This window comes from Luteibacter sp. 22Crub2.1 (assembly GCF_900167995.1).
GTDB classification, from domain to species: domain Bacteria; phylum Pseudomonadota; class Gammaproteobacteria; order Xanthomonadales; family Rhodanobacteraceae; genus Luteibacter; species Luteibacter mycovicinus.
Genome location: NZ_FUYT01000007.1, coordinates 169,104 through 225,380 on the forward strand (window position 1 = coordinate 169,104; position 56,277 = coordinate 225,380).

Below are 56,277 nucleotides of genomic sequence, written 5' to 3' on the forward strand. Positions count from 1 at the left end.
GTCGATCAGCGCACGCGCGAGCGCGATCAGATCTGGGCGATCTCGCGCGACCTCTACCTCGTCATGGCCCGTGACGGCCTCTATCGCAACGTGAACCCGGCGTGGCAACACGAACTCGGCTACGAAGTCAGCGAACTGGTCGGGCTCGGTTTCGATGAGCTGGTTCACCCGGATGATCTGGACCGGGCGCGTGACGGGCTGACCCAGCTCTTCGACGGCGACATCGTGGAAGACCTCGAGCTGCGCATGCGCTCGCGCGACGGCGAGTACCGCTGGTTCGCCTGGACCTGCGTGCCGGACGGTGAACTGGCCTACGCCATGGGTCGCGATACGCAACGACGTCGCGACACCGACGACCAGCTACGCCATGCGCAGAAACTCGAGGCCATCGGTCGACTCACCGGCGGTATCGCGCATGATTTCAACAATATCCTGGGCGGCATCGGCGGCGCGATCGAGGTCCTTACCGATCGCCTCGAGAGCGGAAGAATGGACGGCGCGCGTCGCCTGCTCGACGCCGCGGGTGGTGCGGTCCAGCGAGCGGCCGGGCTGACGCACCGGCTGCTGGCGTATTCGCGGCAGCAGGCGCTCTCCTTGTCCGACGTCGACGCGAATGCCATCGTCGGCGAACTCGACGTGCTCCTGCGCCCGCTGCTGGGCGGAAGGGTGACGCTGGAACTCCGCCTGCAGGCGGACCTCTGGCGAACCTTGTCCGACGCCAGTCAGCTGGAAAGCGCCGTCCTCAATCTGGCGATCAACGCGCGCGACGCCATGCCCGACGGAGGCGTCCTGTCGATCGAGACGCGCAACGTGGCCGCACGCGACGCCGGTGGCAAAGTGGTCGAGCACGTGGTCGTCGCGGTGAGCGACACCGGCACAGGCATGTCGCGCAGCATCGCGGAGAAAGCTTTCGATCCCTTCTTTACGACCAAGGCCATCGGCCAGGGCACCGGTCTCGGCCTGTCCATGGTCCATGGCTTCGCACGACAGACCGGCGGCCGCGCGGTCATCGACTCCACCCCGGGCAAAGGCACGACGGTCACCCTATGGCTGCCACGGCATGCGGGCGCGCCGTCAGGGACGCACGCGCCTGTGGCGCCCCTCGAGCGTCAAGGTGCGGGCCAGCGCGTGCTGCTCGTCGAAGACGAAGCCATGCTCCGCTCTCTGGCGACCGAGGTGCTGGAAGAAGCGGGCTACATCGTCACCGGCTGTGGCGACGGACCGGAAGCACTGCGCCAGCTCCAGAGCCACGCGCTCCCGGATATTCTGGTCACCGATATCGGCCTGCCGGGCATGGATGGCCGTCAGCTCGCGCTGGCTGCGCGGGAAATCGCTCCGGCATTACCGCTGCTTTTCATGACAGGCTTCGCATGGGACGCGTTCGCGGACGCGCCGGTCCTGCCTGACCATGCGGCGATTCTCACCAAACCGTTCTCGGTGCATGCGCTGGTGGCCGCCGTGTCCGAACTGCTGGAGCCGACGGCGCGTTAGCGTCAGGCCGTTTCGGGTTCTTCAGGGCGCTCGGCATCGTGCGCCTGCGCCGCGCGCTGCATGGCCACCAGAAAATCGGTGCCGTAGCGCATCACGAAAGGTGCCACCGTTCCCGGGACGAACCCGTCGGGCAAAGAAGCGATGTCGGTATCGATGTCGGGCAAAAGCGTGGATCGACGTGCCATGGCCTTGAAGGCCCCCTTTACTGGTATTCCCCCGTCGCTCTTACTAAGGCAAAAACCGGGCCACGTCAATCCTCGAACCGAAAAAATCTGCGACAAAAAGGCGCATGCGACTGATTTTATCGGAGGACATCCCGGCGTAGGCCTAAAATCCACTCACGCGCCGCTTCCGGCGCGCGGGAGGTCCCACCGTGTACCAGGCCCAGGCCGTCGCCAGTCAGTCCGTCGTCCGCCGTCCGTCGGTGTACTGCAATGCGTCGTGCCGTTACGCGACCGTCTGCGAAGCAACTCGTGGTGGCGATCCCGATCTGGTCGACATGCGTGACGTCGTCGAGCGCGTCGGTCCGTTTTCCGAAGGCGACCGGCTGGTGCAGCCCGATGCCCCGCATCGCGCCGCCTTCGCCGTCGTCAGTGGCATGGCCAAAACGGTCGGCGATGGCCGGGTGGTCGCGTTTCATCTGCCGGGTGAACTCTTCGCGCTGGACGTCGCCAGGACCGGCACACATAACGCATCCGTCGTGGCCGTCGGCAAGACGTGGTTCTGCCGTTTTCCGCGCGCCGCGACCGACGAACTCTGCGAGCACAACGACGCGCTGACCCGACACCTGCGCTCGCTGCGTCGGCGTGAACGCGTCAGCGCCGCCCACGCGGCGGACGGCCTGGCTGCGTCGCGCGTTCGCTCTTTCCTGGTCGACCTGCTCGACCGGCGGCGTCGTTTCGAAGGGGCCAGCCCTTTCGTTCCCCTGCCCATGTCCCGCGACGATATCGGCTCCTACCTCCGGATGAGCTCGGCCACCGTTACGCGCATGCTCGCTAAGCTCCGCGCCGAAGGTGCCATCGCCATCCTTCCGAATGGCATCGACGTCACCGATGAGGCCGCTCTGCGCGGCTAGCGATCGATCCTCCCGCGTCATGCACGGGGCGGGTTGGACCTCAGAGGATCGAGCAGGCGACGCAGACCGTTATGGTCGAGCTCGAGCATGATCGCCAGCAGGCGCCCAAGTTCACCGGGAGGAAAGCCCTCCCGCGCAAACCATGCGAGATAGTTGCCTGGCAGATCGGCGATCGCCCTTCCCTTGAACTTACCAAAGGGCATGATCGCGGTGGCGAGCTTGGCGAGGTCCTGACGAAAAACGTCGTTCGGATCGGTCATGCCGAAATTCTAGCCCTACTCGTCGCCGGGATCGAAGCCTTCGCGTTCCTTCATCAACGTGCGCGCCGCGGCGACACCAAGGGTCATACCCTCCGCGCACGCGTCTTCTTCATTCTCATGGAGGGTAACGCAGAGCTTCTCGGCGATCTCGTCGCCGTCCTCGCTGATGACGTATTTACCACGCCAGCGGCCGGGTTTGGCAACGTAGCACGTGCCTTCCACGTCGAAGTAACCAATCTTTCGATGCGTCATGGGTGGGATGTTCCTCCTTCTTCCCCCCATCGTATGCATTGCGGATCAACGTGACGTGCAGTCGCGCTATTGCAAACCGGCGACGGGCCGCTTTGCGTTGGATTCGAATTCCCGCCAGATACCGTCCGCGCCTTCCACGGAGACGAGCACCTGCAGGCCGCTTTGCACGCCGAGCAGCTTGGACTGCTGCACGGCGTACGCTATCGCGGCGACGCGAGTTTCGAAGTTTTCCATCGGCACGCCATTCATCTGGACGTGCCACAAGCCCGCGAGGTCGGGGCTGAACGGGATGTCGTAGATCACCAGGGCCATGAAGAAATGCGTAACCTCGTGCATTCCGCAGGCGCCTTCGCGTATCGCGAAAAAGGTCGGCTGCGGAGATGGATGCGCAAGGTTATCCGTTCGCACGTGTCCCCACAATGGAAGAAATGCCCGAAAATCCTTCACATAGCGGTCACGACGCAACTCACTTCGGCGCGTCGTAGGTGCCCGTGCTCTCCGACGTCGCCCGCCATTCGGGACGCCGCTCGCGCGTCGCATCGAGCAGAGCCTGCCGCACCCCTTCGAGGTCGAGGTCGGTGCCATAAACCGGACTGGCCGGCTGCTGCCGCCAGGACTCCGCGAGCGTGCCCGCATCCACGCCATCGAAACCGAGCTCGTCGACGAGCTTCAGGATCGTGGCCTTGGCGTTGGAATCGTCCCCAGCCACCGGAAGGGCGATGCGCTTATCCGCCGTGGAGGGCTTGCCGTGAGTGCGCAGATGTTCGGCGTAAATATTGTTGAACGCCTTGATCACGGGCCTGCCGAGCTGATCGGCTACCCACTGGCTTTCCGGCACACCCTCCTCGATGGGTGCGATACGACCGTCCCGCTCGCGGGGGTAGTAGTTGCCGGTGTCCACGACCACGGTCTCCGGCGAGACGCCGGCAAAGAGGTCCGAGGGGAGGCCGGGAATGCGCGATTCCGGGATCGTCACGATAACGACCTCGCCACCGCGCGCCGCCTCATGTGCTGTGACGGCTACCGCACCCGTCTCTTTCGCCAGGCCTGAAAGCGTTTCCGGCCCGCGCGAATTTGCGATCAGCACCTCGTGACCGATCTCGCGGAACCGCCGGGTCAGGGCCTGCCCGATATTGCCAGCGCCGATAATGCCGATTTTCATAGCGAAGGAACTCCAGTCCGGGGAAGACGTCCATGTTCGTGATCCGGCGTGAATGGCGGGCGAGCACCTGGTGATTGCCCAGCTGTGCCGACCGACACTCGTCCGTTCATCGTCTTCCCTTTAGCCTTCTCGCCCATGACCCCGACCCGCACCCTCGCCCTGCTCGGCTCCCTCCTCCTGGCGACGGCGCCCGCCTTCGCTCAGACGACCCTGCCGGCACCTGCCTCGTCCGTACCCACCCTGGAGGCGGTAACCGTCAGCGGCGTGCAGCCGGGTCCAGGCCTGTGGAAGGTGACGCGAGGTGAACACACGTTGCTGATTCTCGGCACGCTCACGCCGTTGCCAAAGAACATGAGCTGGCAGACCGCCGAGATCGACGACGCGCTGAGCCATACCGACGCCCTCATTCTTCCGCCCAAGGTGGAGATCAAGCCGAACACCGGGTTCTTCGGCCGACTGGCCCTTCTGCCGTCCCTGATCGGCGTACGCAATTCGCCCGATGGCAAGACGTTGCAGGAATCCGTTCCCCCGGACGTCTACGCGCGGTGGCTGACGGTCAAGGAGAAGTACATCGGCGACGACCGCAAGGTCGAGCGTTACCGGCCGATTTTTGCCGTGCTGGAGCTTTACAAGTCAGCTGTGCGCAAGAGCGGACTGGCGCGGTCCGGTGGCGTCACGCGCACGGTCATGGACCTGGCAAGCAAACATGGTGTGAAACAGGTACCGGTCGAATACACCTTGCTGGTCGACGACCCTCGTGCGGCGGTGAAGTCGTTCAAGAAGTCGACGCTGGACGATGTCTCCTGCTTCGCCCAGAGCATCGACAACATCGACGCCCAGCTGGCCGACATGACCGCACGCGCCAACGCCTGGGCCACGGGCGACATCGCCGCGCTGCAGGACGACCGCACGGCGAAGCAGCGGATCACCTGCATGAACGCGGCCACCGACAGCGGCGTCGCGCAGCAGATCGGCCTGACCGACGTGCCCAGGGCCGTGCGCGAACATTGGCTCGCCGCCGTGGATGCCGCGATGGCGAGCAATACGCAGACCATCGCCATCGTGCCACTCGACGACCTGCTCGGCGGCAATGGCTACCTCAGCGCACTGAAGGCGAAGGGTTACAGCGTGCTCGCACCCGATGAGGGCGACTGAGCGGGTGGTACGCCAACCCGGATCGCGGCGGAGAAATCATCCCCCTGCTCCGTCGCTCGCGCACGGTCGGTGATGCGCCCGAGCCGACGCCACTCTTCCACGCTCAGACGCCGGTCGAGCGTACCGTTGTCCATCAGATATTCCGGCAGATAGCCGGTAAGCAACAGTCGGGGATCGAGCGGCAGACCACGGTCGATGCGCCGCGCCATCCGGTACACGATGGTCGTGCAGTTGGACGTCACGGTGTTGTAGAACCGGGGCTGCCTGACCAGCTGATTCGCTGCCTCCACGTAGGAAACGAATAACGAACGCATCGCCTCGCGCGGCATGCGCAGCGGGAAGATGTAATCGTCCTCGCCACGCACATTGGTGCGGACGCGCACGATGTCCCGCTCGTCGGCCGCCAGCAGGATCAGTTCGAACTGCTTGAAGAAGCCGCCGATTTCGGAAAAGGCCTCTCCGCGCTCACGCCGGATCTCGACCGAGAACACCACGTGGCGGCCATCGTCGAATCCGAACGACAGCATGGCGTGCGCGATGGCTTCGCTGGACCAGTAAGACAGGATCGCGTCGGCATCGGTCAGGTGGTCGAGGTCGTACTCGCGGGTTTCCCAGTGCTGGTCGTAGTCGGTCTCGGTACGCCAGCTGAAATCACGCACGTTGTGTAACGTGACCCGTGACCCGCTCAACTCACCTGACAGCAACCGGTTCACATCGTCGGCCCAGACACGGTCATGAGTGGGCCGGACCGTCGTCCACCATCCCAGCAGAGCGATCAAGGCGACCAGCATGGCCAGCGGCGCCCACCACATACGCCAGCCGAACAGCGCGGCGGCCAGCCCCAGCCACAGGACACTCCACACGCAGGCGCCCGCGATCCTTGCGGCCTGCGGCCCCGGCAACTGGTAAACCAGGGCGATGGCACCCCAGGCACCGGAAAGAAACAGCAGCAGCCCCGCGAACGCGCCGGCCAGGCCACGGGCAAACATCCGGCGTTTTCTCATGGAGGCTCATGGACTCGAAGGACAGATCGCATAAGCGTCGCCCGCCACGACCGCGAACGCAAACACCACGACATCGTTTGCCCGTTCGGTCTATGGCATCGCATCGAAAACCGCGTTATTTTCGTGACGTTACCGGGCGTCGCGCCCGGTCCGGCCGATTTCGGGGGTGGCATGGTCCGTTTTCCGGCGATACCGCAGGCGATCGTCTTCGATCTGGACGGCGTCCTCTTCGATACCGAGGCGCTCTACCGCGATGCCCTTCTCGCAGCGGCCGAGGAGGCAGGCATCCATCTGCCCCTGTCACTTTGCCAGCGCATGGTCGGACTGCACGGACACGCGGCGCGCATGCTGTTGCGCGAGCACGTCGGCGACGAACTCGACCTCGATACCGTCTGGCACAGTGCCTCGCGGCGCTACCACGCCATGATGGACACCGACCTGCGTCTGAAACCCGGTGTCACCGCGCTGCTCGATACACTCGATGAGCTCAGCCTGCCCCGCGCCATCGCTACATCGTCCCCGCACCGGACCGCGATTCATCACCTCGAAGCGTTCGGCCTGCGTGACCGCTTCGACGCGCTCGTCGCGGCCGGCGACTGCGAGCGGTGCAAACCCTTCCCCGATCCCTACCTCCGTGCGGCCCGCATCCTCAACAAGGCCGCCGGCGTCTGCCTCGCGCTGGAGGACTCCCAGGCCGGCGTACGTTCCGCGGTCGCCGCGGGCATGCCAACCATCATGGTGCCCGACCTGCAGCAGCCCTCGGCGGAGCTGCGGCGGCTGTGCGCGACCGTGGTCACCGGTCTCGACGACGTCAACCTCTGGCTGCGCGAGGTCTGTGGCGCGAGTCCCAGCGAGGCACCGGCCCACTGATCGTCCTCGCACGCCGCGATCACGCCCCCATACGGTGGCGGCCCGTGCAGGCTTCATGCACCGCGTCCTCCAGTTCCCTGAGGCTATAGGGTTTGGATACCAGCGGTGCGCGGTATCTCCCGGGGATATCCACCGGCAGGGTACCGGTGGCGAGCACGTAGGGAATACCGCGGCGCTTCAGCTCGTCCAGCGCGGGATACGCCATCACGCCTTGCAGGTCGAGGTCGACCACCGCCACATCGCAGTGTTCGACGTGGGCGAGCCGGATGGCCTCTTCGATGCACGATGCCGACGCGGCGACCGCGTAGCCCAGCCGCTCCTCGAGCAGGTCGGCGAGGGCAGCCGCCAGACCGGGGTGATCTTCGAAGACAAGCGCCCGCCCTGTGACGTGAGTACGACTCATGGTCCCCTCGAGCTCAAGCGAAAAAACTCGCGGTCCGACGCTACTCCGCTTTGACTCAGCCAGCCATACATCGTTCGACCGGCTGTGTGCCGCGCGCCGCTACGGGGACGCCGTCGCGTCGGACGATTCGACGATAAACGGTGGCGCGCCGCCGTCGCCCTTGCCCTGGGAGCCGAGGTCATCGCCCACCCTGGCCAGCCGCTGCGCGATGTGGCCGCTATCGCGGCGCAACGGGTCACCCGGCCTTCCCGCCTGCGCGCTGGCGATCATCGCGGCCTGCGCCTGCTTCAGCCGGACGACGCCCATGTTGTACAGCGCACGCGCGTGATCCGGCTTGATCTGGATCGCCCTCCCGTAAGCGGCGACGGCGTCATCGGGCCGTTGCAGCCGAAAACGCGCATTTCCCAGTCGGAACCAGGCATCGGCATCATCAGGCAGCACCTGCACGATCGCCTCGTACAGATCGGCCGCATGCTGGATGTCGCCCTGCGCATACGCCCGGTCGGCCTCGAGCTCCCGCTGCTGCACATCCGGCATGCGGGGCGGTTCGGGGAGGGTTCCGTGCGCGGCGCAACCCGCCAGCGCGAGCAGGCCCGCCATGAGGGGAACCCGCATCGTCGAAATCACCATCGCCTGCTCCTGTCACATCACCGTGCCGGACAGCTTGTCGCCTATGACGCGACCGCGTCAAATCAACGGGCGAGCCACTGTGCCGCCAGGGCGAGCGCGGCGGGCAAGGCCTGCACGTAGAGAATGCGGCGGCTGGCGGTAAAGCCGCCCCAGAGGCCCGCGACCACGACGCAGCCCAGACCGTAAAACACGAACGCCGATGCGAACGGTTCGGGCAGGAGCACGCCAAGCAGCAGCGCGGCCACCAGGAACCCGTTATAAAGCCCCTGATTGGACGCCAGGGTCGCGCTCTGGTCGGCAAACTGCGGGGTGATCCCGAAAACGCGCGGACCGCGCGATCGCCACAGCACCATCTCCAGGATGACGATGTAGATATGTATCAGGATCACCAGGACGGTGAGTACGATGGCGACGAGGTGCATGGACGATCCTTCCCGATGCGGAGGGCGGCAAGGATAGCCGCAAAGACCTCCATTCCGCACCGGATGGTGTCGCTGCCCCGCAAGGATCGTCGCCGCACCGGACGGCGTCTACCGAAAAACTACTGCAAGGCGAAAACCCTCTTGAATCGTGCGAAATCTCGTCACTCCGATAGGCCGTAAGGCAGATTGCATGACGGCCGACGTGACGGTTTCATTGGCATCATGTGGAACGTCATGGCAGCGCAGGAGATCTCCATCGAAGCCCTTGGGCTGCTCCAGGCACTGCTGCATCATGATTACGACGAGGCTCAGTTCAGAGCCAACCATGTAGCCCGGCATGCCCTTCGCCACGAACATCTTCCCGTGGCCGACGCCGCGGAACGGATCGAAGCGCTTCTGCAACACGGCTGCCCTGACAGCGTCGCCCTACGCCGCGCTCTGCGTTTGCTGACCGCCTCGGTCGATCACATGCAGGTCGTCGCGCTCAACCGGGCCGGCCGCATCCTCTGAGTCCGGCCCGGCGGCCAGCGACAAATGACGGCATGCGCGTCCTCCGCGGTGCCCTTCCACCTGGGTTAGGATCGGGCGGACCTGCACGGAGTATCCATCCATGAGCCCCACCGACGGCATCGATCCCACCGCAAAACCCAGCGGCGCCGGCTGCGCCGAATGCATCGCCAACGACACCTGGTGGTTCCACCTTCGTCGCTGCGCGCAATGCGGCCACATCGGCTGCTGCGACGATTCACTGCACAAGCACGCCTCGAAACACGCACACGCCACCGGACATCCGATCATCCAGAGCTTCGAGCCCGGCGAAGACTGGTTCTACGACTACCGCACGGACTCGGAAGTCGACGGGCCGTCGCTCGCGCCGCCTCATAGCCATCCGTCGGACCAGCCGACGCCGGGGCCGGCGGGCAAGGTGCCGCGCAACTGGCAGCGTGTTCTGAGCGAGGGCTGATCCGATCCATGAGACACGTGCTTTTCGACATGGATGGCGTGCTCGTCGATTACGACCCCGGCATCCGCGTCGCCCACCTGGCGGCGGCGCTTGACCGCTCACCTGACTCCGTACACGCGGCCATTTACGATTCGGGCATCGAGGACGACTCGGATGCCGGGCGCATCGATGCCGATGAATACCTTCGTCGCCTCGGTGCGGCGCTCGACACCTCGGTCTCCTGCGCTCAGTGGACAGCCGCGCGCAGGGAAGCGACCCGGGTACGTCCCTGGGCCATCGCGCTGGCTTCTTCACTCCCGCCTCGCGCCGACACGGCGATTCTGACGAACAACGGTGAGATACTCGCCCGGCAACTGCCCACCATTGCTCCGGCACTGGCCGCAGTTTTCGGCGCTCGCGCGCTTGTGGCCGGCCAGTTCGGCGCGGCCAAGCCGGACCCCGCCGTTTTCGAGTCGGCCGCGCGGCATCTCGGCTGGCGACCGGCCGATACGTTATTCATCGACGACACCGTCGGTCACGTCGAAGGCGCGAAGCGGGTCGGCATGCACGGGCACCACTTCCGTTCGGAAGCCCTGCTCCGCGATGAGATCCAGCGATTCCTAACCAGGTAACCTTCATGAAAGCCATCACCTTCGATCAGTTCGGCGACGCGGACGTCCTGCACCTCACCGACGTCGATCAGCCCGTGGCTCGCGACGACGACCTGCTGGTGCGTGTACACGCCGCGGGCGTCAACCGTGCGGACATCATCCAGCGCAATGGCGGCTACAAGGGCGAAAGCTACGGCGACTCCGAGATCATGGGCCTGGAGATCGCCGGCGAGATCATCGCGATCGGCCGCAACGTGCACGGCCATGCGGTCGGCGACCGCGTCATGGGAATCGTCGGCGGCGGGGCTTACGCGGAGGTCGCGCGCATCGACCATCGCATGGCGATGACCATTCCCGACCGCCTCGGCTACGTGGAAGCCGCCGCCATCCCCGAAGCCTTCGTCACCGCGCACGAGGCGGCCTTCCATCTCGGCCGCGTCGAATCGATGGACAGCATCCTCATCCATGCCGGTGCCAGCGGCGTCGGCTCGGCCGCCATCCAGCTCGCCCGTGCGGCGGGTGCCAGGGTGTTCGCCACCGCGAGCGGCGGCAAGCTCGACCGCGTACGTGGTTTTGGCGCCGGGATCGCCATCGACTACCGCAGCGACGATTTCGCCGAGGTGGTCGCACGGGAAACGGACAAGCGAGGTGTCGATGTCATCGTCGACTTCATCGGCGCGCCGTATTTCGAGCGCAACCTTGCCTCACTCAGTCATGGCGGCCGGCTCGTGCAGGTTGGCCTGCTCGGTGGCAGCAATGGAGCGACGCTGCCCCTCGACCAGCTGTTGTACCGGCACCTGCAGATCATCGGCACCGTCATGAAATCGCGCCCCGCCGCCGTGAAGCAGGCCATGACACGACGCTTCCGCGAGCGCTGGCTGCACCGCTTCGCCGACGGCACGCTCAGCCCCGTGGTCGACAGCGAATACCCGCTCAGCCAGGCCGCCGAGGCGCACCGGCACATGGAATCGGGCCAGAGCACGGGCAAAATCATTCTGACGATGTGACCCGGGTCAACCTTACTTGGCTGTCCGCACCGGTCAATCTGGGCTTTGAGCCTTGAAGAACTGGGGCTGCACCTCGACGGCGAGCAGTTCGTGCAGATGCACGGCCGTCTCGCCCGCGGAGCGAATCTCGTAAGGGATGTAGATGAAGCGGGCGAAACCGTCGCCCTCGATATGCACGCGGATGCCCTTCTCCACCTGAGCGCCAAGGTCGTCAGGAATGTCGACCTGGGCAACCAGAGCGACACCTTCGACGCCGCCCGCGGCGCCGATACGCACCAGCTGCGCCGAAATCGATTCATAAACATCGCGCGGTTGCGGATTTTCTTCGCCACCGACATCGCCACTCACCGCGGCGATCTTTCCATCCGCCGATATCGTGGCACCGAACGGATAGAAATCACCACTTTCGGACAGCATCTCCTGCGCGAACCGGGCGGTGAACCTGAAGAGGTTTTCAATCTGGTCGTCGGTCTGGGCCATCGGTCGTTCCCCGCATGTCGTGAAACGGCATCCTAATGCACAGCGGGCGGCGTTGCGACTTTACGCCAACGCCCGGTTCGCCCGCGACAACTGATCGGCTGCGACGGGCACACCCAGCAGGTAGCCCTGCAGCGCGTTGCAACCCAGTCGCGTCAGCAGTTCCTGTTGCTCGACGGTCTCCACGCCCTCGGCCACGATCTTCAGACCCAGCGTCTTGCCCAGCGCGATGATCGCCGAAACGATCGCCTCGTCGTCATTGCCCTGGGTCAGTTCGGTAATGAAGCCACGGTCGATCTTCAGCTCATCGGCCGGCAGCTGCTTGAGGTAAAGCAGGCTCGAATAGCCGGTGCCGAAGTCGTCGATGGATATGCCTACGCCCAGCGCGGCCAGCTGATTGAGAATCGCGAGGCTAGCCTCCGCATCGCGCATCGCGGTCGACTCGGTGACCTCGAGCACGAGATGGCGCGGCTCGATACCGTGACGTTCGAGGGCCTCCCTGAGCACGTCGACCAGACCGACATGGGTCAGCTGCACGGTCGACAGATTGACCGCGACCGTCCAGTCGTCGTGCCCCTCATCCTGCCAGGCGCGCATCTGCCGGCAAGCCTCGTCGATCACCCAGTTGCCGATCGGCACGATCAGCCCCGTGCGCTCGGCGACCGAGAGGAACTCATCGGGTGGCACGAGCCCCACATCCGGCTTCTGCCAGCGCAGCAATGCTTCGACGCCGACCATCGGGCCATTCGGCGAGACGAGCTTGGGCTGGTAGTGCAGCAGGAACTCACCCCGATCCACCGCCCGGCGCAGATCCTGCTGGAGCTGCAGTTGCTGGTGAACGTTGGCGTTCATCGCGCTCTCGAAGAAGCAGTAACCGTTGCGGCCCTGTTCCTTCGCGTGGTACATCGCCGCATCGGCGTTGACCATGAGCTCGTGCGTGGTCCGGCCATTCTCGGGATAGATCGCGATACCGATGCTCGCCGCGACGTGCACGGTGTTGTCGTCGATGCTGTACACCGCACCCAGCTGGTCGACCACCGTTTGCGCGAGCACGGCGGCATCTTCGGGCGTCCCGATGTCCAGCACCACGACGAATTCGTCGCCACCCAGGCGAGCCACCGTGTCATGCTCGCGCTTGATCGCGAGGATACGGCGCGACACCGCCTTGAGCAGAAGATCGCCGACGTGATGTCCGAACACGTCATTGACCGCTTTGAAACCATCGAGATCGATGAACAACACCGCCAGTTGCCGCTTCTCGCGCGCTGCCGTGTGAATCGCCTGCTCCATGCGATCGCCAAGCAGGACACGGTTGGGCAGCCTTGTCAGGTTGTCATGGAGCGCCAGCTGCACGAGCTCGCTGTTCGCCCGGTCGAGCGAGGTGACCAACGCATCGGCGCGCACGTCGAGCATCGCGATGATCAGGGCGATGGCGAAGACCATCAGGCTGATCAGGATCACGACGACCGCAAGCCATTTCGCATCCAGACCGGAGTTGGCCGCACCACACCAGCTGCCCAGCGGGAACTGAGAGGCGGCCATGCCGGTGTAGTGCATCCCGACGATCGCGCAACCCATCACCAGCGATGCACCTACGCGCGGAAGCACGACACGCTCGGCGTCGCGACGAAGTCGGAAAGCGATCCAGAGCGCCGCACCCGAAGCGAGCACCGCGATGGCGATCGACGCGGCGAACAGCCAGGGCTCATAGATCACCCCCGGCTCCATCTTCATGGCGGCCATGCCGGTGTAATGCATCGCGGCGATGCCGGCACCGAGGAGCAGCGCACCACCACACAGGCGGCGCCCCGGTAGTTCTTCGAGACAGACCAGCCATAGCGCGAACGCCGACGAGCTCACCGCGATCGCCAGCGACAGCGTCGTCAGACCCAGGTCGTAACCGATGGCGATCGGCAGACGGAATGCCAGCATGCCTATGAAATGCATGGACCAGATGCCGAAACCCATGGCCACCGAGCCGCCGATCAGCCATAACCTGGATGCGAGCCCACGCGTGCTCGCGACGCGGCCAGCCATGTTGAGCGCCGTGTAAGACGCCAGGACCGCGACGATCAGCGAGAAGAAAACGAGGATGCCGCTGTAACTGCTTGCGAGCATGAGGGAATCTGCCAGGCCTGCTATGGCCATCGAATACGGCCGTCGAGGATGTGTCGGCAAATTTACCGAATTCTTGAGCGGGGGATGATGCGGAAACTCTGCACGTGTTCAGGCTGGGGGCCAGGACCGGCTGGAAGCTCCAAACGCGGCAGCGCTACTTGCTGACGGTCTTGTGCTTATTCAGCGCCCTTGCCACGTGTTCCGGGGAAACGTCCGAAAGACTGGTCCAGCCGAAATCTTTGGGATAGAGCGCTTCTTCCGACGTGATCCCCTCTGCACCCATGAATGTCGCCGTTGCTCGTTCGAGGTACCACTGAGCCCTGGTTACCGAATATCTGAAGTAGAACCCGTCGGTACCCCGCTCCTTCTGATTGATGAAACTGAAAGAGCCCGACCCGATAGACACCAGGTCGTTGAGAGCCATTGAGCCAAGTCTCTTGTTCAAATCGTTGTAGACGCAGTCCACGACCGTCGTTCCTGTAGCGAACTTTGAGAGGGTCCTCCCCTCGCCTTTCAGGACGATAAGCTCACAGGGGTTCTTATCGAAGTCGTACGCTTCATCGGGAACCGGATGGCGAACAATGATCACCGCGCCAGAAAGGCCCGTTCCAAAGAGCTCACCCGTCCGGTAGGCAAGCAAGGTATCGTCCGGACCGAGAAAGTGAATCACTTCGTCGGGCGGCGGTACGGTGCCCGCAGCCGGAACGGATGCAGAGACCGTCGAGGCAAAAAACGTAATAACCGCCATCGTTGACATGAACTGAGTGCGCATCGATCCTCCTTGTATCTGCACAGGCCAGGCTGGCGAAGATTGTAGTGCCTGAATCGCAGACACAAAAAAACCCGCTTCCGCGGGTTTGATTGCGATCCGGTTGAGGTACTCCGGATCTTACGTTGGTGCCCAAGGGGGGACTCGAACCCCCACAGCCTAAGCCGCTACCACCTCAAGGTAGTGCGTCTACCAATTCCGCCACCTGGGCATAACTTTTACAGCGTGTTGCGTGTGTCGCTGATTACTTCTTGGCCGGTTCGGCGGGACCCTGGGTGGCTTCCTGCTTCGCAGCCGGAACATCGTTGGTCGCTGCCGGCGCCGTGGCAGCCGGGGTGTCACCGTTGGCGGCGGGTGCCTGCGGCACATCCGACGCGACCGGCTTCACCGGAGCGTTGTTGGCGGGAGCGGCCGGCGTGGTAACGCCAGACATCACACCAAGATCCGCGGCCGGCTGGGGAGCACCCGTGCGACCGAGGTAGATACCCATACCCAGGCTGAGCACGAAGAACAGTGCCGCCAGGATCGCGGTAGCTCGCGTCATGAAGCTCGACGAACCACGCGCACCGAACACGGTTGCGGACGCGCCGCCACCGAAACCCGAACCTGCATCCGCACCGGCGCCGCGCTGCATGAGGATCAGCACGATCATCGCCGCGGCGATCAGGATATAGAAAACGCTGAAGAGGATGAACATATCTTCTTGTTTGCCGTGTCGCGATTATCGCGCCGCGGCGCATATATCCAGGAAATCGGACGCCACGAGAGCCGCACCGCCGATGAGTCCCCCGTCTACATCAGGCTGGGCGAAAAGTTCGGCCGCATTGGCCGGCTTGACGCTTCCACCGTAAAGCACCCGGGTCAGGAGCGAGATATTAACATCCTTTTTTGCCAGTTGGCTACGGATGAACGCATGAATTTTTTGCACCTTGTCCGGAGTAGCCGTCAGACCCGTCCCGATAGCCCACACAGGCTCATAAGCAACGACTGAATGACGGAACGGTTCAATGCCCACGTGCGCCACCACGGCCTCGAGCTGGCGACCGATCACGGCCTCAGCCTGCCCGGCCTCGTGCTCCTCACGGGTCTCACCGACACAAACGATGGGAGTCAGCCCCGCCTCGAGGGCTGCCTTGACCTTCCCGGCCACGACCGCGTCGGACTCGTGCTGATACTGACGACGTTCCGAATGGCCGACCAGCACCCACGTCGCGCCCACGTCCCGCAGCATGCTGCCTGAGACCTCACCGGTGAAAGCACCCGACGCCGAGTGCTCACTCAGGTCCTGGGCACCGAAGCGCAGCCCCCGGTCGCGGTACTTGTGCGTCAGCTCCTGCAGGAACACATCGGGCGGGAAGACCACGAGGTCGGGACCGTCCGGCCGGTTCTCCACCAGCTCGCGAACGAGGTCGTCCGCCATCTTGCGGGAGCCATGCATCTTCCAGTTACCGGCGACGAGCTTCGTGCGCATGGGTCAGGATTCCGTGCGGGGTAAAGGGGCGGCAGGATAGCGGCGGCCCGCCCGGCGGCAAAGCTGCATTGCCGCACGGAGGGCACGCACGCGCCATTCACCGAGGGTAATGCATGAATCGGGCATTTGCCTTGATCCGGCCTGTCTTATGATCCCCGTATGCGCACCCTGAGAATTCTCTTTATCGCCCTGCTCGTCTTCACGAGCGGCCTGGCCTTTGCCCAGACCGACGACGCCACGACTACACCGGCGCAGCAGATCGACGATCTGCGCGGCCAGCTTGACCAGGTCGAGAAGTCCATGAAGGACGAGCAGATCACCGACGGCAAGATCGACGACCTGCGCGGCAAGGCGACGGACATCGTCTCCAACGCACAGAAGGTGTCGAGCGCCCTGCAGTCCAGCCGGGACGCGGCCAAGGCCCGCCTCGACCAGATGGGCCCCGCGCCCGCCAGCGGGACGAAAGAAGCACCGGAGCTCGCCGCGTCCCGCAAGGACGCCACCAAGGCGTTCAACGCGGTCGATGCTCAGATCAAGCAGGCGGACGGCATCGCGCTCGAGGCGCAGCAGACCTCCGGACAGCTGGCGGATCTGCGGCGCATCCGCTTCCAGCAGACCATCTCCCAGCGGACCAACTCCCCCGTGTCCCGCGCGTTCTGGTCGGATCCGGCGGACGCCTTTCCCCGTGACCTGGCCAATCTTCGCGATTTCGGAAACCAGGCCAGAACCGACCTTGCCGCCAGCTGGACCCAGGGCAACCGGGTCGCGCTGATCGTCTGCGTGTTCTTCGGCCTGCTTCTGATGACGGGCGTTCGCTTCTATATCGAACATCGCGTGCGCCACCTCACGGCCAACCGCATGCCGCCAGGCCGCCTGCGCCGCTCGGCACTGATCCTGGGCATCGCGCTGACCTCGACACTCACCACCGGGCTGGGCACCCAGCTCCTTTATCTCGGCATCAACTGGAACGACACACTCAGCCACGACACCGACGAGATCGCGAAGCACATCGTCGGACTGGTGTTCTTCGGTGCGTTCGTCGCCGGACTGGGCCGCGCACTGATCTCCGCCAAGAAGCCCTCGTGGCGACTGCCCGCACTCTCGGACGAGACCGCCCTGCAGCTGCGGCGTTTTCCGATGCTGTTCTCGCTGGCAATCGTGCTGTTCCGCTTTCTCGACCTGCTGAACCGGACGATCGGCACGAGCCTCGCGGCAACGGTCATGACCAGCAGCGTGCAAGCGGTGGCACTGACCATCCTCGCCGCGCTCGCACTGATCCGCCTCAGCCGCACACACAAGACGGAGGCCGACGCCGAAAGCGACGATGCCGGGCAAGCCACGGCCGCCCGTCCGATCTGGGCCAGCCTGCTGATCGCGGCGGCGTGGATCGCCATCATCGCTTCCTGGGTCGGTCTGCTTCTGGGCTATGTATCGTTCGCCGCCTTCATGGCCGGACGCGTGGTCTGGATCACCATCGTGATCGCCGCGACATATCTTGCGATGCGTCTGGTCGACGACCTCTTCGAGACGCTGCTGTCGGAAAAGGGGCCGATGAGCGCCCGGGCGCAGGCGGTCTTCGGCACGCATCCCAAGATGCTGGACCAGGCGGGCGTATTGCTTTCCGGCGTCGTGCGACTGGGCCTGTTCCTGCTCGGTCTCTCCGCCGCGGCGGCCGGTGCCGGCGGCAGCGTGCCGGACCTGCTGGAACTCGGCGGCAAACTGCAGTCGCTGAAAATCTACAACGTCGAGCTGAAACCCGACCAGATCCTCACGGCGATCGGCCTGTTCTTCGTCGGCCTGATGGCGGTGCGCGTGGCGAAGAACTGGCTGTCCGACCAGTACCTGCCGCGAACCAGCCTCGACCCGGGCATGCGCAGTTCGCTGACCACCCTGCTCGGCTATGTCGGCGTCGTCATCGTCGTCGCCATCGCGCTGCTGGCGATGGGTCTTTCGGTACAGAACGTGGCGTGGGTCGCCTCGGCGCTGTCGGTGGGTATCGGTTTCGGCCTGCAGGCGATCGTGCAGAACTTCATTTCAGGCCTCATCCTGCTGGCCGAGCGACCGGTCAAGGTCGGCGACTGGGTCGTGCTGGACGATGCCGAGGGCGACATCCGCCGGATCAATGTCCGCGCCACCGAAATCCAGGTAGGCGACCGCTCGACCATCATCGTGCCGAACTCGTCGTTCATCACCAAACCGGTGCGGAACATGACGATGGCCAATCCGCAGGGGCGCGTGCAGATCAAGCTGCCGATGCCGCTGGACAGCGACCCCGTGCACGTGCGCGATCACATGCTGGAAGCGATGACCGCGCATAGCGCCGTGCAGGATACGCCCGCGCCGTCGGTGACGCTGGACAGCATCGACCGCACCGCGATGATGTTCGTGGCGACGTGCTATGTGGGTAGCCCGCGCGACGTCGGCGGGGTCAAGAGCGATCTGTTGTTCGACATCATCGCCCGCTTGCGCGGGGCGGATATTCCGCTGCTCCGACCGCAGGATCTGGTGTTGCGTTCGGGTGGGAATACCCCGGAGATGCCAGGGCCAACGGGTGCGGCTGCGCCGAAGGCGTCCACGGACGATCCTTCATCGTAGGAGCGCGCCCTGCGCGCGATGCTCTTAACATCGCGCGCAAGGCGCTCCTGCGAGTCTTACTTCTCGACCGGCACCAAACGCAGATCCTGGAAGTCGAAGCTGAAATCGGTCAACGGTGAGACGGGCTCCATCCGCACTTCGCGGACCTTGCCATCCGGATCCAGCGAGAAGTTGACGAACGCATCGCCGTTGAGCGACCGATCCGTCCAGTGAGCGATGAACGTATCGTGCTGCCACGGCTCCAGCGTGCCGCTGAGCTGTGCGGTCTTGCTGAAGGTCATGGACAGCTTGCCGCCCTGCTTCGACACCTTGACGTCGCCGTACCACGGATCGCGATACGTACCGACATAACCATCGAGCGGCAGCGAGGGCTTCGCACCCTTCATGCGCGCCGCCTCATGCTTCTTCATGCTGTCGTCGGCGTTACCTTCCGCCTTTTTGACGCCGGCGGCGTATGCGGCGATCCAGTCGGTCTTCGGCGCATCGGTGAAGGCGTCCAGCGCACGCATGGTCACCGCCTGGAACGCGGCACCGCTCTCCTGATTAGTCAGCACCACGATACCCAGCTTGAGATCGGGAACCATCGTGACGCGCGAGACCATGCCGGGCCAGCCACCGGTGTGCCAGACCAGCTTGTGACCGCGATAGTCGGAAACGAACCAGCCTTCGCCGTAGCCGGAGAAGTTCGGTCTGGCCGATTTGAGTTCGGGCACGGCGGGCTCAGGGATACGGATCGGCGTGATCAACGACCACATTTCGGCCTGACGCTTTTCGCTGAAGAGACGTTGCTCCTTGCCGCTGCCGTCCTTGTATGTGCCGCCGTCGAGCTGCATGGTCAGCCACTTCGAGAGATCGTGCACGCTCGAGTAGATGCCGCCCGCCGAAGGATTGTTGTTCCACGACATCGGCGCGACCGGCTTCAGGTCCTTGAAGTCGAATTTGGCGTGACCGGTAGCGATGTCGTCGTTCGGGCCGATGCTTTCCGGCGCATGCGTCTGCGACTCGGTCATGCCCAGCGGAACGAAGATGCGATCGTGCACGAAGTCGGCCCAGGGCTTGCCCGAGACCTGCTCGATCACCAGGCCCGCCACCGCGAAGAGAATGTTGTCGTACGCATACTCCGCTCGGAAACTGTTGGTCAGAGGCACGTAACGAAGACGCTGCACCACTTCCTTCGTGGTGTACGTCGTCGCGGGCCAGTACAACAGGTCCCCCGCGCCCAGGCTCAGGCCGCTGCGATGCGCAAGCAGATCGCGCACGCGCATCTCGCGGGTCACGTAGGGATCCGACATCTGGAACCAGGGCAGACGGTCGACCACCCGGTCGTTCATGTCCAGCTTGTTCTCGTCGGAGAGAATGGCCAGCGACGCCGCGGTAAACGCCTTGGTGTTCGACGCGATGGCGAACTGCGTATGCGCGTCGACCTTCGCCGGCTCGCCCAGCTTGCGCACGCCCGAGCCCATCTCGAGGACGATCTTGCCGTCCTTGACGATCGCCACCGCGATACCCGGCACGTCGAACTGCTTGCGCGTCGCATCGACATAGGCGTCGAAGTCGGCCAGCGCGGCCGGACGGGATGCCGTGGCGGCGGACGCGGGCGACGGCCCCACGTCCTGTCCCTGCGCGGCGAGTGCGAACGCGAAGCTGGTGACGCCGAAGGCGAGAAGATAACGAAGACGCGACATGGAAAGCCCCTGCAGGCAAAAACGGTGTGGGGACTATTCCACGCATCGCCGTACGGCGAAAGACTTCTCTCAGGCCTTGCTTTTCTCGCTGAAAAGCACGCTGCCGAGAATGATCGCGCCGGCGAGCGCCATGGTCGGGGTGAGCGCCTCACCGAGGAACATCCAAGCCCAGGCCACACCAAACAGGGGAACCAGATAGGTCGCGGTGGCGGCGCGCGGCGCACCGATACGCTGGATGAGGCGGAAGTAGAACGCGTAGGCCAGACCGGTGGAAAGCACACCCAGCGCCGTGACGGCGACCCACGACTTCACGGGAATGGGCGCGTCGGGCCATGTCAGCACGGCCAGCGGCGCGGTCAGAAGGGTCGCACCGAGCAGGCACCCGGCCGCCACCGCCGTGGGCGCGATATCGGAGAGGTAGCGCTTGATCAGGTTACCGGCAAGACCGTAGCAGAACGATGCCGCGGCGCCCGCCAGAGCGGCCGGTGCCACGTTGTCACCGGCGGTGCGGCCGCTGGCGAGAATCACGACGCCGATAAAGCCGGCGACCAGTGCGATGGCCTTGCGCGTGCCGATCTTCTCACCGAAGCCGACGAAGGCGACGAGGGCCGCGAAGAGGACGGTCATGCTGTTGGCGATGGCGCCAATGCCCGCCGGCGCGCGCTCCGCACCCCAGGCAAACAGGGTGAACGGGACGGCCGCGCTCAATGCGCCGAGCATCAGCATCTTCCACAGATGCGATAAGCGCAGGGTGTTGCGGGCGCGCCACAACAGCGGCAGCAGGATCACCGAACCGAACAGCAGGCGCGTCGCCACCATCGGGAACGGGCCGAAGTCCCTGGCGGCCACGCGCATGAAGAGAAACGAACCGCCCCAGATGGCGCCCAGGGCCACCAGTTCCACGGGCGTCCGCCAGTCGCGCTCGGCGCTGGGAGAGATCGAATCGATCGGGGCGTTGCTGGCGGCGGACATACGAACCTCACTTGTGTCTGAGGCTCATTGTCGCTGGAACCGCACGCCAGACAAGCGCATTCTTTGCAACCCAGCCCCTCATCTGATTCATGCCTTCCATGCGCTCCGCCCTGCTCCCGGCCCTTGCCGCGTTTGCATCCGCCGCCCGGCACCAGAACTTCGCCCACGCGGCGGAAGAGCTGCATCTGACCGCAAGCGCGGTCAGTCACCATGTGCGCAAACTGGAGACCGCCCTCGGTGTGAGTCTGTTCCAGCGACACGCCCGCGGGGTTGCCCTGACGCCGGAAGGCCGGCTCCTGGCCGATGCCGCCGGATCGGCCCTTGCCGAGGTGGAAGCCGTGCTCGACAGCCTGCGTCAGCATCGGCGGGACAACGGTCTGAGGATCAGCATCCTCCCGTCGCTCGCGGCCAACTGGCTGACGCCAAGGCTACGCCGCTTCATCGACGCGCACCCTGCGGTACGCCTGTCCATCGACACCGACCGCGCACTGGTGCGTTTCGACGAAGGAGGCCCTGACCTCGGCATCCGGTACGGCCTGGGCCAGTGGCCCGGACTCACCGCGCGTTTTCTCATGGACGACTCGCTGCAACCTCTTGCGTCGCCCGAGCTCGCCGCCGGTATCGCGACGCCCGGGGATGTCGCCGCCCTGCCCCTGCTGACCGATATCGCCCCCGAAGGCTGGCGGGAGTGGTTCCGGACGGCCGGGGTGCGTTATCCGCGTGGCGGCACGATGCATACGATCAGCGATTCAGCGGATAGCCTCAATGCGGCCGCATCCGGATTGGGCGCGGTTCTGGCCCGGACCCGTCTGGCCTCCGCGCATCTCGCCGACGGGCGGCTGGTGCGACTGCCCGGACCGGAACTGCCGACACGTTACGCCTATTACCTGGTGCATTCGGCGCATCGGCCGCCGAGCAAGGCGGCACTCGCTTTTATCGGGTGGGCCGAGCGAGAGGCCCAGGAGGCCCGGGCACAGCCTCATTCCACCCCGACAAAGCCACCCGTCTGATGCGCCCACAAGCGCGCATAAAGGCCACCGCGCGCAATCAGCTCCGAATGCGTGCCGGTCTCCACGATCGCGCCATGCTCCATCACGACGAGACGATCCATCTTCGCGATGGTCGACAGGCGGTGGGCGATGGCGATAACGGTCTTGCCGCGCATCAGCGTCTCGAGGCTCTCCTGGATCGCTGCCTCCGCTTCGGAATCCAGCGCCGAGGTGGCTTCGTCCAGAACCAGAATGGGCGCATCTTTCAGCAGGACGCGCGCAATGGCGATACGCTGCCGCTGGCCACCCGATAGCTTCACGCCACGCTCGCCGGCGTGGGCGTCGTAACCCGTGCGACCTTCGCCATCCGACAGCAGCGGGATGAACTCATCCGCACGAGCTTGCCGGACGGCCTCGGCCATCTCCGCGTCGGTCGCATCCGGACGCCCGTAAAGCAGGTTGTCCCGGATCGATCGATGCAGCAGCGAAGTATCCTGCGTCACCACGCCGATCTTCGAGCGCAGCGATTCCTGGGTGACCTTCGCGACATCCTGCCCATCGATGTAAATGTGCCCGTCCTCGAGGTCGTAGAGACGCAGCAGCACGTTCACCATCGTGGACTTGCCGGCACCCGACGGGCCGACCAGTCCGATCTTCTCACCCGCACGCACGACCAGATCGAGGCCGCCGATGATGCCGCCGGCCTTGCCGTAATGGAAATGAATATCGTCGAAGCGGACCTCGCCCTTCGACACCACCAGCGGCACGGCGTCGGCCCGATCGACCACCGTACGTTCCTGCGAGAGCGTGGTGATGCCATCCTGGACGGTACCGACATCCTCGAAGATGCCGTTGACCACCCACATGATCCAGCCGGACATGTTGTTGATACGGATGACCAGGCCCACGGCGAGCGCCACCTGACCCGTCGTCACCGTGCCACGCGACCAAAGCCACAACGCCAGCGCACTGGTGAAGCCGATCAGCAGGCCGTTGAGCGTGGTGATGGAGACATCCATCGTCGTGACCATGCGGCTCGACGACCGCACCTTCTCCGTCTGCTCGACGATGGCCTCACGCGCGTAGGCTTCCTCGCGGTTCGTATGGGCGAAGAGTTTCAGAGTCATCACGTTGCTGTAGCCGTCGACGATGCGCCCCATCAGCTTCGAGCGGGCCTCCGACGCCTTCCACGAACGTTCCTTCACCCGTGGCACGAAGAACACGAGCATGCCGATATAGCCGGCGATCCAGCAGATCAGCGGAACGGCCAGCCAGATGTCCGCTTTGGCGAACAGGTAGATCGAGGTACCGGCATAGACGGTGACGTACCAGAGGGCGTCGACCACCTGCACGGCCGACTGCCGCAGCGAGGGCGCCGTCTGCATGATGCGGTTGGCGATGCGCCCGGCGAAATCGTTCTGGAAAAAAGACAGGCTTTGCTTGAGGACATAGCGATGATGCTGCCAGCGCATCATGCTGGTCATGCCGGGATTGAGTGTCTGGTTGACCAGAAGATCGTGAATCCCGATCGAGAGGGGACGCAGGACGACCACGACAAAGGCCATCCACGCGAGCGTACCGGCGTGCGTCTGGAAGAAGGTCGCCGCTGGCGTCTTCTGCGCCATGTCGACCAGGCGCCCAAGAAAGTCGAACATGGCGACTTCGATCAGGGCGACGGCCAGCCCCACCACGAGGGCTGCGACGAAGATCTTCCATACCTGACGCAGGTAATGGACATAGAAGCGGACGACACTCTTCGGCGGGGTCCGGTCAGGGACCTCGCGGAAGATGTCGATCAGGGATTCGAACCATCGGAATATCATGCCGGCATTGTAGACCGGTAACGAGTCACGTCGATGTCGCAAGGCAGCGGGGAATACGTCATCCACGTACCCCCCCGGCCAGTGTCACGGTCAGGACAGCGTTTCACGCTCCCAGTGGCGCCCCGCGGCCAGCGCCTGCACGAAGCCCTTCGCAAAGCCGTCGCTGGCCTTGCCGCCCGTGACGACCACGCCGTGCTCGGTGCGGACGTCCTTTTTTTCACCGACGGCGACACCACCCGGCAGGCCGACGAGGAGCTCGGCGCCTTCACCACTGGCAGCGATGGCCTTGCAGTGGCGCCAGCTGTCCTTGATGAAGTCCGGCACATCCGGCACGCGCTTGAGAAGATCGACGCTGCCTCGGCCACCCGGCACGTAGATCGCATCGAACAGGACGGAGTTGCTCGTAAGGAAGCTGAAATCCGCCTCGACGGCATCGCCGTTCGAGCGAATCGCGCCTAGCTGAGGTGCGACGAACTTGACCTGCACCCCATTCTTCTCGAGGGCCTTGCGTACCGCGGCGACATCGTCGGCGGCGAAACCATCCGCCAGCAGCACCGCCACCTTGCGCGTTGCGAGCGTGTCGCCCGGCCGGTGACGCATGCTCAGCGCCGGAGAAACCGGAACGTCGCGTGCGGGCGTCGGTTGATACTTCTTCGGATCCGCGTCGGCTGGCACGCTGCGGTTGAGCGGCCCGTCGCTCTTCTTTGGGACGGGAATGCCGAGCGCCTGCGCCACGCTCGCCGCGAGGTCCGTGTCGACCTGAGCCAGCATGAACAGCATGCGCTGCCGCACCGTCGGCTCCTGTACCTTGCCCAGCTCGAAGCGCAGCGCGCTGACGATATGGTTGTACTCGGCCTCGGACTGGCTATGCAGGAACATGCGCGCCTGCGTGAAGTGATCGAGGAACGTCTCACTGCGTGCACGTACCTTCCGCGCATCGATGCGCTCGTTTACCGACGTGAATCCGCCATCCTTCCAGGAGGCCTGGAACGGACACCCGCCGCCCAGCGAGTTGGGCTCATACGCGACGCGCCCCTTGTCGATCGTGTGCCGCATGTGGGCATCACGCTGGTGATTGCGCACCGGAACGACGGCGCGATTGATCGGCAGCTCGTGGAAGTTGGGGCTGCCCAGGCGCGAAAGCTGCGTATCCGTATACGAGAACAGGCGTCCCTGCAGCAGCGGATCGTTGCTGAAATCGATACCTGGCACGACATGGCCGGGATGGAACGCCACCTGCTCGGTCTCGGCGAAATAATTATCCGGGTTGCGGTCCAGCACCATGCGACCGATGAGGCGCACGGGTACCACCTCTTCCGGAATCAGCTTGGTCGGATCGAGCAGGTCGAAATCGAACTTGTGCTCGTCTTTCTCGTCGACCAGCTGCACACCGAGCTCCCATTCCGGGAAATCGCCAGCCGTGATGGCATCGGCCAGGTCGCGCCGATGAAAGTCGGGGTCGTTGCCCGAGATTTTCAGCGCTTCGTCCCAGGCTACGCTATGCAGACCTAGCTTCGGCTTCCAATGGAATTTGACGAAGGTCGACTTACCTGCCGCATTGACGAAACGGAATGTATGGACACCGAACCCTTCCATCATCCGGTAGCTGCGTGGAATCGCACGATCAGACATCGCCCACATGATCATGTGCATCGACTCGGGCATCAGGGAGATGAAATCCCAGAAGGTGTCGTGCGCGCTGGCGGCCTGCGGAATCTCATTATGCGGCTCGGGTTTCACCGCATGAATCAGATCGGGAAACTTGATCGCGTCCTGAATGAAGAACACCGGGATGTTGTTGCCGACGAGATCGTAATTGCCTTCTTCGGTGTAGAACTTCACCGAGAACCCACGCACGTCGCGGGCGAGATCCGTAGAGCCACGCGATCCCGCTACGGTGGAGAAGCGGACGAAAACGGGCGTCCGCTTCCCTTTCTGTGAAAGGAAGGACGCGCGCGTGACCGGGGCCAGCGAGTCGTAGGCTTCGAAATAGCCATGCGCCGCGGCACCGCGCGCGTGGACGATCCGTTCCGGAATACGCTCGTGATCGAAATGGGTGATCTTTTCGCGGAGGATGAAATCCTCCAGCAGCGTCGCGCCGCGCTCGCCGGCCTTCAGCGAGTTCTGGTCGTCGGCGATGCGCGTTCCCTGATCCGTCGTCATCGTCGCGCCGGTGGCATCGACGGTGTCCCGCGCCAGGTCGGCGCGTTTGGGATTATCGTCGACGGCGGAGGGGTTCTTGCGTGCAGCGTTGGCTGGGGCTTTGGGCGCCTTGCTCATGATGTACCTCGCGTGTTCTCAACACGAGGTGTATGGCAGCGGCACCGTGAATCGTGGGTCAAGCCAGCGCAAAGATGATGCTTCTACGTAGGTATCAGGTGTGGCGTGCCAGCGCCTTATCCATGGCGACGAGCGCGAGACCGAGACCGAGGAAGAGCGCCCCTACGAGCAGGCTGTTGAGCAGCACCGCGACGTAACCCAGGTGATCCACGTCCATGAACGGATAGGGGTACTCATGCACCACGGCGCCCCGGCCCAGCGTCCAGATAAGGAACGCCAGCGGAAACGCCAGCCAGCGCAGCGCGTCACGCCAGACCAGTGCGCCATGCGGGAGCAACGCAAGCCACCACACGACGAACAGGAACGGCACGACGTAATGCAACGAGCGATCGGCCACCAGCTGCGGCCCCATCGGATGCCATAGCGACTGCAGGAGCACCGCGTAGATCAGGCAGGTCACCGAAATGGACAACGCCGCCAGCCCGCGCACGCGCGGCCCGCGCCATATCCGTAGCGCGGCCCAGCCTCCACCCGTCGCCGACGAGGTGGCGACGAGGGCCACCAGAAGGTTCGACAGGATGGTGAAGAAGCTGAAGAAACGCAGCGTCACCTCCAGCGCCGGCCCCGACCAGAGCATCAGCCAGTACTGGAGCATCAGCGTCGGCCAGGCCACCGCCGCGACGACGATTGCGAAAAGGTTCGAAACGGCGGCGACCCGGGGCGACATCGTCAATGCGGCCAGACGTTGTTCGAGCGGTCGCGATCGGGAAGCGCGTGATCCGGATCGATCACGGCGCTCACGATCCTCTTCTGGCCCGGCACGGTCACGTCGAAGGCCGTGTGCTGCTGCCAGGTTTCCACCGGGATGCGGATATCGCGCGTGGTCTTGTCTTCGAAGGTCACCCGCAAGGTCGACGGCATCACCAGCCGGTCCAGATTGGCGATAGTCACCTTCGCACCATCCACCTTCGTCACCGCAAGGTCCAGCTGCCAGTTGTTGGCATACCAGCCGCGCCAGAACCAGCTGAGGTCTTCGCCGGTTTCGCTTTCCATCAGACGGAAGAAGTCCGACGGTGTCGGATGCTTATAGGCCCAGGTGGCGATGTATTTGCGGAACGCCGGATCGAATCGCTCGGGACCGACGATCTGCTCGCGCAGCAACACCAGGCCAAGCGCGGCCTTGAAGTACGTCGCCGGGTGCCGGTATTTCTCTTTGACCATGTCGGCACCGATCAGCAGATTCGGCGCTTCCGGGTCTGCCAGCAGCGGCAGGATCTCGTCGACCGGATTGCCACCTTTGGGCGAGTACTCACTGTCGCGCTTCGGCGCGAATTCGCCCCGGTTGAACGCGTCCGCCTCATACACGTCGATGAAGGTGTTGAAGCCCTCGTCCATCCAGGCGTTACGACGCTCGTCGGAGCCGACGATCATCGGAAACCAGGTGTGACCGATCTCGTGCGCGGTCACCATGTGGAGATCCTTCGGGGACGCCTTCATCGGGTCGAAGACGATACCCGGGTATTCCATACCACTGGCCGCATCGCCGGCTTCGCTGATCGCAACGGGATACGGGTACGGGTACCACTTTGTCGAGAAGTGCTCGACAGAAGCCTTCAGGTATTCCGTCGAACGACCCCACTGCGCGTCACCGACGCTTTCCACCGGGTACACCGACATGGCCAGGGCTTTCTTGCCTTCGGGCAGATTGATCCGCGCCGCGTCCCACACGTAGCTGGTCGACGCGCCGAACGCGACGTCACGCGTGTTCTTCATCTGGAACTTCCAGGTGAGCGTGCCGCCCTTCTTCGGCCGGCTGGCCGGATCGGTCACTTCCGCGGGCGTGCGGATCATCACCGTCTTGTCGCTCTCGCGTGCTTTGGCCAGCCTGTCTCGCTGCGCGGCCGTGAGCACGTCGTCCGGGTTGACCAGTTCACCGGAGCCGGCGACGATCATGTCCGAGGGTACGGTGATCGCGTAGTTGAAATCGCCGTACTCGAGGTAGAACTCGCTGTTGAGATAGGGCGCGGTGTCCCAGCCACGTTGATCGTCGTACACGCACATGCGCGGGTACCACTGCGCCATCTCGTAGATGTTCCCGTTCTTCGACGGTGCGAAGCCCGTCCGACCGCCGAAATCGCCAGGCAGATCGTAAGAATATTCGATCGTCACCGAGACCTTGCCGCCTTTCGCGGAAACCGCCTCGGGCAGGCGGATCTGCATCCGTGTGTCGCTGACCACGTACGCCGCCCGCGCCGTCCTGCCACCCTGCTCGACGCTGACACTCGCGATACGGTAACCATCGGTGTGCTGCTTGTCCGCAGGCTGCCGTCCGCCGGTGAAATTGCCGCGGGCCTCGCGGGTGAAACGGTTCTCGTCCATCTGCAGCCAGAGCACGTCGAGCGCGTCCGGACTGTTGTTGGTGTAGTGAATCGTGGCCTTACCGACCAGCGTGTTCCTGACCGGGTCTAGCGTGGCGGACAGATCGTAGTCCGCCCTGTTCTGCCAGAACAGCGGACCTGGCATACCGCTGCCGGAGCGATAAGCCGTTGCCGGCTGGGGATAACCGAACGGAGCGAACGCTTCGCGCGGATCGAAGGTCGCGGCCGCGGCGCCGAGCGAACCCGCAAGGGCGACACTGGCGAGCGACAGACGGGCAACGTTTTTCATCGGGGACACCCTGGGAACGACCCCTGAGCGTAACCGGCAAACGAAGCCCGCCTCTACCGTGCCAGAAGTCAGGTCAACGGACGTCGATCTTGCGATTCTCGCCAAGGTCGGGCGTCTTTCCCGAAAGACGCGCCTTCAGATAGTCGAACGCGACGACCATCTTCGACGAGGGCGCATCCCAGTATTCGGCGGTATCGACGTCGACACGGATCAGCGCGATGTCCGGGTCGTCCTTGCCATTCGGGAACCAGGTTTTGATCCACTCGTTCCAGTGGGCATCGATAGAAGCGCGGTCGTCGACCACGACAGCGGCGCCCGACAGCGAAACATAGCTGTTGTCGGAGGAACTGGCATAGGCGACGTTGACCTGGCGATGCGCCTCCACCTCGGCCACCTTCGGCGAACTCTTGCGGGTGAAGAACCAGAGGCTGCCATCGAAGGCCTTCTGCGAGGCGACCATGGGGCGGCTGTAGAGCCGGCCGTCGCGCTCGCTGGTCAGCATGGCGACGCGGGCGTCCTTGATCAGCGACCAGATCTTCTCGTTGTCCTGCTGGCGTGCGTCGGTCATGAGAGGCTCCTTTGAAGGTAATGGAAAGCCGCACCCTCCCACTGAGCCACTGAAGAACCCGTCAAGCATCTTCCCCGAGGGACAGACACCGCCCTCACATGACGGAATTTTCTCTCACCCTGCGCTATCAAGGCGTTTTCCCACCGAGGATGACGCCCATGGGGCTGCTCGTCGAAGGCACCTGGACCACCGCGGGGTACGACACCGGCAAGGGCGGGGGCCGCTTCGAGCGCGAGCCGACGCGTTTCCGGAACTGGATTACCCCGGATGGCTCGGCGGGTCCGACCGGCGAAGGCGGCTTTGCCGCCGAAGCCGGGCGCTACCACCTGTACATCGCACGGGCGTGCCCATGGGCACACCGCACGGCGATTTTCCGGGCCATCAAAGGCCTCGACGAGATGATCGGCCTCTCCGTGACACATTGGCTCATGGGCGACGAGGGCTGGACCTTCGAGCCCGCCGAGGGCGTCGTGCCCGATGACGTCAACGGGGTACGCCGGGTCTTCGAGCTGTACAAACTGGCCGATCCAGCGGTCTCGGGCCGGGCCTCCGTCCCCGTGCTGTGGGACAAACAGAGGCGCACCATCGTCAGCAACGAGTCAGCCGACATCATCCGCATGTTCAACGACGCCTTCGATGGCGTCGGCGCCCGACGCGGCGACTATTATCCGCAAGACCTGCGCGCGGAGATCGACGGGTACAATGCGCGGATCTACGACACGTTGAATAATGGTGTGTACAAGGCCGGCTTTGCCGGCAGCCAGGACGCTTACGAGGAAGCCATCGTCCCGCTGTTCGACACACTGGACTGGCTGGAGATGCACCTGTCGGACCGTCGCTACCTGTGTGGCGACCGCCTGACCGAAGCCGACTGGCGACTGTTCACCACCCTGCTCCGCTTCGACCCGGTGTACCACGGACATTTCAAATGCAACCTGCGCCGCCTGATCGACTATCCCGCGCTTTGGGCGTATACGCGCGCGCTGTATCAGGAGCCGGGCATTCGCGAAACGGTCGACTTCGGGCACATCAAAAAGCACTATTACCTGAGCCACCCCTGGCTGGACCCGACCGGGATCGTTCCCGCCGGACCGGATATCGACTTCGAGGCACCGCTTTGAGTGCCTGACACGTTGATATGCCTTGCATCCTGACCGGGTAGCCACATATTCCCCCGATAAACACACGAGGACCCCACGCATGAAAATCGGTTTGATCGGTCTGGGCAAGATGGGCGGCAACATCGCCCGTCGCCTGATGAGGGACGGTCACCAGACCGTTGTCTATGACAACAACGCCGACGCGCGTGCCACGCTGGCGAAGGACGGCGGCGAAGCCGTCGAGTCGCTCGAGGCCCTGGTCCAGGCCCTGCCCTCGCCCAAGGTCGTCTGGGTCATGCTGCCGGCAGGCGAGATCACCGAGACCACGATCGCCAAGATCAGTGGCCTGCTGGGCAAGGACGACATCATCATCGACGGTGGCAACACCTTCTACAAGGACGATGCCCGCCGTGCCGAAGAGCTCGCCGCCAAGGGTCAGCACTACGTCGACGTCGGTACCTCCGGCGGTGTGTGGGGCCTGGATCGCGGTTACTGCATGATGATCGGCGGCGACAAGCCGACCGTCGACTTCCTCGACCCGATCTTCAAGACCCTGGCGCCGGGCGCCGGCGACATCCCGCGCACCGAGAGCCGTGAAGGCCGTGACCCGCGCGTCGAGAACGGCTACATGCACGCCGGTCCCGCCGGTGCCGGCCACTTCGTCAAGATGATCCACAACGGCATCGAGTACGGCATGATGCAGGCCTTCGCGGAAGGCTTCGACATCCTGAAGAACCGTAACGGCACGCAGCTGCCCGAGCGCGAGCGCTACAACCTCGACATGGCCGACATCGCCGAAGTCTGGCGCCGCGGCAGCGTCGTGTCCTCGTGGCTGCTCGATCTCACGGCCAGCGCGCTGGCCAAGGGTCCGGAGCTGGACAACTACTCCGGCTACGTCGACGACTCCGGCGAAGGCCGCTGGACGGTGAACGCCGCGATCGAAGAAGCCGTCCCGGCCGAGGTGCTCACCTCCGCTCTGTTCGCCCGTTTCCGCTCGCGTCAGGACCACACCTATGCGGAGCGCCTGCTGTCGGCGATGCGCATGGGCTTCGGTGGTCACATCGAAGGTCGCGGGAAGCCGCCGAAAGAAGGCGATCATTCCTGAAAGGCATGAAAAATCCCGCTTCGGCGGGATTTTTTTTGGTCGCGCGATCTGTGTCGGGTCGTGCGATTTTCTGTAGGGGCCCGCCCTGCGGGCGATGGGCGCCAGCAGCACCCTCCAGATCGCGCGCAAGGCGCGCTCCTACCTGCCGTCCAGCTCGTTCAGGCGTTCCCGCCACCGTTCGGGCGTCTGCGGCTTGATGAACAACGCCACGATCGGCAGCTTCGCCTCTTTCGTCCGCCGCTCGATCTCGCGCACGCATTCCTCGATCTGCACCGTCGTCAACGCATCGTCGAACGCCGCGGATAGCGCCACCAGCACGTGGTCGGGGCCGACCTGCACCGTCAGCACGCCATTGACCGCCTCGATGCCGGGTACCTCGCCCGCGATGTTGCACACCTGCGCCAGCAGCTTCGGCTGCGCGGGCTCACCGATCAACAGCTCCTTGCTCTCGCGAGCCAGCGCGATCGCCGCCAGCGCGAGCACGACCGAAATACCCACCGAGGCCCAGCCATCGATGCGCGGATCGTTGAACGCGTGCGACAGATAGATACCGATGCCCGCGATGCCCAGACCTAGCAACGCCGCGGTGTCTTCAAACAGCACCGAGTACGTGGTCGGGTCCTTGCTCCGACGAAACGCCTCGAAGTAACCGAGCCGGCCCTTCTTCCGCTGCACACTCTTGAGCGACAGCCACCACGATGAGCCTTCGAACAGCACGCTCACGGCGAGAACGATGTAAGCGGTCTTCGGATCCTCGAGCGGCTCGGGCGTCAGGATGTGGTTGACGCCCTCGTACAAGGAGAAGCCGGCACCGAGCGACAGCACCAGCAGCGCGACGATGAAACTCCAGAAGTAGAGTTCACGACCGAAACCCAGGGGGTGCTGGCGGTCCGGACGTCGCTGGGAGCGCTTGAGCCCATAGAGCAGCAGGATCTCGTTGACGCTGTCGACGAGGGAGTGCACGCCCTCGGACAGCATCGCGGAGCTGCCGGTGATCGCCGCGGCGACGAACTTGGCGACAGCGATGGCGACATTGGACGCGAGCGCGACGTATACGACGAGTTTTGAACCTTCGGCCATGGGGTCATCGTCGCGGACAGGGTGTGTTCCGCAAGTAAAGCATGAGCAAGCCTCGCCCGCAGGGCAGCTCACCCGCAGGAGCCCGCCCTGCGAGCGAAAAGCCAACGATGCGCGGACGCGGAAACTCCACCCATGCGACGAGGTAAAACATAAAAAAAGCCGCCCTAACCGGAGCGGCTTTTTCCCAAACGCAAAACCCGCCGCGAATTACTTCGCGAACAGATGCTCCACGCCAGCGCGCTCTTCGCGCAGTTCCTTTTCGGTCGCGTCGATACGCGACTGGGAGAACGCGTTGATCTCCAGACCCTGGACGATGGCGTACTTGCCGTCCTTGACCGTCACCGGGTAACCGAAGATCACGCCCGGCTCCACACCGTACGAGCCGTCTGACGGGATACCCATCGAGACCCAGTCACCCTCGGCCGTACCGAGCGTCCAGTCACGCATATGGTCGACGGCGGCCGAAGCGGCCGAAGCGGCCGACGATGCGCCACGCGCCTTGATGATCGCCGCGCCGCGCTGCTGCACGGTCGGGATGAACTCGCCCTCGTACCAGGCCTGGTCGACCTGATCGAGCGCCGGCTTGCCCTTGACGGTGGTCGTGTGCAGGTCCGGATACTGGGTCGAGCTGTGGTTGCCCCAGATCGTCAGCTTCTTGATGTCGGTGGAGTGCGTACCGGTCTTCTCGGCCAGCTGCGACAGCGCGCGGTTGTGGTCGAGACGAACCATCGCGGTGAAGCACTTCGGATCGAGATCCGGAGCGTTCTGCTGCGCGATCAGCGCATTGGTGTTAGCCGGATTGCCGACGACCAGCACGCGCACGTCGCGCTTGGCGTGGTCGTTCAACGCCTTGCCCTGCGGACCGAAGATGGCGCCGTTGGCTTCCAGAAGGTCCTTGCGCTCCATGCCGGGGCCACGCGGACGCGCGCCGACCAGCAGTGCGTAATCGACGTCCTTGAAGGCGACGTTGAGGTCATCGGTGGCGACCACGCCCGCGAGGGTCGGGAAGGCGCAATCGTTGAGCTCCATCACCACGCCCTGCAGCGTGGGCAGCGCCGGGGTGATTTCGAGCAGGTGCAGGATCACCGGCTGGTCGGGACCCAGCATGTCGCCGGCGGCGATACGGAACAGGAGGGCATAACCGATCTGGCCGGCTGCGCCGGTGACGGCAACGCGAACGGGTGCTTTCATCTTTCGACTCCTCAGGGATATCGCGGGGGACTGACGATCAGCTCAGCTCGGCGAAGAACTCGACGATGCGGGCCATGCCCTTGTCGAGTGCCTCGTCCGGGCACGAATAGGAAATACGCAGGGCGCGCGGCTCGCCGAAGGCCGAACCCGGCACGCAGGCCACGCCCTTGGCATCGAGTAGCACGGCGCAGAAGTCGACGTCGGAGGTGATCTCCACGCCGTTGTGCTTCTTGCCGAAGGCCACCGAGATGTCCGGGAACGCGTAGAACGCGCCCTGCGGACGCGGGCAGACCACGCCCGGAATGGACACCAGCGCGTTGTAGACGCGGTCGCGCTTCGCGGCGAATTCGACGCACTTCTGCGCGGGGACGTCCTGCGGACCGGCCAGCGCGGCGACGGCGGCGGCGGTGACCACTTCCGGCAGGCTGGTGATGTGATTGGAGTTGAGCGTGGTGACCGCCCTGGCGACGGTTTCCGGCGCGGCGATGAAGCCCACGCGCCAGCCGGGCATGCCGTAGGTCTTCGACAGCGAGTCGACGAAGATCGTGCGGTCTTTCAGCTCCGGACGGACGTGCACGAAGTTGTGGTAACCCACGCCGTCGAACACCATCGTGTTGTAGATGTCGTCGGTGATGATCCAGGTATCCGGATACTTCGCGATGACGTCGGCCAGCGCGGCGATTTCATCGCACGTATAGACCATGCCCGTCGGGTTGGAGGGGTTGTTGAACAGGAAGACGCGCGGCTTGCGCGCCAGCGCTTCGTCCAGCTGCGCGGGAGTGAGCTTGTAGTGCTGCTCGGGCGGGCACGGCAGGATGTTGATCTTTGCCCCGACGATCTCGGCGATGTCGAGGTAGCTGGTCCAGTACGGGGCCGGGAAAGCGATTTCGTCGCCTTCGTCCAGCAGCGCTTCGGCCAGGTTGTAGAGGATCTGTTTGGCACCGACGCCGGTGGAGACGTTTTCACGCTTGTAGCCGGTGAGACCCAGGGCGTCGATATGGGCCAGGAAGGCATCGACCAGCGCATCGGCGCCACGGTTGCTGCCGTACTGGCCGGAGTCCTTCGACAACGCCTCGCGGGCGGCGGCGTAGACGTGCTCACCGGGAAGGAAATTGGGGACACCGATCGAGAAGCTGACGATGTCGCGGCCTTCAGCCTTGAGGCGCTTGGCTTTCTCGGCAATGACCATGATCGCACTGGGTTTGGCGCGACCCATTCGCGTGGCGAGCTGCGGCATCGTTTCCTCGTCGGGGGTGGGGCAAAGTGCGGCATTTTAACACGCCCCAAAAAGAAAACGCCGCCCGGAGGCGGCGTTTCAAACGCTTTGACGCCGGACGGGCGCTCAGCGGTTGTCGAGCACTTCGTTCCACTTCGCGACCTGGGCGGCCTGCTTCTCGAGCAGCGCGTCCACGTCGCCTTCGACGGTCACCGTCTCGATGGTGTCGTCGCCGACGATCTTGTTGACCACGGCCTGGTCGTCCGGGCCGACCACTTCGCCGAAGACGCTGTGCTTGCCGTCGAGCCAGGGGGTGGCGCCGTGGGTGATGAAGAACTGCGAGCCATTGGTGCCCGGGCCGGCGTTGGCCATGGACAGGATGCCCGGCTTGTCGTGCTTGAGGCTGGCGTCGAACTCGTCACCGAACTTGTAGCCCGGACCGCCACGGCCCGAACCCTCGGGGCAACCGCCCTGGATCATGAAGTCGGGGATGACGCGGTGGAACGTCTTGCCATCGTAGTAGCCACGCTTGGCCAGGTTGACGAAGTTGGCCACGGTAACCGGGGTCTTGTCGTCGTGCAGGCGGAGGTGGATATCGCCCTTGTTGGTCTTCATGGTGACGGTAATGGTCATCGCAATTCCTGTAACTCGTTGAAAATCGGACTATCCACTGCGAGCGGCCGGTCCGGTGGGCTGCAAAGGCTAACGAAGATGGCGCCACCTGCCCAACAGTTCAAGCGGTAAAGCGTGATGGTGCGTTCAGGTCCGTGGCAGGGCCAGCGCTTCGGCGGTCAGAGGACCTGCCCCGCGAGGGCGGGTATCGCGCACGGCGGCGTCCTCAGGCAGCGCCCTGCCCTCCATGAGGTGCGCCCAGGCCCGGTCCAGCGCCGCGTAGCCGTAAGGCAGCAGCGGCACGTGGCCGTCCCCGAAGTCCGGGAAGGCCAGGAAGGAATCGAAGTGCTGGGCGTACGGCACCTTCCAGAACACGGGCGATCGGCCGGAAGCGCGCAGCCACTTCACGTAGGGCTCCGAGCTGAAGGCCACGGGGATCAGACCGTCCTGCGCCCCGTGCACGATGAGGATCGGGAGCGCGGCGCGTGGCCGCGTCGCCACTGTGGCCGCTACACCGGCGCGCAGGCTGACGCCATCCTCGCCCTGCCCTGTCCACAGGTCACGCAGACTCAGATGGCCGGGCAGGGTCGGGTCGAGCGAGAAGTCGGTGCCGCCGGCAAGGATGACCCCGGCGCCCGGGGGCACGCCCGATCCCTCCGCCCACCAGGCGGCGCGGATAATCGCTTCGGCCGGACCCGCGATCGCACCCACGTGCTGTGCCCGGTATGAAAACCCGCAGGGCATCGCGCCCGCCGGGCGCCGCATATAAGCGGAGGCATACGCCGCCGTGACCGCTCGCCAGAGATCCAGCGAGGTAGACGACGCGCCCACCTTGAGGGCGTCGTCGTCCCAGCCTGACGCCCGCAGCATGGCCAGCGCTTCGTCGGCCTGCGGGCCCGGCATGAAAGCCTTCAGCCGTCCATGCGCCCGAAGCGCGGCACCTCGCAACGCCCAGGCCGGGGGCGAGACCGCACCGACCCGCGCGAACGGCACGCCGTCGAACTCACGCGCCGCCAGGGCGGCAGGCAACAGCAGCGCCGCCTCGGTCGCATAGTCGTAGAACGGCCGCCCATGCCCTTCGACGTGGATGTTGGGCTCGAGGGCGACGACCGCCGCCAGCATGCCGTCGGTGTCGTCGCCTGCGGCACGCAGGACGGCGCCGCCGCCATTTGAGAGGCCGGTAGCGATAATGCGCGTGTTTTCCGGCGTGAACGGCGCCTCTTCCGGAAACGCGCGGTCGAGCATGGCGAGACCGAAACGCGCCGCCTGCAAAACGTGTCGACCCCAGTCCGCTTCCGGGTTGTCGCCCGAGTGCGCGTGCTTCACCGCGATACCCGCGTCGTGCGGTGCGTCCTGACGTTCGAATTCGAGCGACGCCTCGCCCGCCTTTGCGCGGGTTCCATCGAGCGCCACACCCGTCCGATCGGCAGTATCGAAATACCCCGCGCCCGCGCCTTTGTCCGTGTACGCCACCGCGCAGCCTCGCGGCAGGCCCCAGCCTCCGGCGAGGGCGATCGCACCATAGATGCCACGCGATCCCGACGAGGCGGTAACGACCAGGCAGCGCTGTGCGTGATCGAAGTCATCGGGGACCTGCGCCAGCACGCGATGTGACGCACGTGCACCGGACAGGGTGGCGAACGCGGTGTACTCGCGCCCTGGTACATCCGGCACCTGTCCGTAAAGCGTGCCGAAGCCGCCGAGCGGACCCAGATCGGCTATGCCTTTCCAACTGCTCTGGATGGCGCGTCGCCGGAGCTCCGCAGGTGTTGGCGACGTTGGCTGCGCGAACGCCGTGGACGTGCCCGTCAGCCCGCGCAAGCCGAGACCGGCGCTCAGAAGATCGTCGCCATTGCGATGGGTGGTGACGCGGACATCGCCGAAGGTGTCGGGTGCTGACATGACGCGCAATCTCGTGGCGAACGCAAGGACACCGAGCATACCGGTCAGCGGCGGTGAGGTTCCCGGCGACACTTTCGGCGCAAGTTATCGCGAAATGTCGTCACGCGCCAAGGTATGCTCCGGATCCCGGCAGGAGCCGGAAGAACCCAAGGGGATACTGAGCAATGACTGCCCGTCGTAACGTCCTGCTGTCCGCCGCGATCGTCGCGGGTCTGGGACTGGCCGCCTGCCACAAGAAAGACGAAGCACCCGCCGCCGATCCAAAGGCCGTTGCCGCAGCGCAGGCCGCCATCGCTTCGCCCGCATGGTTACGTCAGCACCTGCCCGCCCAGACTGTCGCCTATCTGCGAATTCCTTCGCCGTGGGGCATGCTCGGCGCGGTCCCGGCAGGACGCCCGCTGGATGCAGCCCTCTCGACGAAGGCGCACCTGGATGCGATCGCGAAGATTCGCGAAAGCATCGGTAAGGACAAACTGCTCGCCGACCTGAAAATCGCGCCGGTTGCGAATCTCCTGCTCGGCGACCTGCGGTCGCCGATCGAGGGCATCATCGTCGATCCCCTCGGCATCCCCTCTTTCACGTCGCGCGTGGTCGTCACAGTCGTGCTCGACTTCCCGTCGGTCGATGCGTTTAACGCGCGCCTCAAGAGCCTCGGCGGCGAAACCCCGCTACTCAAGGCGCCGCTCGACGCGCAAGGCAACGGACAACTCGCGTCCGACGGCGGAGCGTTGCATTACGACGTCACCACGCGCCGCCTTTGGGTGACAGGACACATGAAGGGGCTAGCCGCCGAGCAGCCCGGCATCGACGGAACCGCCCTGACCACGCTCATCGCCGACGTCGACAAGGCCACAGCCGCTACGGCACCGGCCAGCCTCTCGGCGCTCGAGCCGCGCATCGACAGCTCGGGCGAGGGCTTCTTCGGCTGGATCAGCATGCGCGGCATCGGCGCCGTCGCCGCGGCACAGGCCGGCGATTCCCCGCTGGGCCGGTTGCCGGCCGACTTCGCTTCCAAGGCGGACGCCGTGGCCTTCGGCGCAGGCACCGTCAATGGTCGCGGGCAGCTTCAGCTGCTGGTGCACGCGCCTCAGGCCCGCCTGCTGCAGTACCTGTCGCCGACGTCCTTTGCGCCGACGGTAAAGAGCGTCGGCGCGCCCCATTGGGCGGTCACCCTGAATACGCCGACCGCCGAGACGTGGAAGGCCTTCGAAGGCAATCTCAATCTCGACTTCGGAGCGGAAGGCGCGAAGGCATTTCACGAGAGCGTCGACCGCCTCTCGAAGCGCTACCACTTCGATCCTGAGCGATACACGGCCTGGTTCGGCCCGGAGACGGTCGTCTTCGCCGACGATGCTGGCCTTTACTACGCTACACGCGTCCGCGACTGGAAGGGCTGGCACGAGCTGATTGACCAGAACAAGGGCAACGGCTGGAAAACCGGCACGGCGAAGGTCGACGGCGCCGAGGTGCACTGGCTGTCGATCCCAGGACAGGCCGCCACGAGCCTGCCGCCGGACAGCGACCCGTCCACGCGTGCGTTCATGCAGATGGTCGATCGCTTCGGCGGCCGTACATGGTGGACGGAAGAAGGCGACTGGGCTGTCTTTGCCAAAGTCCCTCAGGCCCTGTCCGATCGCGCGGCCGCCGGACCCGACACTTCGCTGGATGACTGGTTCAAGGCCAGGTCTTACCCGGGCCAGCGCACGGTAGCGGGCTTCACCGCGACCACCCATGGAGCCCAGCGCGACGCCTACTATCTGTATCTGTCGCTCCTGCAGTTCGTCGCGGGGGCCACCGGTTCCGATGCCGACATCAGCACCCTGCCATCGGCTCACACACTTGGCCTTCCGGACCAGGGCGTTCTGGGCGCGGCGCTCGAGGCCGACAAGGACACTCTGGGCTTTTCGCTCACCTACGAGCACTCTCCCGTCGAGCTCGTCGGTGAAGGTGGCGGCGCCACGGTCATCGCCGGCACCGCCATCCTCGCCGCCATCGCCGTCCCCCAGTATCAGGAGTACACGCTGCGCAGCCAGGTGGCCGGCGCCCTGTCCGCCGCCGACCCGGTCAAGACCGCCGTGGCCGAGCACCGCCTGACCACGGGGAAGTTTCCCGCCAGCAACAAGGCGGCCGGCCTGGGCGATGGGGAATCCCTCGGTAACGACTACGTCAGCTCGGTCGAGGTCGGCCAGGGTGGCGAAATCACCGTCAACCTCGATGGCGAAGCCCCGCACAAGGCCGATCCCAAGCTCGACGGCGGCCAGCTGATCCTGCTGCCCAGGGTCGAGGGCGGTAAGGTCGGCTGGACCTGCTCAGGCGAAGGCATCGACGAGAAATACCTGCCGGCAAGCTGCCGGGACGCGTTGCCCGGGCTCTGAAACCGGTCTGCCGGGCGGGGTTCCTGAACGGAGCCTCGCCCGTCATGCGAAAGTCGTCAATTTCCTTTATAATCGGCGGCTTCCCAAACCAAAGAGGCGATCCGGCTTTACGCCGGCGCATAACGCATGTCGATCGAATTCCTGCGCAACATCGCCATCGTCGCTCACGTCGACCATGGCAAGACCACCCTCGTCGACCAGCTTCTGAAGCAGTCGGGCACGCTCAACGAGCGTACCGTGCTCGCCGAGCGCGTCATGGATTCGAACGACCAGGAAAAGGAACGTGGCATCACGATCCTGGCCAAGAACACGGCCATCACCTGGGAAGACAAGAAGACGGGCGTCAAGAACCGCATCAACATCGTCGACACCCCGGGGCATGCCGACTTCGGTGGTGAAGTCGAGCGCGTGCTGTCGATGGTCGACACCGTGCTGATCCTGGTCGACGCGATGGACGGCCCGATGCCGCAGACGCGCTTCGTCACCCAGAAGGCCTTCGCCATGGGCTTCAAGCCCATCGTCGTCGTCAACAAGGTTGACCGCCCCGCCGCCCGTACGGAGTGGGTCGTCGAGCAGGTCTGGGACCTGTTCGCGAAGCTCGGCGCCACCGATGAGCAGATGGATTTCCCGATCGTCTACGCGTCGGCGCTCAATGGTTATGCCTCGCTCGACGAGAACGCCCGCGAGGGTGACATGACCCCGCTGTACGAAGCGATCATGCAGCACGCGCCGCGGCCGGACGTCGACCCGGAAGGCCCCTTCCAGATGCGCATCAGCCAGCTGGACTACAACAACTTCGTCGGCGTGATCGGCATCGGTCGCGTGCAGCGCGGCACCCTGAAGAAGGGCATGCAGGTCGCCGTCATCGATCGCGAAGGCAAGAAGCGTCAGGGCAAGATCGTCCAGGTGCTGGGCTTCCTGGGCCTCGAGCGTATCGAGCAGGACAGTGCCGAAGCCGGCGACATCGTCGCCATCTCGGGCATTCCCGACCTGACCATTTCCGACACGCTGACCGCGCCGGATACGCCGGAAGCGCTGCCCGCGCTGAGCGTCGACGAGCCGATGATCAGCATGACCTTCCAGGTCAACAACTCGCCGTTCGTCGGCAACAAGGACCTGTCGGGCGGCAAGTTCCTGACCAGCCGTCAGCTGCGTGAGCGCCTGGATCGCGAGAAGGTGCACAACGTGGCCCTCCGCGTCGAAGACGGCTCCGACGCCGACAAGTTCCTGGTCTCGGGCCGCGGCGAACTGCACCTCTCGGTGCTGATCGAAAACATGCGTCGCGAAGGCTACGAGCTGGCCGTGTCGCGTCCGGAAGTCATCCTCAAGGAAATCGACGGCCAGAAGATGGAGCCGATCGAAGAACTGGTGATCGACATCGAAGAGATCCACCAGGGCGGCGTGATGGAGCGCCTGGGCATCCGTAAGGGTGAACTGAAGAACATGGTCTCGGACGGTAACGGTCGCGTGCGTCTCGAGTACGAGATTCCGGCCCGTGGCCTGATCGGCTTCCAGAACCAGTTCAAGACCTTGACCCAGGGCTCGGGCCTGCTGTTCCATGTGTTCAAGCACTACGGTCCGTACACCCCGGCTCCCATCGCCAAGCGCCAGAACGGTGTGATGATCGCCAATGCCGGCGGCAACACCCCGGCCTACTCGCTCGGACCCCTCCAGGAGCGTGGCAAGCTGTTCGCCGCCGAAGGTGACGCGGTGTACGAAGGCCAGCTCATCGGTATCCACGCGAAGGACAACGACCTCACCGTCAACGCGATCAAGCCGAAGCCGCTGACCAACATGCGCGCCTCCGGTAAGGACGATGCGATTCAGCTGACCCCGGCGACCAAGTTCACGCTGGAGCAGGCCCTGGACTTCATCGACGACGACGAGCTGGTCGAAGTCACCCCGAAGGAAATCCGCATGCGGAAGAAGTTCCTGACGGAAGGCGATCGTAAGAAGGCGTCGCGCGGTTAATCGCGGCGACATCGCGATGTGAAAAAAGCCCGGCCATGGCCGGGCTTTTTTTCGTTTACTCGTCTCGCTCGCGGACCAGCTTAAGCAGCAGGTCGATCTGCTCCTGCTGTTTCATCAGCATGCGCTCGAGCTGATCGGTACGCATCTGGTCGATCTTCTCGTGCAGGCCCATGATCTCGATCTCGGCCTTGAGGTTCACCTTGTAATCGTTGGCGGCGTCGAGACGGTCTTTTTCGGCCTGGCGGTTCTGACTCATCATGATCACGGGCGCCTGGATGGCGGCGAGCATCGAGAGCAGCAGGTTGAGGAAGATGTACGGGTAGGGATCGAACGGCGCGTGCAGGATCCACGAATTGAAGCCGGTCCATGACGCCAGGATCACGGCGAACACGATGATGAAGGTCCACGAACCGCCGAACCGCGACACCTTGTCGGCGAGGCGCTCGCCGAAGGTCATGTCCGAGCCGAAGACGTCGTTGACGTTCTCGGCGACGAGCTTACGCTGCATGAGGCGGTCGATGAGGCGGCGTTCGGCGTGGCCCAGGTCGTTCAGGCCCTTGGCGAACCAGTGCTGAGCGGCGTGTTCGTGAGGGTGTTCGTTAGCTGCCATCGGGGGCTCCTGGCGTGATGCGTTGACGGCGCGGGGTTCTTGCCGGGAAAGCTATCACGGTGGGGGCTTGAGGCGATGGGGGTCGCGACCAGGGTCGCTCCTACACAACCGTCGATCGCTAGCGGCGTACGTTCGCCAGCTTGCTGGCGAAGGGGGGCGATGCGGCGTCGACAGCGCGGAGCTCACTCTCGAGTTCGCCGCGGAGGCGCGGCAGATACTCCGGAAATTCACGCCTGACGAAGGCGATCAGCCCCTCACGCACCTTGCAACGCAGGTCGAACGACTTGCCCGAGTTCGATGAACTGACCAATGCACGCAATTGCATCGCCTTGTCACTGGCATCGACGACCTGCAGCACGATGACACGACCGTCCCATTCATTCGCGTCCTTGCAGATGCGCTGCAACTCGTCGCGGAGGGGGTCCAGCGGGATGCCGTAATCGAACCAGAGCATGACCGAACCCAGGATCTGCGAGCTGGTCCGCGTCCAGTTCTGGAACGGGTTTTCGATGAAATACTGCAGCGGCACAATCATCCGCCGCTCGTCCCAGATGGCCACCACGACATACGTGCTCGTAATTTCTTCGATCCTGCCCCACTCCCCTTCGACAATCACCACATCGTCGATACGGATCGGCTGGGTCAGCGCGATCTGGATGCCGGCGATCAGGTTGCCGAGCACCGGCTTGGCGGCGAGACCCACCGCCAGCCCCGCCAGACCCGCCGACGCCAGGAGGCTGGCCCCGAACTGGCGCACGACCGGGAACGTCATCAGGGCAACGCCTAGGCCGAGGACGATGACGACGACCATGCCGGTGCGGGACAGCACGCGCACCTGGGTCTGCACGCGACGCGCCCGCAGATTGTCCTCGAGATCGATAGGGTTGAAGCGCGATACGGTGGCCTCCAGCGCGCCGATGCAGCGAACCAGGAACCACGTGCAGGCCCCGATGAGCACGACAGCGATGACATGCTCCATGCCGTCGATCAGGCGCGCGGGCTCGTCGGGCGCCCCGCGGAAGGCCAGCAGCAGCATCGCCAGCGGCACGATCACATCCATAGGCGCCTTGGCGCGGGCGATGATGCTCGCCCCACGCGGATGGCGGAGGGCGAAGCGACGCAGCACCATGTCGACGGCGCGGCGAAGGAGACCCGCGACCGCCAGCGCGACCACGACGGTCAGCGCGAAACGTGTCCACGGATGCGAGAGATCGGGCATCCAGTCGGAGAAGTTCATGGGAGCCCAGCCTAAGCCCCCGGATGTCCACGTTTTGTTGTGACGCAGCAATGTAAAGGTAAAGTAGCGAAATGACCGCCGCCGACAACCCTGCTTTCGTGCTCCCCGATGTCCTGGAACCGGGGCTCGCTCTGGTGTTCTGTGGCACCGCCGCGGGTACGCGGTCGGCACGGGAGCATGCCTATTACGCGCATCCGGGCAACATGTTCTGGCGCACGGTGCACGCGGTCGGTCTGACGCCGCGCCTCCTCGCACCGTCCGAATATCCGTCGATGCCGGGCTTCGGTATCGGCCTGACCGACCTGTCGAAATTTCACTTCGGCAACGACAACGAGCTGCCGCGGGAGGCTTTCGATATCGACGCGCTGCGTGCCAAGGTCCTTCGCTTCGCTCCCCGCGTACTTGCCTTTACCAGCAAGCATGCCGGACGCCATGCACTCGGCAGGCAGGCGACCTACGGGCGACAGCCAACGAACATCGGCGACACCATGGTGTTCGTCTTGCCTTCGCCCTCCGGACAGGCCCGCCGCTCCTGGGACGTCGGTCTGTGGCAGGAGCTGGCGGACGTCGTGCGTGCTCAGCCGCCCGGCGTCGACTTGTAAGCGCGCACGTCATTCGGCGACACCGACGCCGCTTTGTTCGACCAGGCCTGGCGGATATAGGTCACCACCGCGGCGGCGTCATCGTCGCTGAGCTTCTGCGAGAATGGTGGCATCGAATACGGGCGTGGATTGTCGCGCGTCGCCGGAGCGAATCCACCGCTCAGCACCATGCGGATCGCATTGATACCCGTAGGTTCGGTCACCGAAGCGTTAAGGTCGAGCGGCGGGTACGCATCGCCCTTGCCATGACCGTCGACGCCATGACAGTCCGCGCATTGTTCGACGTAGACCTTCTGACCGGTGCGTGCGAGATCGCGAGCGTTGGCGGCCGACTCGCGTTGCGCGGGAGGATCGCGTTCCGGCAATGACCTGAGGTACGTCGCCATCGCGGCGAGGTCGTCGTCGGTCAGGTGCTGCGTACTCTGCAGAACCACCTCCGCCATGGGTCCGAACGCCGTACCTTTCGCTGAGCGTCCGGTCTTCAGCAGCGCGACCACATCGGCTTCGCTCCATCCCGCCAGCCCGCCGTTGGGGCCCATCGACAGATCCGGCGCGTACCAGTTCTGTACCGGAATGATGCCTCCGGCAAGATACGGCTCCGACACCATCGCGCCGAACGCGTTGCGGTTCGCGTGACACTCGTTGCAATGGCCAAGGCCCTGCACCAGATAAGCGCCGCGGTTCCACGCGGCGGACCGCTTCGGGTCATGGACGAACTCGCCTTCGTCGAAATACAACAGCCGCCACGAAGCGATCAGCGACCGCATGCTGTAAGGCCAGCGCAACATCGGCTCGATGGAAGCGCGCTTCACCGGCGGCAGCGATTTCAGGTAAGCGAAGATGGCATCGGTGTCGGCACGCGTGACCTTCGTATACGACGTGAAGGGGAAGACAGGATAAAACGAGCGGTCGTCGTGCCCCTTCCCGTTGTGCATCGCACGGTAGAAATCGTCCGCGCTCCACGCACCGAGGCCGGTGTCCCGGTCGGGCGTGAGGTTGGGTGCGGGGATCGCACCGAACGGCGTACCGATCACCCGTCCGCCTGAAAACGGCGCCCCGCCGCGCGTCGTGTGGCAAGAGGCGCAGTCACCGGCCAGGGTAAGGTAACGACCTCGTTCGACGAGGTCGCTGGCCGGGACGACGCCTGCCGCGAAAGCCAAGGCAAGAAAAGCGATGAGTCGGTTCGTCAGTGCCATCGACTCAGCCTCCGAGCACGCCGCAGCGCATGGGTGGGGTCACGCTTCCCGCCACCTCGGCATGCGCGTCCGCAGGGACCGGTCGGGTCGCCAGCCATGCCGACACCGCGCTGATATCGGCATCGCTGAGGCGACTGACGATCGTCGCCATGCAGTCGGGCGCGATGGTGTTGCGGGTATTCGTACGCCAGGAACCCAGCTGCGCGCTGATGTAGTCGTACGGCAGATTTACCAGCCCGGGAATATCGGGTTGCACGCCCGTAAGGTTGGCGCCGTGACACGCCATGCAGGCAGGCACGCCGCGCGCCGGGTCACCGCGCGTCACCAGCTCCTCCCCGCGTGCGGTCGCCTGGGGCGACATCGCGGGGGCCGGCTGCTTCGTATAAGGCACCTGCTGCGCGGCGAAGTAGTCGGCGATCTCGCGCATGTATTCGTCGCTCAGCGGAGCGACGGTGTACTCCATGATCGGGTAGTGACGCAGACCCTTCTGAAAATCCTGCATCTGCCGGTGCAGATAGCCCGCCGGCTTGCCGGCGAGTCGTGGGTTGAAGCCGTTATCGCCACCCTCCCCGTGCACTCCGTGGCAGCTCGTGCATGCCGCGATACGTTGCAGCAACGTGTCGGGTACGGTCGGCGCGTCCTCCGCCCCGACGGATATGGCGAAACAGGCGATAGCGGCAGCGGCGAACCGGCTGAGGAGACGACGCATGGGCACTCCCTGGCTGACGAGGCATCGGGCCAGTATAGCCACGGGCGACTTGGGGTAGATTGGCCTCAGCCATCACCGCGTCGCCAGGGGGAAAAGACATATGCAGCATGTAGGGATCAGGCCGGCCGCGCTCGCCGCGGCGCTCGTACTCAGTTCGAGCTGCGGTGCAGCCAAAGCGCGCGACGCCGGTGACGATGACGCCTTCGCCTCCATCGCGACCCTGCGGCAAGCCTATGCCACGGGTGCGTTGACGCCGGCGGGCATGACCCGACTCTTCCTCCATCGTATCGAGACGCTCGACAAGGCCGGGCCGTCGATCAACGCCGTGCTCGACGTCAATCCGGACGCACTGTCCATCGCCGGCAAGGCGCCGCGCAAAGGCTCGCTGGCGGGCATCCCGATCCTGCTGAAGGACAACATCGACACCGGCGACCGCATGCTCACCACGGCTGGCTCGCTGGCCCTGGCGACGAAGCCCGCGCCTCACGATTCCGCCGTGGCGGCGAAGCTGCGCAAGGCCGGTGCCGTGATCCTCGGCAAGACCAACCTCAGCGAATGGGCCAACATGCGCTCCAACCATGCGACCAGCGGATGGACCGGGCGCGGCGGCCTCACCCTCAACCCCTACGTCCTGGACCGCAACGCCTGCGGTTCCAGCGCGGGCTCAGGCGCCGCCGTCGCGGCAGGCCTCGCTACCGTGGCGATCGGCAGCGAGACCGACGGCTCGATCATCTGCCCTGCGTCGATGACGGGACTGGTCGGCATCAAGCCCACGGTAGGCCTCGTCAGCCGAACCGGCATCATCCCCATCTCCAGCAGCCAGGACACCGCGGGGCCGATGGCACGCAGCGTGGCCGACGCGGCGGCGGTGCTCGGCGCCATCGCCGGCAGTGACCCGCGCGACCCGGCCACGAAGGACGCGGACAAGCACGCCACCGACTACACGAAGTTCCTCGATCCGAACGCGCTGCGTGGCAAGCGCATCGGCGTGGCGCGTCAGCTGGCGGGTATCGAGCCGAACGCGGATCGCGCGCTGGAACACACCATCGCGCTACTCAAAGCACAAGGCGCGACGGTGGTCGACAACGTCGAGATCCCTCACCTGAAGGAACTGAGCGAACACGAGATCGACGTACTGCTTTATGAGTTCAAACACGGGATCGACGCATATCTCGCCAGCCGGCCCGATCAGCCGATGAAGAACCTCACCGACCTCATCGCGTTCAACAATCGCGAAGCCGCGAAGGAGATGCCGTGGTTCGGGCAGGAACTGTTCCTGCAGGCGCAGGACAAGGGCGACACCACCGATCCGAAGTACATCGAGATGCGCGATCGCAACCAGCGTCTCGCGGGTCCGGAAGGCATCGATGCGGCATTGGCAAAAGACCACCTCGACGCCCTGCTCGCGCCGAGCTGGGGCCCGGCGTTCGTCAACGATCTGGTGCTTGGTGACCATGTGGTCAGCGGCGATCCTACCGTTGGCGGGGTTTCCGCTCCCGCGGCCATCGCCGGGTATCCGTCGATCACCCTGCCGGTGGAGTTCGCGCACGAGCTACCCGTGGGTGTCGTCTTCTTCGGCACGAAATGGAGCGAGCCGACGTTGATCGGCATCGCTTACGGCGTCGAGCAAAAAGCCCAGGCCTACCAGCGCCCGAAGTTCCTGCCGACGCTACCGATCAAGTAAGCCAGCAACCCTGCCGATGCCATGGCTCTGGAGGGAGCCAACCTTGTCGGCGATGGGCCCTGTCGCAAGCACCCATCGCCAGCAGGGCTGGCTCCTGCCGGAAGCGGCAGACGTCCGTCGTCAGAGACGCATGCCCTCGAACGGGCTCCAGTTGTCCTGACCCTTCACCCGCTTCAGGTAGTAGGCGTAGTTGGCGACCAGCATGTAGAACACGTTGAAACCCGTGCCGACGCCGCGGTAGAAACCATCGGGTGCATTGAAGATCATCAGCGCGATGATGATGGCGACTTCGAGACCGAGGATCACCAGGGCCTTCTTCCAGAGACCCAGAATGAAGAAGTAGATCGGCCCGAAGAAGAACGCGAAGAAGTTACCGTTGACGATGAGCTTCTGTCTGAAGGGAAGCTTCTTCAGCTCCGCCTTGTACTGCGGAGAACTGGGACCGCCGAAACGCTCGAAGAAAGCGAAGCGCGTATTCCACTTCGCGTTGAGGCTCGGGTCGCTGACAAATTCGGCTTCCGCCATGGTTTAACTCCTGATGGGATGCCGCGCGGGATGCGCGATCGCGGGATCTTACGCACGTAACGGCGTTACGTAACGATGCGATCGCGGTTCCGGTGCTCACAAAAAAAATAAGCCCGCACAGCAGTGCGGGCTTATCTGCGGGTACCGACGTCGCCTTACGGCTTGTTGGCGAACTCGCGGACGATCGGGGCGAGCTTCGGATCTTCCATCGCCATAGCCAGCGTCGCGCGAACGAGGCCCGCCTTGTTACCGCAGTCGTAGCGATCGCCGAAGAAACGATAGGCGAGCACCTTGCCTTCGTCCTTGAGGTAATTGGCGATCGCGTCGGTCAGCTGGACTTCGTTACCTGCGCCCGGGCGGGTGTTCTTCAGGTAATCGAAGATCTGCGGCGGCAGCACGTAACGGCCGACCACGCCCAGCGTCGACGGAGCGTCTTCCGGCTTCGGCTTTTCAACCATCGTCTTGATGATGGTGGTCCGGTCGTTGACCTTCTCCAGCGCATCCACGATGCCGTACTTGTCGGTGTCGGTGGCCGGAACATCTTCCACCGCGATGACGCCGGCCTTGTGCTCGAAAGCCGCCTCGGCCATCTGGCGAAGCGCACCCTTGCCACGCGACCAGATCAGATCGTCCGGCAGCACCACGCCGAAGTACTCGTCACCGACGACGGCCTGGGCACGCGCGACGGCGTCGCCCAGACCCAGAGCTTCGGGCTGGGTCACGAAGACGCAGCGTACGTGACGCGGAAGGATGCCGCGAAGGATTTCCAGCAGCTCATCCTTGTGCTTTTCGGCCAGCTTCTCTTCCAGCTCGTAAGCCTTGTCGAAGTAGTCCGCGATGGCGTGCTTGTAACGGTTGGTGACGAACACCAGCGTGTCGGCACCGGCGTCCACGGCCTCGTCCACGGCGTACTGGATCAACGGCCGATCGAGCACCGGCAGCATTTCCTTCGCCACCACCTTGGTCGCCGGGAGGAAGCGCGTACCGAGGCCAGCGACGGGAAATACGACCTTGCGCAGGGGTTGGGTCATGCGATGTCTCCACTTTCGTTGCGGCGTAGCGGCAGCACGTTGTCGCTCTGCGGCTCGCTCCAGCGGAACGAAGGCAACAGCTGCGACACGCACCGACGCAGGGTTTCTTCATCGAACGCCGCCACGGCCTCTTCGGCCCTGGCCAGCTGAACCTGAAGCATTTCCCACGAGACCTGGCGATGCTGCGCCTGAAAAATCTTCGCGTGGGTCGTGCTCGTATAATTCTCCAACGGGTGAAACAATTCTTCGAACAGCTTCTCACCCGAGCGAAGACCCGTATAAACAATCTGTATGTCAGAGCCGGGACGCTTGCCTGCCAGACGGATCATCTGTTCAGCCAGATCGCGGATCTTCACCGGGTCACCCATGTCGAGCGCGAAGATCTCGCCACCCTTGCCGAGGGTCGCCGCCTGAAGAATCAGCTGGCAGGCCTCGGGAATGGTCATGAAGTAGCGCGAGATCTCCGGGTGGGTGATCGTCACCGGACCACCCTGGCGAATCTGCCGGCGGAACAATGGGACCACCGAACCGGCGGAATCCAGAACATTACCGAAGCGAACCGTAATGAAACGTGTAGAGGTATGCGCCGCGAGGTTCTGGCACCAGATTTCCGCCATGCGTTTGCAGGCGCCCATCACCGACGTCGGATTGACCGCCTTGTCGGTGGAGATCAGCACGAACGATGCGGCACCACAGCGCACGGCGGCGTCGGCTACCACGCGTGTGCCGAGCACGTTGTTGCGGAACGCCTCGCGCAGCTGACCCTGCAACATGGGGACGTGCTTGTAGGCGGACGCGTGGAAGACGATCTGCGGCTGGGTTTCCTGAAACAGGCGATTGATCGCCGTGGCATCGCGGGCATCGGCCAGCACGCCGTTGAAGATCAGTTCCGGGTAGGCCGAGGTCAGCTCCTGGCCGATCCGATACAGGTTGTATTCGGACATCTCGACCACGGTCAGTGAGGCGGCGCCGAGGCGCGCGACCTGACGGCAAAGCTCCGAACCGATCGATCCGCCACCGCCGGTGACCAGCACACGACCGCCGCTGATGTTCTCGCGGATGGCCGTCCAGTCGAGTTCCACGGCGTCGCGGCCGAGAAGATCCTCGATGGCGACTTCCTTGATTTCGTTGAACTGGGCACGCCCGGCAACCACGTCCTCGAGGCGGGGCACCGTACGGAATGGCAGGCCGGTGCTTTCGCAGAAGGCGACGATGCGACGCATCTGCGCGGTCGTGGCGCCCGGTACCGCGATCAGCAGCATCTGGACCGCGACGGCCTTCGACAACTCGGCCAGCTGATCGACGGTGCCCAGCACCGGGATGCCGCCGATCTGCGCGCCGCGCAGGGCGAGGTTGTCGTCGACGAAGCCGATGACGCTGTAGCGGCTGTCGCGACGCAGATCGCGCGACAGCGCCTCACCCGCACGGTCGGCGCCCACGATCAGCACGCGCTTGGTCGGCGCCGACTGGAACAGGTCGATACGGCTGTCCTTCCAGAAGCGGTAGCTGAGGCGTGGGACGCCGAGCAGCACCACCAGCACGACCGGATAGACGAGCAGGACCGAGCGTGGCACGCCGTCGAGACGCGCGTACATGACCATGGCCAGGCCGATGATCAGGGCGCCGATGACGGTCGCGCGGATGATGTTCCAGAGATCGGGCAGACTGGCGAAGCGCCAGACGCCTTTATAAAGGCCTGTCCAGTTGAACACCGCACCCTGTACCAGCAACACGATGGGAAATTCCATCGGCAGGTACGAGACCGGTGCCAGATCCGGCATCAGCGCATAGCGCAGCGTTTTTGCAATCCACCAGGCGAGCGCCGCCATGGCCAGATCGTGCGCGACGACCGCCGTACGTGGATGAATGATGCCGATGAACTTACGCAGAAACATGTCGCTCCCTTCGACGCAAGCCGTAACGCTTGCCAGTACGCCAGACCGCTGCCCCCAACACGTATGTCGCCCCGAAACACACGGGCGCCACCGCCGGGTAGCGGAACGCGATCCATGCGACGGGAACGCAGACGAGAACGTTCCATGCGAGGTAGCACAGGGCTACCCTTCGATGTGACGAACCCCGCCTCACGAGCCACTGGTAAAGGTGTTCGCGGTGCGGAGTGTACCAGCGCGCACCGCGCAGCATTCGCACGAGCAGCGTCAAAGTCGCGTCGATGACGAACGCCGACGAGAAGATCAGCGCCGGCCAGAGCAGGTTCGTGCGCCAGGCCCAGAGCATGGCCGACAGGGCAAAGACCATGAGGCCGAGGGTGGCGCTGCCGACGTCCCCCATAAAAATACGGGCCGGCGACCGGTTGAAACACCAGAAGCCCAGCGATGCCGCGGCCATGGCCAACCCCGCACCGGCCATGGCCGGGCTGCCGGCCGACCAGGCAAGGGCGGCGGAGGCGGCACCGAAGAAGACGGCCTGCTGCGCGGCCAGGCCGTCGATGCCGTCCATGAAATTATGCAGATTGACGCACCAGACGCCCGCCAGCAGCAGGGGCAGCGCCCACCAGAGGCTCGCCGTGGATGACGCCACGGCCACGCACAGCAGCAGGGTCGCCGCCAGCTGAATCAACAGGCGCGGCTTGATCGGCAGTGAACCGTGATCGTCCAGCCAGCCAATGCCGGCGATGGCGATCGTCGCCACGGAAAAGGCGCCAACCGTCGCAGCCCCTGGCGAGACAGGCAACAAAAGCAGTCCTGCCGGCATGCCCGCCAGAGCGCCGAGCACGATCCCGATGCCGCCCCCGCGAGGGGTCGGGATGATGTGCGAGCGCCTGCGCCCCGGCTCGTCGAGCATGCCGCGTCGATGGGCATAGGCAATCGTGGCGCGGACCGAAGCGAAGGAGACGACGAACGCGGCCAGGACACAGGCGACGAGAGTCGGACCGATACTGAGGACGGGCGTCATTCGTTGGCGACGCCATGGATGGGCCTGACCGTACCCCAGCTCTTGCAGCTCGGGCACTGCCAATGATGGGCCTTGGCGCCGAAGCCGCAGCGGCTGCAGCGATACATCGCCTGCCCCTCGAGCAGCTTACGGGTGAGGTCGCGCAGGATCAGGTAGTTCTCGCGGGCCTCGCCGGAGACCTTATCCATGGTCGCGTCGATCAGCGCCATCAGGCCACGCACCGACGGACGCTTGCGCAGCTGCCCGGTCAGGAAGTCGATGGCCGTCCGTTCGCCGTCCCTGCCCTCGTACAAACGGGTGAGAGCCAGCACCGGTGAGATACCGTGATAGCGCTCCATGATCTCGCGCAGAAAGGTCTCGGCGCGGTCCATCTGCTGGGAACGCGCGTAGCAGTTGAGCAGCGGCGGCAGAATCTCGGGAACGAAGGCGATGTCGGCGGCGATGGCGGCTTCGTAGGAGCCGATGGCGCCCGGCAGATCGTCGTCCTCCGAAGAGAGACGACCCGCGATCATGTGCGCGCGGACGCAGTCGTTCTGGCACGCGAACGCTTCCCGGATGTACTCACGGGCCTCGGTACGGGCGCCATGCTGCCGCGACTGTTCGGCCAGCTCGCAGTAGAACTGCGCGATCATCGCCGACTCGTCTTCGCTCGTCATGGTTTCGAGCCGACGCGCGTGGTCGATGGCCTTATGCCATTCGCGCTCGTGCTGGTAGATCGCGATCAGATGCCGGAGGGCCGACGGTGCCAGCGCATCCATCGCGACCAGGTCGGAAAACAGGGTCTCAGCGCGATCCAGCAAGCCCGCCCGCATGTAGTCCTCACCCAGCTCGAGCAAGGCCACCGTCTTCATTTCGTCCGAAAGACCCTGCCGGGATACCAGGTGCTGGTGGAGACGAATCGCCCGATCCACCTCGCCGCGCTTGCGGAACAGGTTACCCAGCGCGAGATGGGTCTCGACCGTGTCCCGGTTGTATTCCGCCAGACGCAGAAACACTTCCAGCGCCTTGTCCTGCTCCTCGTTGAGAAGGTAGTTCAGGCCCCGGAAGTAATCGGAGGAAAGCTCATTGACTCGCTCGCCGGAGCGTCGCGTATGAGTACGCCGGGCAAACCACCAGCCGCTGGCGAAGGCCAGGGGCGGAACGAGCGCCAGCAACCAGATCGGATTCATGCGGTCGTCGCGCTGCCTACCTTGCGTTCCTTGCGCTCGCGACGGCGCAGGCGCCGATGGGCGAACGACGTGCCGAGCCAGGCGGTGAGTCCGCCCAGAATCCAGCCCACGAGCACGGCGGCGAGGATCGTGCCGCCCTTGGGCAGGGAGCCTCTGGCGAAGCCGAAATCGAAGGTCACGAGATCGGCGTTCAGCGCACCGAACACGACGCCCACGGCGACGAAAAGCAATAGGAAAAGTATGACAAGAAGGCGCATTCCCGGACTGTACCCGAATCGTGAACGCGATGGTGCGGCGCGGTTGGCCTTTCATACAGGTTGGCCGGACCGGAATGTCGTCCCCGATGGACGCCAGGCGGCACGACGAAGTCCGCCCTGCCCCGCGACCAAAAAAAACGCCGCGTCAGAGCGCGGCGTTGGTTTCCTCGACGAGGTTTACGCGTTCGCGCAATTCCTTGCCAGGCTTGAAATGTGGCACGTGCTTACCCGGTAGGGCAACCGCTTCGCCGGTCTTGGGGTTACGCCCCATGCGCGGCGGACGGAAGTGCAGCGCAAAGCTGCCGAAGCCGCGGATCTCGATGCGCTCACCCGTGGACAGGGCATGGCTCATCTGTTCGAGCACGCTCTTGACGGCGAGTTCCACGTCGCTGAACGCAAGGTGGGTCTGGCGCCGCGCCAGCGCCTCGATCAGTTCCGACTTTGTCATGGGTCCCCTGGTTCCTGTCAAGCAAACAGCGAGGGGCGGCGAACCGCCCCTCGCCCGACGGTTAGTCGGCCTTGTTCATCTGCTCTTTGAGGAGAGCGCCGAGCTTGGTCGTACCACCGGCAGCCGAAGCGTAATCGGCCATGGCGTCAGCCACGTCCTCTTCGTCCTTCGCACGGATCGACAGCTGGAGCTGACGGCCCTTGCGATCCATACCGGTGAACTTCGCCTCGACGGCATCGCCGACCTTCAGGTGCGTCGTGGCATCTTCCACGCGCTCCTTGGCGATGTCGTTGGCGCGGATGTAGCCCTCGACGCCTTCACCGAGGTCGATGACCGCACCCTTCGCGTCCACTTCCTTCACGGTGCCATTCAGAATGGTGCCGCGCGGATTCGTGGCCATGAACTGACCGAACGGATCCTGCTCCATCTGCTTGATGCCGAGGGAGATGCGCTCACGTTCCGGATCGACCGCCAGAACCACGGCTTCGACTTCGTCGCCCTTCTTGAAGTTGCGAACGAGGTCTTCACCCGAAGCCTGCCAGGAGATGTCGGACAGGTGGACGAGACCGTCGATGCCGCCTTCCAGACCGATGAAGATACCGAAATCGGTGATCGACTTGATCTGACCGGAAACCTTGTCGCCCTTCTTGTGCATGGCGGCGAAGGCTTCCCACGGGTTCGAGCGGGTCTGCTTGATACCGAGGGAGATACGACGACGCTCTTCATCCACGTCGAGGACCATGACTTCCGTCTCGTCACCGACCTGCACGACCTTGGCCGGGTTGACGTTCTTGTTGGTCCAGTCCATTTCGGAGACGTGCACCAGGCCTTCGACGCCCGGCTCGATCTCGACGAAGCAGCCGTAATCGGTGACGTTGGAGACCTTGCCGAACAGACGGCTGCCGACCGGGTAACGGCGGGCGATGGCGACCCACGGGTCGTCGCCGAGCTGCTTGAGGCCGAGCGAAACGCGGTTGCGCTCGCGGTCGTACTTGAGGACGCGGACGTCCAGCTCGTCGCCGACGTTGACCACTTCCGACGGGTGACGCACGCGCTTCCACGCCATATCGGTGATGTGGAGCAGGCCGTCGATGCCGCCGAGGTCGACGAATGCGCCGTAATCGGTGAGGTTCTTGACCACACCCTTGACGACGGCACCTTCGGTCAGGCGCTCGAGGAGCTTCTCGCGCTCTTCCGAGAACTCGGTCTCGACAACCGCGCGGCGGCTGACGACGACGTTGTTACGCTTGCGGTCGAGCTTGATGATCTTGAACTCGAGGTCCTTGCCCTCGAGGTAAACCGGGTCACGGACCGGACGCACATCGACCAGCGAGCCCGGCAGGAATGCGCGGACGTCCTTGATGTCGACCGTGAAGCCGCCCTTGACCTTGCCGGAGATCTTGCCGGTGATGGTCTCTTCCTTGTCGAACGCCTGCTCGAGGTCGTCCCACACCATCGAACGCTTGGCCTTCTCACGGGAGAGCTTGGTCTCGCCGAAGCCGTCCTCGAGCGCATCGAGCGCGACCTTGACTTCGTCGCCCACTTCCACTTCGAGCGCGCCGTTCTCGTCCTTGAACTGCTCAATGGGGACGATGCCTTCGCTCTTCAGGCCGGCGTTGATCACCACCACGTCGTTGCGGAT

Annotated in this window: 54 protein-coding genes and 1 tRNA gene (2 of these 55 running past the window's edge); 16 read left to right on the plus strand and 39 right to left on the minus strand. The window is 64.5% G+C overall.

What is annotated here, in order from left to right:
* Window positions 1-1,491, plus strand: partial view of a hybrid sensor histidine kinase/response regulator gene (locus B5X73_RS09290; RefSeq protein WP_079521455.1) — the 3' portion only. Its footprint begins 531 nt before the window's first position; 1,491 of the gene's 2,022 nt are visible here — the last part of the coding sequence; its start codon lies off the left edge, out of view; the stop codon is at window positions 1,489-1,491.
* 2 nt (window positions 1,492-1,493) lie between these two features.
* Here the strand turns inward: B5X73_RS09290 and B5X73_RS09295 are convergent, their stop codons facing one another.
* A complete protein-coding gene (locus B5X73_RS09295; RefSeq protein ID WP_079521456.1) occupies window positions 1,494-1,676 on the minus strand; it encodes a hypothetical protein in 183 nt (60 codons plus the stop codon).
* Between the two features lie 188 nt (window positions 1,677-1,864).
* On the opposite strand from B5X73_RS09295, the gene B5X73_RS09300 reads away from it, so the two are divergent.
* Entirely contained in the window at window positions 1,865-2,566 is a 702-nt protein-coding gene (locus B5X73_RS09300; protein WP_079521457.1) for a Crp/Fnr family transcriptional regulator, read from the plus strand.
* A 17-nt stretch (window positions 2,567-2,583) separates the two neighbouring features.
* Here B5X73_RS09300 and B5X73_RS09305 read toward each other — a convergent pair whose 3' ends face one another.
* The 4 genes from B5X73_RS09305 to B5X73_RS09320 form a co-directional block, all read right to left on the minus strand.
* Entirely contained in the window at window positions 2,584-2,826 is a 243-nt protein-coding gene (locus B5X73_RS09305) for a DUF3820 family protein (RefSeq protein ID WP_079521458.1), read from the minus strand.
* 15 nt (window positions 2,827-2,841) lie between these two features.
* Complete coding sequence (locus B5X73_RS09310) at window positions 2,842-3,078, minus strand: hypothetical protein (protein ID WP_036113884.1); 237 nt, start codon at window positions 3,076-3,078, stop codon at window positions 2,842-2,844.
* A gap of 66 nt (window positions 3,079-3,144) precedes the next feature.
* The gene (locus tag B5X73_RS09315) at window positions 3,145-3,390 is read right to left on the minus strand and encodes a hypothetical protein (protein ID WP_139382714.1); all 246 of its coding nucleotides are present in this window, start codon (window positions 3,388-3,390) and stop codon (window positions 3,145-3,147) included.
* 154 nt (window positions 3,391-3,544) lie between these two features.
* Window positions 3,545-4,315 carry an NADPH-dependent F420 reductase gene (locus tag B5X73_RS09320; RefSeq protein WP_343124641.1) on the minus strand — a complete coding sequence of 257 codons (771 nt, stop codon included), beginning with the start codon at window positions 4,313-4,315 and terminating at the stop codon, window positions 3,545-3,547.
* Between the two features lie 60 nt (window positions 4,316-4,375).
* Between B5X73_RS09320 and B5X73_RS09325 the strand changes: the two genes are divergently transcribed.
* Window positions 4,376-5,395, plus strand: coding sequence for a TraB/GumN family protein (locus tag B5X73_RS09325; RefSeq protein ID WP_139382715.1), 1,020 nt, complete (start codon window positions 4,376-4,378; stop codon window positions 5,393-5,395).
* Here the strand turns inward: B5X73_RS09325 and B5X73_RS09330 are convergent.
* Entirely contained in the window at window positions 5,362-6,399 is a 1,038-nt protein-coding gene (locus B5X73_RS09330; protein ID WP_079521461.1) for an Lnb N-terminal periplasmic domain-containing protein, read from the minus strand. The genes B5X73_RS09325 and B5X73_RS09330 overlap by 34 nt on opposite strands.
* A 171-nt stretch (window positions 6,400-6,570) precedes the next feature.
* Between B5X73_RS09330 and B5X73_RS09335 the strand changes: the two genes are divergently transcribed.
* Entirely contained in the window at window positions 6,571-7,269 is a 699-nt protein-coding gene (locus B5X73_RS09335; protein WP_051944255.1) for an HAD family hydrolase, read from the plus strand.
* Between the two features lie 19 nt (window positions 7,270-7,288).
* Here B5X73_RS09335 and B5X73_RS09340 read toward each other — a convergent pair whose 3' ends face one another.
* The 3 genes from B5X73_RS09340 to B5X73_RS09350 all read right to left on the minus strand — a co-directional run bounded on the left by B5X73_RS09340 (window position 7,289) and on the right by B5X73_RS09350 (window position 8,724).
* Window positions 7,289-7,672: a response regulator gene (locus B5X73_RS09340; protein ID WP_051943727.1), complete on the minus strand. Its 384-nt coding sequence runs from the start codon at window positions 7,670-7,672 to the stop codon at window positions 7,289-7,291.
* A gap of 99 nt (window positions 7,673-7,771) precedes the next feature.
* Window positions 7,772-8,287 (minus strand): tetratricopeptide repeat protein, encoded by a 516-nt coding sequence (locus tag B5X73_RS09345; RefSeq protein ID WP_176167796.1) that lies wholly within the window; start codon window positions 8,285-8,287, stop codon window positions 7,772-7,774.
* 77 nt (window positions 8,288-8,364) lie between these two features.
* Window positions 8,365-8,724 (minus strand): DUF1304 domain-containing protein, encoded by a 360-nt coding sequence (locus B5X73_RS09350; RefSeq protein ID WP_079521462.1) that lies wholly within the window; start codon window positions 8,722-8,724, stop codon window positions 8,365-8,367.
* 234 nt (window positions 8,725-8,958) lie between these two features.
* Between B5X73_RS09350 and B5X73_RS09355 the strand changes: the two genes are divergently transcribed.
* The 4 genes from B5X73_RS09355 (at window position 8,959) to B5X73_RS09370 (ending at window position 11,285) form a co-directional block, all read left to right on the plus strand.
* Window positions 8,959-9,234, plus strand: a complete 276-nt coding sequence (locus B5X73_RS09355; protein WP_139382716.1) for a hypothetical protein — start codon at window positions 8,959-8,961, stop codon at window positions 9,232-9,234.
* 100 nt (window positions 9,235-9,334) lie between these two features.
* Window positions 9,335-9,688 (plus strand): UBP-type zinc finger domain-containing protein, encoded by a 354-nt coding sequence (locus B5X73_RS09360; protein WP_036113901.1) that lies wholly within the window; start codon window positions 9,335-9,337, stop codon window positions 9,686-9,688.
* 8 nt (window positions 9,689-9,696) lie between these two features.
* Window positions 9,697-10,299, plus strand: a complete 603-nt coding sequence (locus B5X73_RS09365) for an HAD family hydrolase (protein WP_079521464.1) — start codon at window positions 9,697-9,699, stop codon at window positions 10,297-10,299.
* A 5-nt stretch (window positions 10,300-10,304) separates the two neighbouring features.
* A complete protein-coding gene (locus B5X73_RS09370) occupies window positions 10,305-11,285 on the plus strand; it encodes an NAD(P)H-quinone oxidoreductase (RefSeq protein WP_079521465.1) in 981 nt (326 codons plus the stop codon).
* 33 nt (window positions 11,286-11,318) lie between these two features.
* Here B5X73_RS09370 and B5X73_RS09375 read toward each other — a convergent pair whose 3' ends face one another.
* The 6 genes from B5X73_RS09375 to tpiA all read right to left on the minus strand — a co-directional run bounded on the left by B5X73_RS09375 (window position 11,319) and on the right by tpiA (window position 16,120).
* Window positions 11,319-11,765: a hypothetical protein gene (locus B5X73_RS09375; protein WP_079521466.1), complete on the minus strand. Its 447-nt coding sequence runs from the start codon at window positions 11,763-11,765 to the stop codon at window positions 11,319-11,321.
* Window positions 11,766-11,825: 60 nt separating this feature from the next.
* On the minus strand, window positions 11,826-13,880 hold the full coding sequence (locus tag B5X73_RS09380) for a putative bifunctional diguanylate cyclase/phosphodiesterase (RefSeq protein WP_079521467.1): 2,055 nt from the start codon (window positions 13,878-13,880) through the stop codon (window positions 11,826-11,828).
* A gap of 154 nt (window positions 13,881-14,034) precedes the next feature.
* Window positions 14,035-14,652, minus strand: coding sequence for a hypothetical protein (locus B5X73_RS09385; RefSeq protein ID WP_079521468.1), 618 nt, complete (start codon window positions 14,650-14,652; stop codon window positions 14,035-14,037).
* 123 nt (window positions 14,653-14,775) lie between these two features.
* A tRNA-Leu gene (locus B5X73_RS09390) sits at window positions 14,776-14,860 on the minus strand.
* A 33-nt stretch (window positions 14,861-14,893) separates the two neighbouring features.
* Window positions 14,894-15,346: a preprotein translocase subunit SecG gene (gene secG, locus B5X73_RS09395; RefSeq protein WP_079521469.1), complete on the minus strand. Its 453-nt coding sequence runs from the start codon at window positions 15,344-15,346 to the stop codon at window positions 14,894-14,896.
* A gap of 24 nt (window positions 15,347-15,370) precedes the next feature.
* Window positions 15,371-16,120 (minus strand): triose-phosphate isomerase, encoded by a 750-nt coding sequence (tpiA, locus tag B5X73_RS09400; protein ID WP_079521470.1) that lies wholly within the window; start codon window positions 16,118-16,120, stop codon window positions 15,371-15,373.
* A 159-nt stretch (window positions 16,121-16,279) separates the two neighbouring features.
* On the opposite strand from tpiA, the gene B5X73_RS09405 reads away from it, so the two are divergent.
* On the plus strand, window positions 16,280-18,715 hold the full coding sequence (locus tag B5X73_RS09405; RefSeq protein ID WP_079521471.1) for a DUF3772 domain-containing protein: 2,436 nt from the start codon (window positions 16,280-16,282) through the stop codon (window positions 18,713-18,715).
* 56 nt (window positions 18,716-18,771) lie between these two features.
* On the opposite strand, the gene B5X73_RS09410 is transcribed toward B5X73_RS09405, so the two are convergent.
* Complete coding sequence (locus B5X73_RS09410; RefSeq protein ID WP_079521472.1) at window positions 18,772-20,400, minus strand: serine hydrolase; 1,629 nt, start codon at window positions 20,398-20,400, stop codon at window positions 18,772-18,774.
* Between the two features lie 69 nt (window positions 20,401-20,469).
* Window positions 20,470-21,372, minus strand: coding sequence for a DMT family transporter (locus B5X73_RS09415; RefSeq protein WP_079521473.1), 903 nt, complete (start codon window positions 21,370-21,372; stop codon window positions 20,470-20,472).
* Between the two features lie 89 nt (window positions 21,373-21,461).
* On the opposite strand from B5X73_RS09415, the gene B5X73_RS09420 reads away from it, so the two are divergent.
* A complete protein-coding gene (locus B5X73_RS09420) occupies window positions 21,462-22,382 on the plus strand; it encodes a LysR substrate-binding domain-containing protein (protein ID WP_079521474.1) in 921 nt (306 codons plus the stop codon).
* Here B5X73_RS09420 and B5X73_RS09425 read toward each other — a convergent pair.
* The 5 genes from B5X73_RS09425 to B5X73_RS09445 form a co-directional block, all read right to left on the minus strand.
* Window positions 22,352-24,184: an ABC transporter ATP-binding protein gene (locus B5X73_RS09425; RefSeq protein WP_079521475.1), complete on the minus strand. Its 1,833-nt coding sequence runs from the start codon at window positions 24,182-24,184 to the stop codon at window positions 22,352-22,354. The genes B5X73_RS09420 and B5X73_RS09425 overlap by 31 nt on opposite strands.
* A gap of 90 nt (window positions 24,185-24,274) precedes the next feature.
* Window positions 24,275-26,347: a catalase gene (locus B5X73_RS09430; protein ID WP_254857267.1), complete on the minus strand. Its 2,073-nt coding sequence runs from the start codon at window positions 26,345-26,347 to the stop codon at window positions 24,275-24,277.
* A gap of 211 nt (window positions 26,348-26,558) precedes the next feature.
* Window positions 26,559-27,191 (minus strand): Pr6Pr family membrane protein, encoded by a 633-nt coding sequence (locus tag B5X73_RS09435; protein WP_079521477.1) that lies wholly within the window; start codon window positions 27,189-27,191, stop codon window positions 26,559-26,561.
* A 2-nt stretch (window positions 27,192-27,193) separates the two neighbouring features.
* Complete coding sequence (locus tag B5X73_RS09440) at window positions 27,194-29,131, minus strand: M1 family metallopeptidase (RefSeq protein WP_079521478.1); 1,938 nt, start codon at window positions 29,129-29,131, stop codon at window positions 27,194-27,196.
* A gap of 73 nt (window positions 29,132-29,204) precedes the next feature.
* Entirely contained in the window at window positions 29,205-29,699 is a 495-nt protein-coding gene (locus tag B5X73_RS09445) for a pyridoxamine 5'-phosphate oxidase family protein (protein ID WP_036113926.1), read from the minus strand.
* Window positions 29,700-29,857: 158 nt separating this feature from the next.
* On the opposite strand from B5X73_RS09445, the gene B5X73_RS09450 reads away from it, so the two are divergent.
* Both B5X73_RS09450 and gnd read left to right on the plus strand, forming a co-directional pair.
* Entirely contained in the window at window positions 29,858-30,820 is a 963-nt protein-coding gene (locus B5X73_RS09450; protein ID WP_079521479.1) for a glutathione S-transferase family protein, read from the plus strand.
* 79 nt (window positions 30,821-30,899) lie between these two features.
* Window positions 30,900-31,904 carry a phosphogluconate dehydrogenase (NAD(+)-dependent, decarboxylating) gene (gene gnd / locus B5X73_RS09455; RefSeq protein ID WP_036113931.1) on the plus strand — a complete coding sequence of 335 codons (1,005 nt, stop codon included), beginning with the start codon at window positions 30,900-30,902 and terminating at the stop codon, window positions 31,902-31,904.
* A gap of 138 nt (window positions 31,905-32,042) precedes the next feature.
* Here gnd and B5X73_RS09460 read toward each other — a convergent pair whose 3' ends face one another.
* The 5 genes from B5X73_RS09460 to B5X73_RS09480 form a co-directional block, all read right to left on the minus strand.
* On the minus strand, window positions 32,043-32,984 hold the full coding sequence (locus B5X73_RS09460) for a cation diffusion facilitator family transporter (protein WP_079521480.1): 942 nt from the start codon (window positions 32,982-32,984) through the stop codon (window positions 32,043-32,045).
* A gap of 207 nt (window positions 32,985-33,191) precedes the next feature.
* Window positions 33,192-34,175 carry a malate dehydrogenase gene (locus B5X73_RS09465; RefSeq protein WP_079521481.1) on the minus strand — a complete coding sequence of 328 codons (984 nt, stop codon included), beginning with the start codon at window positions 34,173-34,175 and terminating at the stop codon, window positions 33,192-33,194.
* 37 nt (window positions 34,176-34,212) lie between these two features.
* Entirely contained in the window at window positions 34,213-35,412 is a 1,200-nt protein-coding gene (locus tag B5X73_RS09470; protein ID WP_079521482.1) for an aminotransferase class I/II-fold pyridoxal phosphate-dependent enzyme, read from the minus strand.
* Window positions 35,413-35,517: 105 nt separating this feature from the next.
* Window positions 35,518-36,024: a peptidylprolyl isomerase gene (locus B5X73_RS09475; protein WP_036113939.1), complete on the minus strand. Its 507-nt coding sequence runs from the start codon at window positions 36,022-36,024 to the stop codon at window positions 35,518-35,520.
* 126 nt (window positions 36,025-36,150) lie between these two features.
* A complete protein-coding gene (locus B5X73_RS09480) occupies window positions 36,151-37,905 on the minus strand; it encodes a 3-hydroxybutyrate oligomer hydrolase family protein (protein WP_079521520.1) in 1,755 nt (584 codons plus the stop codon).
* Window positions 37,906-38,069: 164 nt separating this feature from the next.
* Here B5X73_RS09480 and B5X73_RS21325 point away from each other — a divergent pair, with 164 nt between their 5' ends.
* Window positions 38,070-40,280, plus strand: a complete 2,211-nt coding sequence (locus tag B5X73_RS21325) for a pilin (RefSeq protein ID WP_254857265.1) — start codon at window positions 38,070-38,072, stop codon at window positions 40,278-40,280.
* A 126-nt stretch (window positions 40,281-40,406) separates the two neighbouring features.
* Window positions 40,407-42,251: a translational GTPase TypA gene (gene typA / locus B5X73_RS09490; protein WP_036113947.1), complete on the plus strand. Its 1,845-nt coding sequence runs from the start codon at window positions 40,407-40,409 to the stop codon at window positions 42,249-42,251.
* A gap of 55 nt (window positions 42,252-42,306) precedes the next feature.
* Here typA and B5X73_RS09495 read toward each other — a convergent pair whose 3' ends face one another.
* Together B5X73_RS09495 and B5X73_RS09500 are read right to left on the minus strand one after the other, a co-directional pair.
* The gene (locus tag B5X73_RS09495; protein ID WP_036113949.1) at window positions 42,307-42,861 is read right to left on the minus strand and encodes a DUF1003 domain-containing protein; all 555 of its coding nucleotides are present in this window, start codon (window positions 42,859-42,861) and stop codon (window positions 42,307-42,309) included.
* Window positions 42,862-42,979: 118 nt separating this feature from the next.
* Window positions 42,980-44,098, minus strand: a complete 1,119-nt coding sequence (locus B5X73_RS09500) for a mechanosensitive ion channel family protein (RefSeq protein ID WP_254857266.1) — start codon at window positions 44,096-44,098, stop codon at window positions 42,980-42,982.
* A 71-nt stretch (window positions 44,099-44,169) separates the two neighbouring features.
* Between B5X73_RS09500 and B5X73_RS09505 the strand changes: the two genes are divergently transcribed.
* Complete coding sequence (locus B5X73_RS09505) at window positions 44,170-44,700, plus strand: mismatch-specific DNA-glycosylase (protein WP_079521483.1); 531 nt, start codon at window positions 44,170-44,172, stop codon at window positions 44,698-44,700.
* On the opposite strand, the gene B5X73_RS09510 is transcribed toward B5X73_RS09505, so the two are convergent.
* The gene (locus tag B5X73_RS09510; protein ID WP_079521484.1) at window positions 44,676-45,896 is read right to left on the minus strand and encodes a cytochrome c; all 1,221 of its coding nucleotides are present in this window, start codon (window positions 45,894-45,896) and stop codon (window positions 44,676-44,678) included. The genes B5X73_RS09505 and B5X73_RS09510 overlap by 25 nt on opposite strands.
* 4 nt (window positions 45,897-45,900) lie before the next feature.
* A complete protein-coding gene (locus B5X73_RS09515; protein ID WP_036113959.1) occupies window positions 45,901-46,605 on the minus strand; it encodes a c-type cytochrome in 705 nt (234 codons plus the stop codon).
* Window positions 46,606-46,705: 100 nt separating this feature from the next.
* On the opposite strand from B5X73_RS09515, the gene B5X73_RS09520 reads away from it, so the two are divergent.
* Window positions 46,706-48,289: an amidase gene (locus tag B5X73_RS09520; protein ID WP_079521485.1), complete on the plus strand. Its 1,584-nt coding sequence runs from the start codon at window positions 46,706-46,708 to the stop codon at window positions 48,287-48,289.
* Between the two features lie 120 nt (window positions 48,290-48,409).
* Here the strand turns inward: B5X73_RS09520 and B5X73_RS09525 are convergent, their stop codons facing one another.
* From B5X73_RS09525 to rpsA, 8 genes are all read right to left on the minus strand, one after another.
* Window positions 48,410-48,814, minus strand: a complete 405-nt coding sequence (locus B5X73_RS09525; RefSeq protein ID WP_036113966.1) for a DUF2628 domain-containing protein — start codon at window positions 48,812-48,814, stop codon at window positions 48,410-48,412.
* A gap of 155 nt (window positions 48,815-48,969) precedes the next feature.
* Window positions 48,970-49,845, minus strand: coding sequence for a UTP--glucose-1-phosphate uridylyltransferase (locus tag B5X73_RS09530; RefSeq protein WP_036113970.1), 876 nt, complete (start codon window positions 49,843-49,845; stop codon window positions 48,970-48,972).
* Complete coding sequence (locus B5X73_RS09535; protein WP_036113973.1) at window positions 49,842-51,740, minus strand: polysaccharide biosynthesis protein; 1,899 nt, start codon at window positions 51,738-51,740, stop codon at window positions 49,842-49,844. The genes B5X73_RS09530 and B5X73_RS09535 overlap by 4 nt, the downstream gene beginning before the upstream one ends.
* The gene (locus tag B5X73_RS09540; RefSeq protein WP_079521486.1) at window positions 51,727-52,761 is read right to left on the minus strand and encodes an MraY family glycosyltransferase; all 1,035 of its coding nucleotides are present in this window, start codon (window positions 52,759-52,761) and stop codon (window positions 51,727-51,729) included. The genes B5X73_RS09535 and B5X73_RS09540 overlap by 14 nt, the downstream gene beginning before the upstream one ends.
* The gene (gene lapB / locus B5X73_RS09545; protein ID WP_079521487.1) at window positions 52,758-53,930 is read right to left on the minus strand and encodes a lipopolysaccharide assembly protein LapB; all 1,173 of its coding nucleotides are present in this window, start codon (window positions 53,928-53,930) and stop codon (window positions 52,758-52,760) included. Before lapB ends, B5X73_RS09540 begins: the two co-directional genes overlap by 4 nt.
* Window positions 53,927-54,187, minus strand: a complete 261-nt coding sequence (locus B5X73_RS09550; protein WP_043693444.1) for a lipopolysaccharide assembly protein LapA domain-containing protein — start codon at window positions 54,185-54,187, stop codon at window positions 53,927-53,929. Before B5X73_RS09550 ends, lapB begins: the two co-directional genes overlap by 4 nt.
* 145 nt (window positions 54,188-54,332) lie before the next feature.
* A complete protein-coding gene (locus B5X73_RS09555; RefSeq protein ID WP_036113981.1) occupies window positions 54,333-54,635 on the minus strand; it encodes an integration host factor subunit beta in 303 nt (100 codons plus the stop codon).
* Between the two features lie 61 nt (window positions 54,636-54,696).
* A protein-coding gene (rpsA, locus tag B5X73_RS09560; protein ID WP_036113984.1) for a 30S ribosomal protein S1 crosses the window boundary here: on the minus strand, window positions 54,697-56,277 show its 3' portion. Its footprint extends 93 nt past the window's final position; 1,581 of the gene's 1,674 nt are visible here — the last part of the coding sequence; its start codon lies off the right edge, out of view; it ends in the stop codon at window positions 54,697-54,699.

Bases quoted from the DNA above. Each gene is read 5' to 3' on its own strand.
- secG (WP_079521469.1), bottom strand. From the start codon at position 15,346: ATGTTCATCCTCTTCAGCGTTTTCTATATCCTGATCGCCGCGGCGATG.
- B5X73_RS09530 (WP_036113970.1), bottom strand. From the start codon at position 49,845: ATGACCCAACCCCTGCGCAAGGTCGTATTTCCCGTCGCTGGCCTCGGT.
- B5X73_RS09465 (WP_079521481.1), bottom strand. From the start codon at position 34,175: ATGAAAGCACCCGTTCGCGTTGCCGTCACCGGCGCAGCCGGCCAGATC.
- B5X73_RS09445 (WP_036113926.1), bottom strand. From the start codon at position 29,699: ATGACCGACGCACGCCAGCAGGACAACGAGAAGATCTGGTCGCTGATC.
- B5X73_RS09330 (WP_079521461.1), bottom strand. From the start codon at position 6,399: ATGAGAAAACGCCGGATGTTTGCCCGTGGCCTGGCCGGCGCGTTCGCG.
- B5X73_RS09440 (WP_079521478.1), bottom strand. From the start codon at position 29,131: ATGAAAAACGTTGCCCGTCTGTCGCTCGCCAGTGTCGCCCTTGCGGGT.
- B5X73_RS09335 (WP_051944255.1), top strand. From the start codon at position 6,571: ATGGTCCGTTTTCCGGCGATACCGCAGGCGATCGTCTTCGATCTGGAC.
- B5X73_RS09350 (WP_079521462.1), bottom strand. From the start codon at position 8,724: ATGCACCTCGTCGCCATCGTACTCACCGTCCTGGTGATCCTGATACAT.
- B5X73_RS09500 (WP_254857266.1), bottom strand. From the start codon at position 44,098: ATGAACTTCTCCGACTGGATGCCCGATCTCTCGCATCCGTGGACACGT.
- B5X73_RS09340 (WP_051943727.1), bottom strand. From the start codon at position 7,672: ATGAGTCGTACTCACGTCACAGGGCGGGCGCTTGTCTTCGAAGATCAC.
- B5X73_RS09480 (WP_079521520.1), bottom strand. From the start codon at position 37,905: ATGTCAGCACCCGACACCTTCGGCGATGTCCGCGTCACCACCCATCGC.
- B5X73_RS09510 (WP_079521484.1), bottom strand. From the start codon at position 45,896: ATGGCACTGACGAACCGACTCATCGCTTTTCTTGCCTTGGCTTTCGCG.
- B5X73_RS09360 (WP_036113901.1), top strand. From the start codon at position 9,335: ATGAGCCCCACCGACGGCATCGATCCCACCGCAAAACCCAGCGGCGCC.
- B5X73_RS09305 (WP_079521458.1), bottom strand. From the start codon at position 2,826: ATGACCGATCCGAACGACGTTTTTCGTCAGGACCTCGCCAAGCTCGCC.
- B5X73_RS09420 (WP_079521474.1), top strand. From the start codon at position 21,462: ATGCCTTCCATGCGCTCCGCCCTGCTCCCGGCCCTTGCCGCGTTTGCA.
- B5X73_RS09415 (WP_079521473.1), bottom strand. From the start codon at position 21,372: ATGTCCGCCGCCAGCAACGCCCCGATCGATTCGATCTCTCCCAGCGCC.
- B5X73_RS09520 (WP_079521485.1), top strand. From the start codon at position 46,706: ATGCAGCATGTAGGGATCAGGCCGGCCGCGCTCGCCGCGGCGCTCGTA.
- B5X73_RS09540 (WP_079521486.1), bottom strand. From the start codon at position 52,761: ATGACGCCCGTCCTCAGTATCGGTCCGACTCTCGTCGCCTGTGTCCTG.
- B5X73_RS09375 (WP_079521466.1), bottom strand. From the start codon at position 11,765: ATGGCCCAGACCGACGACCAGATTGAAAACCTCTTCAGGTTCACCGCC.
- B5X73_RS09355 (WP_139382716.1), top strand. From the start codon at position 8,959: ATGGCAGCGCAGGAGATCTCCATCGAAGCCCTTGGGCTGCTCCAGGCA.
- B5X73_RS09295 (WP_079521456.1), bottom strand. From the start codon at position 1,676: ATGGCACGTCGATCCACGCTTTTGCCCGACATCGATACCGACATCGCT.
- lapB (WP_079521487.1), bottom strand. From the start codon at position 53,930: ATGAATCCGATCTGGTTGCTGGCGCTCGTTCCGCCCCTGGCCTTCGCC.
- B5X73_RS09410 (WP_079521472.1), bottom strand. From the start codon at position 20,400: ATGTCGCGTCTTCGTTATCTTCTCGCCTTCGGCGTCACCAGCTTCGCG.
- typA (WP_036113947.1), top strand. From the start codon at position 40,407: ATGTCGATCGAATTCCTGCGCAACATCGCCATCGTCGCTCACGTCGAC.
- B5X73_RS09470 (WP_079521482.1), bottom strand. From the start codon at position 35,412: ATGCCGCAGCTCGCCACGCGAATGGGTCGCGCCAAACCCAGTGCGATC.
- B5X73_RS09385 (WP_079521468.1), bottom strand. From the start codon at position 14,652: ATGCGCACTCAGTTCATGTCAACGATGGCGGTTATTACGTTTTTTGCC.
- B5X73_RS09315 (WP_139382714.1), bottom strand. From the start codon at position 3,390: ATGGCCCTGGTGATCTACGACATCCCGTTCAGCCCCGACCTCGCGGGC.
- B5X73_RS09515 (WP_036113959.1), bottom strand. From the start codon at position 46,605: ATGCGTCGTCTCCTCAGCCGGTTCGCCGCTGCCGCTATCGCCTGTTTC.
- B5X73_RS09435 (WP_079521477.1), bottom strand. From the start codon at position 27,191: ATGTCGCCCCGGGTCGCCGCCGTTTCGAACCTTTTCGCAATCGTCGTC.
- B5X73_RS09550 (WP_043693444.1), bottom strand. From the start codon at position 54,187: ATGCGCCTTCTTGTCATACTTTTCCTATTGCTTTTCGTCGCCGTGGGC.
- B5X73_RS09555 (WP_036113981.1), bottom strand. From the start codon at position 54,635: ATGACAAAGTCGGAACTGATCGAGGCGCTGGCGCGGCGCCAGACCCAC.
- B5X73_RS09525 (WP_036113966.1), bottom strand. From the start codon at position 48,814: ATGGCGGAAGCCGAATTTGTCAGCGACCCGAGCCTCAACGCGAAGTGG.
- B5X73_RS09310 (WP_036113884.1), bottom strand. From the start codon at position 3,078: ATGACGCATCGAAAGATTGGTTACTTCGACGTGGAAGGCACGTGCTAC.
- B5X73_RS09425 (WP_079521475.1), bottom strand. From the start codon at position 24,184: ATGATATTCCGATGGTTCGAATCCCTGATCGACATCTTCCGCGAGGTC.
- B5X73_RS09450 (WP_079521479.1), top strand. From the start codon at position 29,858: ATGGGGCTGCTCGTCGAAGGCACCTGGACCACCGCGGGGTACGACACC.
- B5X73_RS09365 (WP_079521464.1), top strand. From the start codon at position 9,697: ATGAGACACGTGCTTTTCGACATGGATGGCGTGCTCGTCGATTACGAC.
- B5X73_RS09405 (WP_079521471.1), top strand. From the start codon at position 16,280: ATGCGCACCCTGAGAATTCTCTTTATCGCCCTGCTCGTCTTCACGAGC.
- gnd (WP_036113931.1), top strand. From the start codon at position 30,900: ATGAAAATCGGTTTGATCGGTCTGGGCAAGATGGGCGGCAACATCGCC.
- B5X73_RS09535 (WP_036113973.1), bottom strand. From the start codon at position 51,740: ATGTTTCTGCGTAAGTTCATCGGCATCATTCATCCACGTACGGCGGTC.
- B5X73_RS09475 (WP_036113939.1), bottom strand. From the start codon at position 36,024: ATGACCATTACCGTCACCATGAAGACCAACAAGGGCGATATCCACCTC.
- B5X73_RS09325 (WP_139382715.1), top strand. From the start codon at position 4,376: ATGACCCCGACCCGCACCCTCGCCCTGCTCGGCTCCCTCCTCCTGGCG.
- B5X73_RS09380 (WP_079521467.1), bottom strand. From the start codon at position 13,880: ATGCTCGCAAGCAGTTACAGCGGCATCCTCGTTTTCTTCTCGCTGATC.
- B5X73_RS09495 (WP_036113949.1), bottom strand. From the start codon at position 42,861: ATGGCAGCTAACGAACACCCTCACGAACACGCCGCTCAGCACTGGTTC.
- B5X73_RS09505 (WP_079521483.1), top strand. From the start codon at position 44,170: ATGACCGCCGCCGACAACCCTGCTTTCGTGCTCCCCGATGTCCTGGAA.
- B5X73_RS09430 (WP_254857267.1), bottom strand. From the start codon at position 26,347: ATGACGACGGATCAGGGAACGCGCATCGCCGACGACCAGAACTCGCTG.
- B5X73_RS09345 (WP_176167796.1), bottom strand. From the start codon at position 8,287: ATGCGGGTTCCCCTCATGGCGGGCCTGCTCGCGCTGGCGGGTTGCGCC.
- B5X73_RS09460 (WP_079521480.1), bottom strand. From the start codon at position 32,984: ATGGCCGAAGGTTCAAAACTCGTCGTATACGTCGCGCTCGCGTCCAAT.
- B5X73_RS21325 (WP_254857265.1), top strand. From the start codon at position 38,070: ATGACTGCCCGTCGTAACGTCCTGCTGTCCGCCGCGATCGTCGCGGGT.
- B5X73_RS09370 (WP_079521465.1), top strand. From the start codon at position 10,305: ATGAAAGCCATCACCTTCGATCAGTTCGGCGACGCGGACGTCCTGCAC.
- tpiA (WP_079521470.1), bottom strand. From the start codon at position 16,120: ATGCGCACGAAGCTCGTCGCCGGTAACTGGAAGATGCATGGCTCCCGC.